Raw genomic sequence first — 57671 nt, forward strand, 5'->3', positions numbered from 1 at the left:
GGCGCCATGGCGGAGCCATGGCAACCGACGACAACGCGGCGAGGCGCGGTGCCAGACCCCGCGAGCCCGGCATGATCCAAACGAGAGGCCCTAGGTCCCGGAGGGGCTCTGGGTCTCCGGGGCCGTCCACTCCAGGGTCACCTTCCAGGCGGACTTGGCGGACGCCTTGCCGAGGACGGCCAGCAACTGGCCACTCTCGTACGAGACATCGCAGCCGAACTCGACGGTCGCCTTGGTCGCGCCGGTCTGCCGCAGGCGCTCACCCATCGCGCGGGCCGCCGCCGTGAGACCGTCCAGCAGGGAGTCCATGCGCGCCGCGCGCCAGCCGATCTCCCGCTCCTCGGCCGGATCGGTCACCGGTCCGCGTCCGCCGGATGCGACGGAGAGCAGCACCTGGTGCCCGTCGATCTCGACCGGGACCACTGCCGCCGCACCTTCGTCCAAGGCGTTTCCCCTTCCCCACAAGTGATCTGACGGAGCGTTCATCGTAACGGTCACGTTCCGCTTGCCGCCCCCGTACTGTCCCGTTCGATCAGCCGCGGCACCGGCACCCGCACGGTCCGCGCCGGACCACCGTCCAGCAGCGCGAGCAGCTCGCGGGCCGCCGTGCGGCCGAACTCCACGCTGTCCCTGGACAGCGCCGACAGCCACGGCTTGACCAGCCGGCACAGCGCCGAGTCCTCCCAGGACACCACCGACACGTCCCCGGGCACCGCGCAGCCCAGCCCCGTCGCGGCCGCGATCCCGGCGACGGCCATCACGTCGTTGTCGTAGACGAGGGCGGTCGGCGCGGGGGAGCGCTCCAGCACCCGGCGGGTCACCGCCGCGCCCTGCGCGTCGGAGTAGTCCGTGGTCACCGACTCCACCCCGGCCAGGCCCCGCCGCCGCGCCTCGGCGCGCAGCGTGCGCACCCGGCGCTCGGTGTGGGCGAGCCCCGGCAGCCCGGCGATGTGCACGATCCGCCGGTGGCCCAGCGCGTACAGCCGGTCCACCACCGACGCCATCGCCCCGGCGTCGTCCGCCCACACCGAGGACAGGCCCGGGTGCCGTTCGTCCGGCGCGCCACCGATCACCACGGCGGGCAGGCCCAGTTCGTCCAGCAGGGCGGGCCGTGGATCGTCGCTGCGCGGGTCGGCCACCAGCACGCCGTCCACCCGGTGCTCGGCCCACCAGCGGCGGTAGACCGCGCACTCCTCGCCGACGTCCTGCGCCACCTGGAACAGCAGCCCGAGATGGCGCTCGGCCAGCACCTCCTGGATGCCGGAGACCAGCTGGAGGAAGAAGGAGTCCACGCCGAGGGTGTCGGCGGGGCGGGCCAGTACGAAGCCGACCGTCGCCACCCCCTCGCCGGACAGTGCGCGCGCCGCCGTGCTGGGCCGCCAGCCCAGCTGTTCGGCGACGCGGCGCACCCGGTCCCGGGTGACCTCCGAGACGCCCGGGCGGCCGTTGAGCGCGAAGGAGACCGCGCTCTCGGAGACACCGGCACGCCGCGCGATGTCCTTCATCGTCGGCCGGCGCGCCGGCACCCGCTTGCCCGACAACCCATGTCTCCTTCGGAAACTCACGATGCACTAATGCGCTTGAGTGTGAACAGGCTAAAGCGCATTAGCGATCTGCCGCAAGAGATCGTTGTCAAACTCGCTGACCAGGCCAAATGGCCAACTAAAGACATTAGTTCGCGTGAATCCATTGACGTCGTCGGGAATCGGCGGGCAAGGTCTGCCCCGGCGCCACCGGCCGGCCGTCCACCCCACCGCACACCGTCCTCGACAAGGAGCACACCGTCGTGCGCATCTCCCGCAGAACCTTCGCCGCCGCCGCTGCCGCCGTCGTCCTGTTGCCGCTGAGCGCCTGTGGCAGCGGCGGCGACGACGGCTCGGACGACGCCTCGGGCAAGGTCCAGGGCGACATCACGTTCCAGACGTGGAACCTGAAGGCCAACTTCAAGGACTACTTCGAGGGCGTCGTCGCCGAGTTCGAGAAGAAGTACCCGGGCACGCACGTCAAGTGGATCGACCAGCCCGCCGAGGGCTACGCCGACAAGATCAGCGCCGACGCGGGCGGCGGCACACTGCCCGACGTCGTCAACGTCTCCCCGGACCTGGTCGCCCCGCTCGCCAAGGCCGGCCTCGCCCTCGACCTCGACAAGGCGGCCGGGCAGTACAAGAAGGAGTACCTGGACGGCGCGTGGGCGAGCCACCAGGTCCCCGGCCTCGGCGGCACGTACGCCTTCCCCTGGTACCTCAACACCGGGCCGCTGTTCTACAACAAGTCCCTGTTCACCAAGGCCGGACTCGACGGAAACAAGCCGCCCAAGACGTACGCCGAACTCTTCACGGACGCCCTGCAGATGGCCGACAGGACCGACGGCAAAGTCGCCACTCTCGCCAACGTGCCCACCGTCGAGGACTTCGGCCGCTACGGCGTCGAGCTGATGAACAAGGAAGGCACCGCCTTCACCTTCAACGACGCCAAGGGCGTGGAACTCCTCACCAAGTACAAGGAGTTGTACGACGCGAAGGCACTCGACCCGCAGGCGCTGACCGCCACCCCGGAGTCGTCCGGAAAGAAGTTCCTCACCGGGGCCGTCGCCATGAACCCCGGCAGCGCCCTCGACCTCGACAACTTCAAGAAGAACGCGCCGAACCTGTACAAGAACATCGGCATCACCGACCAGATCACCAGCACCGGGCACGTCAACATGTACGTGATGGGCGTGATGGTCAACGCGCAGACCAGGAAGAAGCCCGCCGCGATCGCCTTCGCGCACTTCGTCACCGACGCCGCGCACCAGATGTCCTTCGCCAAGAAGGTCGCCATCTTCCCCTCCACCGCCGGATCGCTCGACGACCCGTTTTTCACCCGGCAGGACGGCACCGACGTCACCCGGGTGCGCGTCGCCGCCGCGCAGTCGCTGAAGAGCGCCGTCAACTACACCCCGGTGCTGTTCAGCGAGCAGATGAAGACCGCGCTGCGCAACGAGGTCGCCAAGGCGCTCCAGGGCAGGCAGAGCCCCCAGGACGCGCTGGACAACGCTGTCAAGCAGTGCGACACGCTGCTGAAGCAGCAGGGCTGAACCACCATGGCCGGCTCCACCGTCTCCCGGGTGCGGCGTCAACTGCCCACCAGCCCGTGGCTGTTCGCCGCACCGGGACTGCTGATCATCGGCGCGTTCATCCTGTGGCCTTTCGTCTCCACGGTGGTCAACGCCTTCACCGACCGCCGCACCCTGCTCCCCGGACAGTTCGTCGGGCTCGCCAACTTCCGCGAGCTGCTGCACGACGACATGTTCTGGATCGGCCTGCGCAACAGCGCGCTCTACGTCGTCGGGGTCGTCCCCGCGCTCGTCGTGCTGCCGCTGCTGCTGGCCCTGCTGGTGCAGAAGAACATCCCCGGCATCGCCTTCTTCCGCTCCGCCTTCTACACCCCCGTCGTCGCCTCGATCGTCGTCGTCGGCCTGATCTGGGTGTGGCTGCTGGACGAGCGCGGACTGGTGAACTCCCTGCTGGAGACGGTCGGCGCGGGCCGGGTCGGCTTCCTCAGCGACCAGTGGCTGCTCTTGCTGAGCGCCATGGCCGTCACCGTGTGGAAGGGCCTCGGCTACTACATGATCATCTACCTCGCCGCGCTGGCGAACGTGCCGCGCGAACTGCACGAGGCCGCCGCCGTGGACGGCGCGGGCTCGGTCCGCCGCTTCCTCACCGTCACCGTGCCCGCCGTGCGCTCCACGATGGTGCTGGTCGGCGCGCTGTCCTCGGTCGCCGCGTTCAAGGTGTTCTCCGAGGTGTATCTGATGGCCGGCCCCAGCGGCGGCCCGGCCGGCGAGGACACCACCCTCGTCATGCTGGTCCAGCGCACCGGCACCGGCCTCACCGGCCGCGTCGGCTACGCCTCCGCCCTCTCCCTGGTGGTCTTCGTCGTCACCGTCGCCCTGATGCTGCTCGTGCTGCGCGCCGACCGGAAGGAGGACCGGTGAGCGTCCTCGAGAAGGTGCGGCCCGCGCCGCGCACGGAAGCCGCCCGCGAACCCCGCCTCACCGACGAACAAGGCCGGCGCATCCGCGTAGGGGAACTGGCCTGGCGCTACGTCCTGCTGCTCGCCGTGCTGGCGCTCACCGTCGGCCCGTTCCTGTGGCAGCTGTCGACCTCCCTCAAGGGGCCGACCGAGGACATCTTCAGCTCCCCGCCCCGCTTCCTGCCCGAGCACCCCACCCTGCACAACTACGAGCGGGTCGCCGACACCATCCCCGTCTGGGACTACGCCCTGAACTCGCTGAAGGTCGCCACCGCCAACGTCGTCACCAACTGCGTCGGTTCCGCCCTCGCCGGTTACGCGCTCGCGCGGCTGCGTTACCGGGGCCGGCGCGCCGCCACCCTCGCCTTCATCCTGGCGATGCTGGTGCCGGTGGAGGGCATCGTCATCGCCCAGTTCACGACCATGCGCGAACTCGGCCTGAACAACACCCTGATCGGCGTCGTCCTGCCAGGCTCGATCGGCGCGATGAACGTGCTGCTGATGCGCAACGCCTTCCTGAACGTGCCGTACGAGATCGAGGAGGCCGCCTTCGTCGACGGCGCCGACGTCTGGCAGCGCTTCACCCGGATCGCGCTGCCCGCGGTCAAGGGGGCCCTCGCCGTCGTCGCGATCTTCGCCTTCATGGGTGCCTGGGACGACTTCCTGTGGCCGCTGATCGTGCTCAGCGACCCGTCCCGGTTCACCCTCACCATCGGCCTCAACTATCTGCACGGCACGTTCGCGGGCGACGAGCGACTCGTCGCCGCCGGCACCGTCATCGCCGTCACCCCGCTCATCGTCCTCTTCGCCTGCCTCCAGCGGTACTTCTTCCGCGGGGTCGGCGAGGGCGCGGTGAAGGGCTGAACCCCTCACGGCCACCGCCGCCACGGCCCGCATCCCACGGCCTCTCCCAAGGACCTCCGCATGCCCGCTGCCCCGCGCTTCGGCGTCAACTACACCCCCAGCGAAGGGTGGTTCCACCACTGGCTCGACTACGACTCCGGCGCCGTCCGCGCCGACCTGGACTCCATCGCCGCCCTCGGCGTCGACCACGTCCGCGTCTTCCCGCTGTGGCCCTACTTCCAGCCCGACCGCGCCCTGATCCGGCCCCGGGCGATCGAGCAGCTCCTCGACCTGACCGACGCGGCCGCCGAACGCGGCCTGGACGTCAACGTGGACGGCCTCCAGGGCCACTTGAGCAGCTTCGACTTCCTGCCCGCCTGGACCCGCACCTGGCACCGGCGCAACCTCTTCACCGACCCCGAGGTCCTCGACGGCCAGGCCGCCTACCTGCACGCCCTGGCCGGCGCGCTCGCCGACCGCCCCAACTTCCTCGGCATGACCCTCGGCAACGAGGTCAACCAGTTCTCCGCCGGCCCCCACCCCGACCCCGACCGGGCGAGCGCCGAGGCGATCGACGCCTGGCTGGAGCGCATGCTCGCCGCCTGCGAGAAGGGCGCCCCGGGCCGGCTGCACCTGCACGCCGAGTACGACGCCACCTGGTACCAGGACGACCAGCCCTTCACCCCGGCCCAGGCCGCCCGGCACGGCGCCGTCACCGCCGTCCACTCCTGGGTCTTCAACGGCACCGCCCAGCGCCACGGCCGCACGGGCATCCCCACCGAACACCACGCCGCCTACCTGATCGAACTGAGCAAGGCATGGGCCGACGATCCGGCGCGGCCGGTGTGGCTCCAGGAGGTCGGCGCGCCCGCCCCCCTGATCCCGCCCGAGCACGCCGCCGCCTTCACCGAGGCCACCATCGCCGCCGCCCTGGACTGCCCCGGCCTGTGGGGCGTCACCTGGTGGTGCTCCCACGACGTCTCCCGCTCCCTCGCCGACTTCCCCGACCTCGAATACAGCCTCGGGCTGCTCACCAACGACCGGCGGCCCAAGGACACCGCCCGCGTCCTCGCCCGCGCCGCCCGCACACCCCGGGGCACCCCCGCCACGCGCACCACGGCCCTCGCCGTGCCCGCCGACCCCGCTCTGCGCTCGCTCTGCGCCCCCGGCGGACCCGTCTTCGACGCCTTCTTCCGGCTGGTCGAGGACGGCGCCCGCCCCACCACCGTCCTCGACACCCGCGCCCGGGACACCGCCCACCTGGCCGCCCGGGGCATCACCGCGGTCGTCGCTCCCGAACAGGTACTCCCCACCCCACCAGGAGGCACCCGCTCGTGAACCCCACCCGACGCACCGTCCTGCTCGCCGCCGGAGCCGCCGGCGCCGCCGCGCTCCTGCCGTCCCCGCCCGCGCAGGCCGCACCCAGGGCGACGGCCGCGCTCCAGCCGTACGCCTCCTACTGGTACCCGGACTCCCTGCCCGCCGGCAGCCCCGGTCCCGGCATCACCTGGCGCAGCCTGAAGTCCTGGCGCGCGGCCACCGACCCGGACCTCGCCTTCAACGCGGCCTCCGTCCCGCTCGCCCCCCGCTTCACCCCGGCCCCGGCCAACGCCACGGCCCGCTCCGGGCAGACCCGTATCCAGGCCCTGGTCTCCTTCGGACCGACGTCGGGCAACCCTTCCCAGGGCTCCGCCACCGCCGACTACTACGCCCTCACCCACTGGGCGTACATCGACGAGCTGGTCTTCTGGGGCGGTTCGGCGGGAGAGGGCCTGATCCTCGCGCCCAACGCGCCGGTCGTGGATGCCGCCCACCGCCACGGCGTGCCCGTCCTCGGCAACGTCTTCCTGCCGCCCGTCGCCTACGGCGGACAGCTGCGCTGGACCCGCGACCTGGTGCGGAAGGACGCCGCCGGGCACTACCCGCTCGCCGCGCAGCTCGTCGCGGTCGCCGCCGCGTACGGTTTCGACGGGTGGTTCCTCAACGCCGAGACGGGCGGCGGCGACCGCGGGCTCGGGGCGGACATGCTCGGATTCGTGCGCGAGCTGAAGACGCTGGCCGTGGCCCGCGGACAGCGGGTGACCTGGTACGACGCGATGACCGTGGACGGCGGCGTCGACTGGCAGAACGCGCTCACCAGCCGCAACGAGCCCTTCTTCCAGGCCGCCGACGACATGTTCGTCAACTTCGGCTGGAGCACGGGCGGTCTCGCCTCCTCCGGGGCCGCCGCCGAGCGGCTCGGCCGCAGCCGGTACGCGCTGCGGGCGGGCGTGGACGTGGAGGCGAACGGCTGGAACACGTCCGTGAACTGGGACGCGGTCGTGCCCACCTCGTCGGACCATGTCACCTCGATCGGCTTCTACCGGCCGGAGTGGACCCGCAACCAGCTGCCCGACGACCGGCGCGGCCCCGGTGACTTCCACACGGCCGACGACCGGTTCTGGACCGGGCGTTCGCTGGACCCGACGCGGCCCGATCCGGCCGACCCGTGGCGGGCGCCCGCGGTGTCCGTGGCCGACCGCTCGGCGGTGACGTCCGTGCCGTTCGCCAGCGTCTTCAACACCGGGCACGGGCTGCGCTGGTACGAGGACGGGGAAGTCGTCTCGGACGCGCCCTGGAACCATCTCGGACTCCAGGACCGGCTGCCGTCGCGACGGTGGGCGGTGCACACGGCGGGCCGGCGGCCGGCCGTCTCCTTCGACTTCGCGGACGCCTGGCGGGGCGGGAGCAGCGTCCTCGTCGACAGCCAGGGCGGTGAACTGGGCGAACCGGTGGTGGTCGAGCTGTACGCGACACGGCTGCCGCGCGCTGTGAACACCGTTGTCGAGGTGACCTACCGGGTGGACGACGGCGAGGTGAGCGTCGAGCTGGGTGTGGCCAGCGAGGAGCCGGGCCCGCCGGGGACGCCACCGCCGTACACGTATCTGCCTGTGAGCTCGGTCAACAGCGCCTCGCGTGCGGGGCTCGTCAACGGCTGGCGGACCGTGGCCGTGCCGCTCACGGCACTGGCCGGCGGCACCCTGCGCGCCCTCGGTATCCGGCTCACCTCCACCGGCGGCGGGCCCCTGCGCTGGCGGCTCGGCCGTCTCGCCGTCCGCACCGCCCGCGAGACGCCGGCCGCGCCCACCGGCTTCCGCGTCACCGCGGCAGCCGCCGACGCACTGCGCCTGGCGTGGAACCGGCCGGGCGGCGATGTACGGCAGTACACCCTGCACCGCGTCCTGCCCGACGGCACCCGCCGCTTCCTCGGCGCCACCGGACAGTGCGCCTTCCACGCCGCCGGCCTGCGGCCCGAGCCGGGCGAGAGGGCCGCACGGTTCGAAGTGCGCGCGGTGGGGGAGCTGTACACCTCGTCGGCCCCCGCGACGTTGACCCACCCCTGGTAACCACCCGCGGACGATTACGGAGCACCCGCATGCATGACGACCGCAGCCTGGTCGAAGCCCGCCTCAAGCGCGTCCTCGACGAGCGCATCCGCCCCGCCGTGTACCCCGAGTCCGTGCCGCTGGACGTGGCGGTGTGGCACGCACCCGGCGAGCCCGTGCCGGTCGCCGAGGGCCTGGCCGCGACACCCGAGCCGATCGCGGTCGGCGCCCGCTGGGGTGCTCCGTGGGGCACCAGCTGGTTCCGGGTCACCGGCGCCGTCCCCGAGGCGTGGGCCGGGAAGACCGTGGAGGCCCTGCTCGACCTCGGCTTCGACGAGAACATGCCCGGCTTCCAGTGCGAGGGCCTGGTCTACCGGAGCGACGGCACCCCGGTGAAGGGCCTCAACCCGCGCAACCAGTGGGTACGCGTCGGCGCGCCCGTCGAGGGCGGCGAGGAGGTGCGGCTGCACATCGAGGCCGCCTCCAACCCCGTCATCCTCGACTACCACCCCTTCGTGCCGACACCGCTCGGTGACAAGGAGACCGCCGGCAGCGAGCCGCAGTACACGCTCACCCGTATGGACCTCGCCGTCTTCGACGAGGAGGTGTGGCAGCTGGTGCTCGACCTGGAGGTGCTGGGTGAGCTGATGGCCGAGCTGCCGGTGGACGCCCAGCGCCGCTGGGACGTGCTGCGCGCCGTGGAGCGGTGCCTGGACGCGGTCGATCTGCAGGACGTGAACGGCACCGCGGCGCGCGCCCGCGCCGAGCTGACCGATGTCCTCGCCGCCCCGGCCGTCCCCTCCGCGCACCGGATCAGCGCGGTCGGGCACGCGCACATCGACTCGGCGTGGCTGTGGCCGCTGCGCGAGACCGTCCGCAAGGTCGCCCGGACCACGTCCAACATGACGGCTCTGCTGGAGGACGAGCCGGAGTTCGTCTTCGCCATGTCGCAGGCCCAGCAGTGGGCGTGGGTGAAGGAACACCGGCCCGAGGTGTGGGCACGCGTGAAGAAGGCCGTGGCGGAGGGGAGGTTCGTGCCGGCCGGCGGGATGTGGGTGGAGTCGGACACCAACATGCCGGGCTCGGAGGCGATGGCCCGGCAGTTCGTGCACGGCAAGCGGTTCTTCCTCGACGAGTTCGGCATCGAGAACGACGAGGCGTGGCTGCCGGACACCTTCGGCTTCGCGGCCGGCCTGCCGCAGATCATCAAGGCGGCCGGCTCCAAGTACCTGCTGACGCAGAAGATCTCCTGGTCGCAGACCAACAGGTTCCCGCACCACACCTTCCGCTGGGAGGGCATCGACGGCACCCGGATCTTCACCCACTTCCCGCCCGTCGACACCTACAACTGCTCCATGAAGGGCGGCGAACTCGCCCACGCCGAGCGCAACTTCAAGGACAAGGGCGTCGCCCGGCACTCCCTCGCCCCGACCGGCTGGGGCGACGGGGGCGGCGGCACCACCCGCGAGATGATCGCCAAGGCGGCCCGGCTGAAGAACCTGGAGGGCTCGCCCACGGTGGTGTGGGAGCCGCCGCACACGTTCTTCACCAAGGCCGAGGCCGAGTACCCCGAACCGCCGGTCTGGGTCGGCGAGCTCTACCTCGAACTGCACCGCGCGACCCTGACCAGCCAGGCCAGGACCAAGCAGGGCAACCGGCGCAGCGAGCACCTGCTGCGAGAGGCCGAACTGTGGGCGGCCACGGCGGCAGTACGCACCGGATTCCCCTACCCGTACGAGGAGTTGGACCGCGTCTGGAAGACGGTCCTGCTGCACCAGTTCCACGACATCCTGCCGGGCTCGTCGATCGCCTGGGTGCACCGCGAGGCCCGCGCCACCTACGCACGCCTGGCCACCGAGCTGAACGGCATCATCGAGGCCGCTCAGCGCGCGCTGGCCGGACAGGGGCAGGTTCCGCTGGTCTTCAACGCGGCCCCGCACACCCGCTCCGGCGTCCCGGCCGGCGGCGCCGGGACCCCGGCGACCGAGGGCCACACGACGCGCGAGGACCGCACCGGCGGAGGGCACGTGCTGAGCAACGGCCATCTGCGCGTCGAGATCGACGAACGCGGCCTGGTCGTCTCCGTGTACGACGTCGACGCCGACCGCGAGGCCCTTCCGCCGGGACAGCCCGCGGGCCTCCTCCAACTGCACCCGGACTTCCCCAACATGTGGGACGCCTGGGACGTCGACAGGTTCTACCGCAACACGGTCACCGACCTCACCGACGCCGACGCCGTCACGGCCGGTGAGGACGGGCAGTCGGTGCGGATCACGCGCTCCTTCGGCTCTTCGAAGGTCACCCAGGTGCTGTCCCTGGCGCCCGGCGAGCGGCGGCTGCTCATCGACACGGAGGTCGACTGGCACGAGACGGAGAAGTTCCTGAAGCTGGCCTTCCCGCTCGACGTACACGCCGAACGCTACGCGTCGGAGACCCAGTTCGGGCACTTCCACCGGCCGACCCACACCAACACCTCGTGGGAGGCGGCCAAGTTCGAGGCCTGCAACCACCGCTTCCTCCATCTGGAGGAGCCCGGCTGGGGCGCCGCGGTCGTCAACGACTCCACCTACGGCCACGACGTCACCCGCACGGTGCGCGCCGACGGTGGTACGACCACGACGGTGCGCGTCTCTCTGCTGCGCGCCCCGCGCTTCCCCGACCCGGAGACCGACCAGGGCGTGCACCGCTTCCGGCACGCGCTGGTGCCCGGCGCCGGGATCGGCGACGCGGTGCGCGAGGGCTGGCGGATCAACCTGCCCGAGCGGCGGCTGACAGGCGCGGGCGAGGTCGCACCGCTGGTGACCGCCGACCGGGACGCGGTCGTGATCACGGCGGTGAAACTCGCCGACGACGGCAGCGGCGACGTGGTCGTCCGCTTCCACGAGGCCCACGGCGGCCGCACCCGCGCCACTCTGACCGCCGGTTTCCCGCTCGCCGAGGTGACCGTCACCGACCTGCTGGAACGTCCGCTGCCGGACGCGTCGGCACCGGCGGTCGACGGCGAGCGCATCGCCGTACGCCTGCGGCCGTTCGAGCTGGTGACGCTGCGGCTGCGCAGGGCGTGAGCACGGGGGCGGGGCCGGTCAGCGCTTGCCCTTCTTGTGGGCCTTGTGCTGGGACTGCTTGGCCTTCTTCGGTGTGTCACCCGGGCCGGAACGCGGCGGTGAGACCGCGGTGCCGTGTCCGGTCGTACCGCTGCCGCGCTCCCGGCTCGGGCCGACGATGACCGGCTTTCGGCTCGGGTCGGTCGGGGCGGGACGGGAACTCTCCTCCAGCGCGGTGTCACGGAGCCGCCCGGTTCCCTCGCCGGTGGGGGAGGCCGGAGCGGCGGGGGCCGCCTCGGGCCTCGCCTCGGACGTGGTCGGCGTCTTCGGGGAAGGGCGGCTGACGGCCTGTGTCGCCCTCTCGCCGCTTCCCCCGTGCGACGTGCCGTCGGAGACCGCGAGGGTGGCGGCCACGGCGGTGGCGAGCGCGACGGCTCCGCCGGCGACCAGACGCCGTCCGCGTGCGCCCCTCGGCGTGGCCGCGCCCGGGGCCGGGGGCGGACCCGGGCGCGTCGTGTCGGGGTCCCGCAGCGGTGCTCCCGCGGCCACCACGCTCGTCACGGCCGCCGTGGACGGGACGGGTCCGGGACCGGCGGTGCCGGCCAGCGCGGTCAGCGTCCGGGCGCACTCGTGCGCCGAGGGGCGGTCCCCTTCGTCCAGCGCGGTCATGTCCCCCAGCAGCGCGGCGAGTTCCTCCGGGAGGGACCCGGGCAGCACGGGACGGCGGTGCAGGCGCGCGATCGCGGCCTCCAGGGGAGCGCCGTCGTACTCGAGCCTGGTCGTGAGGCATTCGAGGAGCACCAGTCCGAGGGCGTAGACGTCGGCGGCCGGGCCGACGGACTGTCCGAGGACCTGCTCAGGGGCCAGGTAGGCGGCCGTGCCGATGAGGGAGCCGGGGGCGGTGCGGGTGGTGGCGTCGAGCAGCCGGGAGATCCCGAAGTCGGTCAGATGGGGCCGGCCGGACGTGTCCAGGATGATGTTGGAGGGTTTGACGTCACGGTGCACGATCCCCGCCTCGTGCGCGTGGGCCAGGGCCCGGGCGAGGCCGGCGCCGAGCGTGGCCGTCGCTTCCGGGGACAGCGGGCTCGCGGCGATGCGCCGCTTCAGGGTCGGGCCGTCGATCAGCTGCATGACCAGGTAGGGCCGGCCCTCGTGCCGGCCGGCGTCGTAGACCGTGACCAGGCCGGGATGCTGCAACCGGGCCAGGATCACGGCCTCGTTGTGGAAGCGTTCCTCCATGTCCGCGTCGGCACCGGTGCGGAAGATCTTCACGGCCACGGGACGTTCCAGACGCAGGTCTTGGCCGCGGTGGACGTCCGCGGCGCCCCCCGAGCCGATGAGTCTGTCCAGGCGGTACCGTCCGGCGAGGACGTTCGCGAAGCACCGGGACGGTGCTGGAGCCGGCTGGCGGAGCCGCATCTGATCTCCCACTGCGTCAAGGGGCGCTGCGCGCCGGGCGCTCGTTTACCGGGGGGTGCCGGACACGCGTACCCAGGTCGGCGTGGCCTATCCTCCCTCCCTCCGGCACGGGCTCTGACACCGGCTCAGGGCAGGCCGACCAGCTTGCCCACCTTGCGGCCCTCCTCCAGGTCCCGGTGCGCGGTGCGGATGTCGTCCAGTGCGTAGGCGTGCACCGGTCCCAGGGCGAGTTCGCCGGTGGCGAGCCGGTCCAGGCAGCCTTGGAGCACGTCGGCCGGCAGGTCGCCGGCGTCACCGCCGTACGCGCTGAGCCGTACCCCGCGCGGGAGGTAGGAGAGGGGGTAGAAGTCGCGCACGGTCCACTCGTTCGACAGCATCCCGGTGAAGCAGACCGTGCCGTGCACGCGGGTGGCGCGCAGGGTGTCGGGCAGCGTCGGGGTGCCGACCAGCTCCAGTGCCGCGTCCGCGCCGTCGGGCAGGATGCGGCGGACCTGCGCGGCGATGTCGCCGTCGTCGACCAGCGGATGGTCGACGCCGTGGTCGGCGAGGTGCTTCAGACGCTCGGGCCGGCGGGTGGTGGCGAGCACGGTCGCGCCGAGGTCCTTGGCCAGCGTGGCGGTGGCCAGGCCGAGGGCGGAGGTGCCGCCCCGGATGAGCAGGGTCTGCCCGGCCGCGAGGTCGAGGCCGGTGGTGAGCGAGCCGTAGGCCGTCTGCAGGGTCTCGGGCACCGCGCCGATCGTCGCCCACGGAAGGTCCGAGGTGAAGGGGATGACCTGCGCTCGCGGTACGACGGTGTACTCGGCGTAGCCGCCGTCGAAGACCCGGCCCATGCCGCCCATCAGCGCGGCGACCTGCTGCCCCGGGCGCAGCACGCCGTCGGGGTCGGCGTCCACGGTGCCGCTCGCCTCGATGCCCGGGACCCGGGGGAAGGTCACGCCGTCGGCGAGCCCGAGCCGGGTGTGCAGCTCGGAGCGGTTCAGCCCGAAGGCCCCGACTTTGACGCGTATCCATCCGGGCGGCGGTTCGGGCAGCGGCAGGCGGCGCACGTGCAGGTTCGTCACCGGTCCGGGGGCGTCGAGGACGACGGCGCGCATGGTGGCGTCCATGGGGTCTCCTGGGCGGTCGTACGGCGCGGTGGCCGTATCTCGAAACGAGGTATCACCTCATGCCAAGGCTATCTCGAAACGAGGTATTCCCGGAGGGTTCAGGTCCGCTCGGCCACCCCGGCCAGCCGGGTCGGCGGCAGGTACTCGCGCACGTAGGTCCGCTTCCAGCAGGCGCCGGTCTCGCGCAGCTCCCGCCAGGTCGTGTACCGGTATCGGAAGAGGCGGGCGCGGATGTGGCGCGGGGGAGTGTCCGGAGGGAAGGGGGAGCGGCGCAGCAGGCGCAGGATGTCGCGGTCGTTCTCCAGCAACCGCTCCACCAGGCCCTCGAACCACGCGCCGGCGTAGCCGGGGGACAGCGCCGCGAACCACATCAGCCAGTCCAGGCGCAGATGATACGGCGCGAACTGGCGCGGCCAGTGCCCGGGATGCCCCGGCTTGCCCTTGAACTCGTACTCCCGCCAGTCGGAGTCCTCGCGCGGCACGTCGTCGAGGGTGCCCTCGACCACCACCTCGTAGCGGATCCGGCTGACGCTGCCGAACGCGCCGTAGGTGTTGACCAGGTGCAACGGGTCGAAGGAGCGGTTCATCACCTGGCGGCGGGAGATCATGTTGAGCACCGGGTGATAGCTGAGGAACACCAGCAGCGCCGCCACCGCCAGCACCACCACCTCGTACCACAGGGGCGCGCCGGAAGGCGCCGACGCGGGCGCGCCGCCGTCCGGGAACCGCAACGCCGGCACCGCCAGCACGATCGTGATCCAGTTCAGCCAGGCGAAGTTGCCCGACAGCACCAGCCACAGCTGGGTGAGGATCATCAGCGAGGCGGCCGCCGTCGCGACCGGCTGCGGGGTGAACAGCAGGAACGGCACGAGCAGCTGGGTGACGTGGTTGGCGGCCACCTCCACCCGGTGCAGGGGCCGGGGGAGGTGGTGGAAGAACCAGCTCAGCGGGCCCGGCATCGGCTGCGTCTCGTGGTGGTGGTCCAGGCAGGTCAGCTTCCGCCAGCACTCGTCCCCCCGCATCTTGATCAGACCCGCGCCGAACTCCACCCGGAACAGGATCCAGCGCAGCAGGAACAGCACCACGACGGGCGGTGCCACCTCGTCGTTGCCGAGGAACGCGGCGAGGAACCCCGTCTCCAGCAGCAGCGACTCCCAGCCGAAGGAGTACCAGGTCTGGCCGACGTTCACGATCGACAGGTACAGCGCCCACGGCACCAGCCACAGCGCGATCGCCGCCCCCAGCGGCAGATATCCGTCCACCCCCGCCAGCAGCGCCGCCGACACCGCGCAGCCCGCCCACGCGCACACGGCGAAGAAACGGTCCGAGTAGTGCAGCTGGAACAGGCTCGGCGCCCGCCGCATCGGCACCCGGGCGGTGAACCGCGGGATCGGCAGCATGCCGCGCTCACCCAGCAGGGCCCGGAACTGCAGGGCCGCCGTGAGGAACGCGACCAGATAGACACCGGCCAGGGCCCGCTGGAAGACCAGCCGGCTCAGCCAGTAGTCGGATGCGGTGAACCAGTCCACGCTTCGGCGCTCCTCTCCTGCCATTCTCCCGCGCTCGATCGTCACGCTCCGTGTGCCACGGCTCCGCCCGGGTAACCCGTACGAGGGCGAGCCGCCCCCGGCAACACCCCGCTCCCCGGGTCGAATAATCAGGCAAAGCCTGGCAAGGTGGGCGCATGGTTGATCGGGGTGCGAGCGCCCTGTCACTCCCGGACGACCGGCCCGCCCACCCGGATCCGATCCTGGCGCTCAACCGCATGGGCACCTTCGACTGGGACCTGGACACCGGCCGGATGAGCATGGACGCCCAGGCCCACGAGGCGTTCGACGTGCGCCCGGACGAGTACGACGGCCGGCCCGAGAGCCTCGCCGCCCGGGTGCCGCCCGGCGAGGCCCGCCGACTGGACGCGCTGGTCGCCCAGGCCATCAAGGACGGCAGCGAGAACTACGGCGCCTACTTCCGTCTGCGCTGCCGCACCGGTGAACTGCGCTGGACCCACACCCAGGGCTACATCCGGCGCGACCACAGCGGCCGGCCGCGCCGCATCGTCGGCATCGTCCGCGACGCCACCAGCGAACTCGACGAGCTGGCCGCCCACCGCCAGCAGGCCTCCCTGGACGAGGCCCGCCGCGAGCAGACCAACGTCGTCCAGCTCACCACCGCCGCCCTCGCCCACGCCCGCACCGTCCAGGACGTCATCGACGTCCTCAAGGACACCCACGGCCTGGTCCACCTCGGCGCCGCCAGCCTCGTCATGGGCCTGGTCGAGGCCGGCCGCATCCGGCTGATCGCCGAGGGGCCCATCGGCAGCTTCGTCCCCGGCACCCGTATCACCCGCATCGACGAGCCGTACCCGATGAGCGAGGTCGTGCGCACCCTCAGCCCGCGCTTCATCGAGTCGCCCGAGGAGTTCGCCGCCGACTACCCGATCCTGTGGCCGCACCTCACCGACCTGAACATCACCTCGGCCGCCTATCTGCCGCTCATCGTCCAGGCCAGCCCGATCGGCGCGATGGGCCTGCTCTACAACGACCGGCACGGCTTCACTCCCGAGGAGCGCAACATCCTCGTCGCGCTCGGCAGCAGCATCGCGCAGAGCCTGCAGCGCGCCATGTTCTACGAGGAGGAGAAGGACATCGCGCAGGGCCTGCAGCAGGCCATGCTGCCGCGCACCATCCCCAGCGTGCCCGGCGCCGACGTCGCCGTCCGCTACCGCGCGGGCAGCGCCGGCGGGGCGCTCGGCCGGGACATCGGGGGCGACTGGTACGACCTGATCCCGCTGCCTGGGGGTACCCCCTCCGGGGGAGGCCGGGTCGGCGCCGTCATCGGTGACGTCCAGGGCCACGACACGCACGCCGCCGCCGTCATGGGCCAGCTGCGCATCGTGCTGCGCGCCTACGCCGCCGAGGGCCACACCCCGGCCACGGTGATGGCCCGCGCCTCCGTCTTCCTGCACGAACTCGACACCGACCGCTTCGCCACCTGCCTGTACGCCGAGGCCGACCTCGGCACCGGCGTCGTCCAGGTGGTCCGGGCCGGCCACATCGACCTGCTGGTACGCGCCGCCGACGGCACGTGCCGCCGTGTCGCCGTGCCCGGCGGGCTGCCGCTCGGGCTGTCCGCGGAGTTCGGCAGCCTGGAGTACCCGGTCTCCACCGTCGAACTCGACCCCGGCGACACCCTGCTGCTCACCACCGACGGCCTGGTCGAACAGCCCGGCGCCGACCTCGACGACGGCATGCGGGCCCTCGCCGCGTTCGTCGCCGCCGGCCCCGACGACGTGCGCGCGCTCGCCGACCGGCTGATCGAGGTCGCCGAGGAACGCGCCGGCGACGACGACGTCGCCCTGCTCCTGCTGCGCCGCCGCCCCCTGGACACCCCGCGCACCGGCGGCCGCCTCCAGCAGCACGTCGCCCCCGGCGACGCCGAGGCGCTCACCCAGGCCCGGCACATGATCCGCGCCGCCGTGCGCACCTGGGGCGCCCGCGAGCGCGCCGACGAGATCGAACTGGTCGCCGACGAGCTGATCACCAACGCCCTCATGCACACCGAGGGAGCCGCGATCGTCACCCTGCGGGTGCTCAACGGCGCCGACCGCCGGCTCCGGGTCGACGTCGAGGATTCCTCCAGCGCCCTGCCGCGCCGCCGGGAGGCCGGCGTGCAGGGCGTCTCGGGACGCGGTCTGCTCCTGGTCGACCTGCTGACCGACGTGTGGGGCGTGGAGGCGCGCGGCGGCGGCAAGTGCGTGTGGTGCGAGTTCGTGGTGCCCGCGACGGCGTGAGCGGCGCCGGGCCGACCCGCCCGCCGCCCACGCACCGCGATGCACCGGCACCGCGGGGACGGGTGGCACTCTGGACGTATGCCGGAACTGCCCGAGGTGGAAGCGCTCAAGGACTTCCTGTCCGCGCACCTGGTCGGCCACGAGATCGTCCGCGTGCTGCCTGTCGCGATCAGCGTCCTGAAGACCTACGACCCACCCCTGAGCGCCCTGGAGGGACGCGAGGTCACCGCGGTGCGGCGGTACGGCAAGTTCCTCGACCTCGCCACCGACGGCGGCCCTCACCTGGTCACCCATCTGGCCCGGGCGGGCTGGCTGCACTGGAAGGACCGCCTGCCCGACGGCCCGCCCCGCCCCGGCAAGGGCCCCCTCGCCCTGCGGGTGGCGCTGGAGACCGGCGCCGGCTTCGACCTCACCGAGGCCGGCACACAAAAGCGCCTCGCGGTGTACGTCGTCGACGACCCGCAGCGGGTCGAGGGCGTCGCCCGCCTCGGCCCCGACCCGCTCGCCGACGACTTCGACGAGGCCCGCTTCGCCGCCCTGCTCGCCGGCGAGCGCCGCCAGATCAAGGGCGCCCTGCGCGACCAGAGCCTGATCGCCGGGGTCGGCAACGCCTACAGCGACGAGATCCTGCACGCGGCGAAGATGTCCCCCTTCAAACTGGCCGCCTCCCTCACCCCCGAGGACACGACCCGCCTCTTCCAGGCACTGCGGGACACGCTCACCGAGGCCGTCGAGCGCTCCCGGGGCGTGGCCGCGGGCCGGCTGAAGGCGGAGAAGAAGAGCGGCCTGCGCGTCCACGGCCGCACCGGTGAGCCCTGCCCGGTGTGCGGCGACACCATCCGCGAGGTCTCCTTCAGCGACTCCGCCCTGCAGTACTGCCCCACCTGCCAGACCGGCGGCAAGCCGCTCGCCGACCGCCGGCTGTCCCGGCTGCTGAAGTGAGCGTCACGGAGCTGTGATGAACTCTCGGGTGAACCAGCCGCCCGAGAGGATCCACCGCTGAACACCATGCTCGCCGAGTCGCTCTCCGCCGTCCTGCTCGTCCTCGTCCTCGGCTGCGCGGTCGTCCGTCCCTGGGGGTGGCCGGAGGCCGTCGTCGCCGTACCGGCCGCCGCGCTCGTCGTCGGCACCGGCGCGATCTCCCTCGACCACGCCCGCGAGGAGGCGGCACGCCTCGGCCCGGTGATCGGGTTCCTCGCCGCCGTCCTCGTCCTGGCCAAGCTCTGCGACGACGAGGGCCTGTTCCAGGCGTGCGGGGCGTGGATGGCGCGGGCGGCGGCGGGCAGCCCGACCCGGCTGCTGCTGTACGTCTTCGTCACCGCGTCGGCGATCACCGCCGTCCTCAGCCTGGACGCCACGGTGGTGCTGCTGACACCGGTGGTGTTCGCGACGGCCGCCCGCCTCGGCGCCCGGCCCAAGCCGCACGTCTACGCCTGCACCCATCTGTCGAACACCGCCTCGCTGCTGCTGCCGGTGTCCAACCTGACGAACCTGCTGGCCTTCTCGGTCAGCGGACTGAGCTTCGCCCGGTTCGCCGGGCTGATGGCGCTGCCGTGGCTCGCCGCGATCGCCGTCGAGTTCGCGGTGTTCCGGCGGTTCTTCGCCACCGACCTCGGCGCGGGCGCCGAGACGCCCGACGCCGGCGTGCCGCCCGAGGTGCCGGTGTTCGCTCTGGTGACGGTCGCGGGCACGCTGGCCGGTTTCCTGCTCGCCTCCGCGGTCGGGCTCGACCCCGCCTGGGCGGCGTGCGCGGGCGCGCTGGTGCTGGCGGTACGGGCCCTGGCCCGCCGGCGGACCCGCCCGTCGCAGATCGTCCGGGCCGCCTCCGTGCCGTTCCTGGCATTCGTCCTGTCGCTGGGAATCGTGGTCCGGGCAGTCGTCGACAACGGCCTCGCGGACGCCCTCGGCCACCTGGTCCCGGACGGCACCGGGCTGCTCGCGCTGCTGGCGCTGGCCGCGCTGGCCGCCGTCCTGGCCAATCTGATCAACAACCTGCCGGCGGTGCTCGTGCTGCTGCCACTGGCCGCGCCGTCCGGCGCCGGGGCGGTCCTCGCGGTGCTGCTCGGCGTCAACCTCGGACCCAACCTCACCTACGCCGGCTCGCTTGCCACGCTGCTGTGGCGGCGGATCGTGCACCAGCACGACCACGAGGTCGAGCTGAAGGAGTTCACCACGCTCGGCCTGATCGCCGTGCCCCTGTCCCTGGGCGTGGCCGTGGTGGCACTGTGGGGTTCCCTGCACGTGATCGGAACCTGATCGGGAGGCCGAGCGCATGGCCGTCGTCGTCTGGGTCGCGGAGGGCACGTGGCGTGCGTGCGTGGACAGCGCGCGTACGTACGCCCGGGACGCCGCCGAGGTCGTACTGCTGCACGTCAGCGGCCATGACGTGGCCGACGCCGCGCACGGCGCGTTCGCCGGCCTGCTGGGCCGCGCCGACCCGGGGCACGACCCCGGCACCCGGCTGGAGCGGCTGGCCGCGGAATCCGGGGAGCGCCTCCTGGCCGCCGCCGCGGACCGGCTGGGCCGCCGCTGCACCCGGACGGAACGCACCGGCCGGCCCGAGCAGGAGGTGGTCGCCGCGGCGCGCGGCGCGGACCTGCTGATCCTCGGCCGGGACGGCGACCGCGGCCGCCCGGGCCCGAAGACACTGTCCCCGCCGACACGGTTCGTCGTGGACCACGCGCCGTGTCCGGTGCTGCTGGTGTGGCCTTAGGGACCGGGGCCCTCGCGGGGTCCCTGCCGACCGGTCGGGCGCCCAGGTCATGCCGCGTCCGGGCCCGCCGGTCGGGCTCGGACGCCATGACGCCGTTGTGAGCCGGGCGTTAGCCGCGGCTGGGAGTGTGGCGGGCCGGGACAGACCCGCATCAGCCCAGTGAGACCCAGCCAGTTCCAGCGAAAGGGGAGCCGGATGACCGTGGTGACCGAGCCGGCCGGACCAGGTACCGCGCAGGCGGCGCGCACCGCCCTCGCATTCGAGCAGACCGTGCCACGCGGCCTCGTCCATCGGCACGCCCTGTCCGAGGTGTTCCTCACGGACAGCGCACGCGTGGACGACGACCACTTCGTCGCGGCCGCCCAGCTGCCGCCCTCCCACGCGTACTACACCGACCACACGACGCCCCAGCCCCTCGACCCGCTGCTGCTGCTCGAGTGCTGCCGGCAGGCGGAGACCCACGCGGTGCACACGCACTTCGGTGCACCGCCCGGCACGAAGTTCGTGCTGCGGGAGTGGTCGATGACGCTCTCGGACGGTGCCGCGGACCTGCCGGCGCACGGCCCGGTCCCGGTGACCGTCGAGGCAGCGACACACGACGCGCAGTGGGTCGCCGGGACCCTGCGCGCCCTCGCGTACCGCATGCGGGTGTCGGCGTCGGGGCGCCCGGTGGGCGAGGTGACCATGCGGGTGAAGTATGTGACCGACACCGTCTACGCGAAGCTGCGCGGCCGTGCCGCCGGGACGACGCCGACGTCGGAGTCGTACCGCCGGGCACAGGACGAGGGGCTGGTGGAGCCGGGGCGCGTGGGGCGCGGGCGTCCGGAGAACGTGGTGCTGCTCGACCCGGTGCGCTCCGGGGACGCGGTGGCGGCCCGGCTGCGTGTGGCCGGCGGTCATCCGAGCCTGTTCGACCATCCGCAGGACCACGTGCCGGGGATGGTGCTGATGGAGGCGGGCCGGCAGGCGGCCCTGCTGTCGGCCGGGACGTTCACCGGTGCGGGCGCCGAGCGGTGGACCGTGTCGGGGCTGCGCGCGTCGTTCGGCGCCTACGCCGAACTCGACGAGCCGCTGACCGTGCGGGCACACCGGCCACAGCGGCCGGAGGCAGCCGGAGCCCGGGACGTCCGGGTGGACTTCGAGCAGGCCGGCCGGACCGTGGCGGAGGCCGCCTTCACGCTGGAGCGGGCCGGGGCCGACGGCGAGCGGTGACGGCGGGCGCGCGTCGGCCCGGTTACGGTGGTCGCCGTCACCGGGCCGACGCGTGTGCGGGGTGCTCGATGCGCGCCCCGGCCGCTCCGGGCGCCGTTACCCGCAGGTGTCTGCCGTGGCGTCGGTTGCGGGGTGCCCGGCCCGCGCTCAGGCCCGTCGCCGTGAGCGGGATCGTGAACAGGAGCAGTGCCACCAGCGGCCAGGTCCTGCCGCCCGTGGCGTCGTGCAGTCCCCGCCTGCGTCCGTGCCCCTACCCGCCCCTCCCTTCGCTCCGAGACGCCCTCCGCGCGCCGCCCGCCCGCGCACCGGCCCCGCCGTGGCGCTCCGCGTCCCGACCGGCCCCGGCCGCTGCCGCTCGCATCCTGCGAAAGGGACCCCGATGACCACCGCTGCCTGGCGGCAGGATGACCAGGCTGGTCAGACGTCCCGGCCAAAAACCACCAAGTGGTCCCCCGCTCGAGGCCGGCGACCCGGAACGGTCAGGCGTCCTTGCCGGTGGCCGCCGGGTCCAGGTCCCTGTCGCGGACCAGGGTGAAGATGGCGACCGCGCCGGCGAAGGCGACGCAGGCGAGGACGACGTACACGACGCTCCAGCCGTGTTCCAGACCCTGCACGGCTCGGTGCACCAGGTCCTCGCCTCCGCTGCGGCGCACCGAGGACAGCCGGCCCTGCACCACGTCGTCGGCCAGTGTGCCGCTGTCCGCGCCGCCGGTGGCGGGCAGCCGCTGCCGGGTCGCGGTGAGCAGCAGGCCGCCGACGCAGGCCACGCCGATCGTCTCGCCCGCGACACGCAGGGTGTTGAACATGCCCGAGGCCATGCCGGCGCGCTCCGGCGCCACCACGCTGACCGCCGCGTTGTCCATGACGCCGAAGGCGAGGCCGATACCGATGCCCGCGAGCAGCAGCGCGGCGTACAGACCGGTGCGCGAGGAGACCGGGTCGGTGAAGGTCATCAGCAGCAGCGCCACGGCGAGTACGGCGGGGCCGACGGCCAGCAGCGTGCGCACCGACAGCCGCTTCACCAGCGCCCCGGAGAACAGCGGCAGCACGAACACCGGCAGGGTGAGCGGCAGCAGCATCGCGCCGGACATCGTGGACCCGGCGCCACCCGCGCCCTGGAAGTACGGCGGCAGGTAGACCAGCAGCGCGGCGAAGGCGAAGACGATGCTGACCGGTTGCCAGATGATGGCGACGAACGTGGGGCGGCGCAGCAGACTCAGATCGAACATGGGCTCGCTGCTGCGCAGTTCGACGGCGACGAACGCGGCGAGGAAGAGGGCGGCACCCGCGAAGGAGCCGAGCGTCTGCGGCCCGGTCCAGCCGCGTGAGGGTCCCTCGACGAAGCCGAGGGCGAGCAGCAGCAGGGCGAGCGTGAAGGTGACCACACCCGGCATGTCGATGCGCCGGGCCGAGGGGTTGCGGGACTCGGGCAGGGGCCGGGCGAGGACGAGGACCACCGCGCCGAGGACCACGTTGACGAGGAAGACGGCGTGCCAGGAGGCCGCACCGACGAGCAGCCCGGACACGAACGGGCCCATCGCCAGGCCGAACCCGATCGAGGCGCCGAAGATGCCGAAGGCCCTGGCCCGCGCGGCCCCCTCGAAGGTGTGCGCGAGCAGCGTCGAGCCGCTGGTGAGGACGGCCGCGGCGCCCATGCCCTGGACGAACCGGGCACCGTCCACGAGCACGATGGTGGGCGCGGTTCCGGCCACCAGGGAGGCCAGCGCGAAGACGGTGGTTCCGGTCAGGAACACCCGGCGCCGCCCGTACAGGTCGGCGGCCGACCCGGCGGCCAGCATGAACGCGGTGAAGGCGACGTTGTAGGCGTTGAGGACCCACTGGGTGGAGGCGGCCGAGGCGTGCAGCGCGCCGGACATGTCGGCGAGCGCCACTCCGGGTCCGGTCACGGAGATGGGCAGCATGACGGCCGCCAGGGCGATGGCCACGAGGACCCGGGTGGGGCCGATTCGGGGACGTTCGCCGCCGGCGGCGGTGACCGGCTCGGCTCGGGTGGCGGGCCGTACGGCGGGCTCTGCTTCGGCAGGGGTGTGGGACATCGGGAGGCTTCCTGTGTCGGGTGCCTGGAGGGAGGAGGCGGTCAGGCCGGCAAGACCGCCGGCAGGGGCCGCAGAACGTCGCCGAGCTGGGCGAAGGAGGTGACCTGGGCGTCGATGTAAGAGCCGAATGGCGCCACGTCGGCGTCGGTGAAGACCTCTCCGCGCATCAGTACGGTGCGCAGTCCGGCGATCTTGGCGGCGCGCAGGGCCAGCGGGGAGTCGTCCACGAGCAGCCAGCGCTCCGGATGCGTCTCGCGCTCGGCGGCCAGCAACGCGGTGTAGGTGTCGGGATCGGCCTTGGAGGCGTGGTCGAGGGCGACGAAGTCCCGCGACTCGAAGAGCCCGTCGAGCAGGGCGCGGCGCGCGGTCGCGTGGTCCATGGTGGAGAAGACCCGCAGCCGCACACCGTGTGCGCGCTGTTCGGCGCAGAACTCCTCGACCCCGTCGCCGAGGGCCAGCCGGGCGCCGCCGACGGCGGTCAGCGAGCGCAGCGCCGCGATCTCGGCCGAAAGATGCTGTTCGATGCCGAGTCCGGCGAACAGCACCCGCAGGCTGTCGCGCTGCGGAAAGGTGCTGATGGCCTTGAACTGGGCGGCGGTGGCGTCGTACGGGAGGTCGGTGTGGCGGTTGATGCCTTCGTGCAGGGCCCGCAGCAGCAGGCTGGAGGCGTTGAGGCTCAGCACTCCGTCGAAGTCCAGCAGCACGGTGTGCGCGCGGGAGTCGCGGTCCATGGCATGGCTCCTTGCGGGGGAGAGGGGGTACCGGCCCGACGCGGGGGAGGGCCGGGCCGGTACGTCGGGGGGCGCGGGCTCAGCCGCGCCGGGCGGTGCGCGTGGGCTCAGTCGCGCCAGACGGTGTGCGCGGCGGCCTCCGCGTCGAGGGTGCGCAGCAGGTCCTCGTCGATGGCCTGCAGCGAGTCGACGATGTGGCGGGTGCCGGCGTCGCGCATCAACTGCGGCTGGAAGCTGTGCTCGAAGGAGCTGGGGTGCCCGATGAAGGGGATGTCGAGCGCCCGGGCGACCTCGGCGACCCTGGCCACGTCGTCGATGAAGAGCACCTGGTCGTACTCCAGGCCGAAGACCTCGGTGGTGATCTCCCGCAGCCCGGGGCGGAAGTCGTTGGTGCAGACGTAGCGGGGCTCGTCGAAGAGATCGGCGTGCTCGCCCAGGTAGCGGTCGAAGTGGGAGGCGTCCAGGCCGCCGTAGCTCACCGTCTTCAGGCCCAGTGCGCGCAGCCTGCGCAGCAGGTCGACGGCGCCGTCGAGGAGCTGGACGGGGTGGTCCCGGACGTACTCCTCGCGTTCCTTGAAGTAGACGTCGATGGCCTCCTGCGCGGTCCACGGCATCCGGGCGGCGTTGGCCATGCCCTGGCCGCCCACCAGCTGGGGCTGGGAGAAGATGCTGCGTTCGACCTCGGCGGTGTACTCGCCGCCGCGGTTGACGATGAAGTTGTAGATGACCGGGCTGAACGTGTCGTTGAGCAGGACGCCGTCGATGTTCACGGCGGCCAGCTTGAGGTGCTGGAGCTTGTCTGCCACGGGAGGGTTTCCGTTTCTCGGGTGGTGTCGCAAGGGGCGTTCAGGGATGGTGCGTCCGGCCGGCGGACGCGGTCAGAGGCCGACGGTGGCCATGCCCGCGGGGTCGTAGCGCTCGCCCGACACGGCCTCCGGCGGTACGGCGGCCTCGACCGCGGCCAGCTGCTCGTCGGTGAGTCCGACCTCCGCGGCGGCGAGGTTCTCCCGCAGATACGTCTCACGGCGGGTGCCGGGGATGGGCACGATGTCCTCGCCGCGGGACAGCAGCCAGGCCAGCGCGAGCTGGACGGGCGTGCAGCCGGCGTCGCCGGCGATCTCGCGCAGCCGCTCCACCATGCGGGTGTTGCGCTCCAGGTGTTCCTGCTGGAACCGCGGGTGGGAGTGCCGGAAGTCGGAGGGGTCCAGGTCCTCGGAGCGGGTGATGGCACCCGTCAGGAAGCCCCGGCCGATCGGCGAGTAGGCCACGAGGCCGACCCCGAGTTCCCGCGCGGTGGGCAGGACCTCGTGCTCGACTTCGCGGGTCCACAGCGAGTACTCGGTCTGCAGGGCCGCGATCGGGTGGACGGCGTGCGCCCTGCGCAGCGTCTTTGCGCTGACCTCGGACAGCCCCAAATGACGGACCTTGCCGGCCGCCACCAGCTCCGCCATGGCGCCCACGGTCTCCTCGATCGGGATGTCGGGGCTGCGGCGGTGGAGGTAGTACAGGTCGACGTGGTCGACACCGAGCCGCTTCAGTGAGGCGTCGATGGCCTGCCGGCAGTACGCGGGGCTGGAGTCGACCTGGCGGCCCTGGCGCGGGTCGCGGTCGTCGCGCCGGATGCCGAACTTGGTGGCGAGGACCACCTGCTCCCGGCGGCCGGCCACGGCCTGCCCGACGAGCCGCTCGTTGTGACCCTTGCCGTACATGTCGGCGGTGTCGAGGAAGGTGACCCCGAGGTCCAGCGCCGCCTGAAGCGTCCGCAGGCTCTGCGCCTCGTCGGTGGGTCCGTAGAACTCCGACATGCCCATGCAGCCCAGCCCGATGGCCGAGACCGACGGACCGTCCGTACCAATCCTGCGTTCCCGCACTGGTTTGTCTCCTCGTACACGTCGTACACGTTGGTGAACCGGGTGGCCGCGGCGTTGCCGTACGCACGGCGCGCCCCCGTCGGAGCCCGTCGTCGGCGGTGTGCCGCCGGGCGCCTCGACCATGCTCGCAACCGCTGCTCCCGCACGGCTCACTTGGCGCTCACGCCCTGACGTGAGCGGCGCATGGGCCCGTGGTGAGCGGGAGCGGAGCTGCCGTTGCCACAGTGAACCCACCGACCGGACCCGGGACTTGCGGGGCAGGCCGGACGACGGCAAGGCAGCGAGAAGGAGTGCGCAGTGATGGCGATGACAGGCGACGGCCCGAGGACGGCCGGCGGCACCCGGCTCCGGCCGGGTCGCGGTGACGGAGGGGCCGGATGAGCGGGACCGGCCGCGCGGCGGTGGTGGCCGGTCTGGGGGCCTGGGTGCCGCCGGCCGCGGTCACCAACGACGCGCTCGCCCGGCAGCTGGACACCTCCGACGAGTGGATCCGCAGCCGTACCGGGATCGCCTCCCGGCACGTGGTGGACCCCGGTACGGCCACCGGTGATCTCGCGGTCGAGGCGGGCCGGCGGGCACTGAAGTCCGCCGGGACGGACGTCGCCGACGCGGTGGTGCTCGCCACCAGCACCCCGGACCGGCCCTGCCCGGCCACCGCCCCCGAGGTGGCGAGCAGGCTGGGTCTGACCGGCGTGTGCGCCTTCGACGTCGCCGCGGTGTGCACCGGCTTCGTGTACGCCCTCGGCGTGTCCGCAGGCATGGTGGCGTCCGGGGCCGCCCGGACCGTGCTGGTCATCGGCGCGGACACGTTCTCCACCATCCTCGACCCGGCCGACCGCACCACAAGGGCCATTTTCGGCGACGGGGCCGGCGCCGTGGTGCTGCGAGCCGGGGATCCGGACGAACCGGGCGCCCTGCTGGGACTGCACCTGGGCAGCGACGGCAGCCGCAGCGACCTCATCCAGGTCGCCGCGGGCGGGTCCCGGCAGCGGTCCACCGGCCTGCCCGCCGAGGAGGCGGCCACCTACTTCACGATGGAGGGCCGTCCCGTCTTCGCCGAGGCCGTACGGCACATGGCGGCGTCCGTGGAGGCGACGGCCGCCGTGCTGGGCGGGACGCCCGCCGACGTCGACCGGATCGTCCTGCACCAGGCCAACGCCCGGATCCTCGCGGCGGTCGCGGAGCGCGTCGGGGTACCGCTCGAGCGCTTCCCGTCCAACATCGAGCGGGTCGGCAACACGGTCGCCGCGTCCGTCCCGCTCGTCCTCGCCGACGCGGTCGCCGACGGCACCCTGCGCCCCGGCCACCGGGTCGTGCTGGGCGGCTTCGGCGGCGGGCTGACCTGGGGCTCGGTGGGCCTGGTGTGGCCGGAGGTGGTCCCGGCCTGACGCCCACGGGAAACGTCCCGCACGACGTCCCCGGTCGACCCCCGCATCTCCGGTCGACCCCCGCATCTCCGGACGACTCCCGCATGTCCGGTCGACCCGCGCATGTCCGGTCGACCCGCGCATGCCCGGTCGGCCCGCGCATGCCCGGTCGCCCCCCCCATGCCCGGACGGCGATCCGGGTCCACCCCACGACACGGCGGCCCGCCGGTTTGCGGCCGGGCGCCCTCCCACCCTCAGGAGCACACCATGCAGGACATCCAGGAGCACACCACCATGCAGCCCACCATGCAGCCCACCGTGCAGCGCATCTCGGCACTCCTGTCGGGCCACTTCAAGGTCAGGCCCGAGGCGATCACGCCCGGAGTGACCCTGGGCGAGCTGTCCTTCGACTCGCTGGTCCTGATCGAGCTCGGACTCGTCCTGGACAAGGAGTTCGGCGTCCGGATCGAGGACGGCGAGCTCACCGAGGAGCACACGCTCGACGACGTCGTCGACCTCCTCGTCGCCAAGGGAGCCTCGCTCTGATGGCGGGCGGCACCGACGCCATAGCCGTCACCGGCCTGGGCCTGGTGACCCCGGCCGGGATCGGCGTCGAGGAGAACTGGGAGCGTCTCCTCACCGGCCGCTCCTGCGCCACCCGGGACGACTCCCTCGGCGACCTGTCGGCCGACTTCTCCTGCCGGGTGCCCGGCTTCGACGCGCAGGAACTGCTGGGCGGCTTCGCCTCCTGGCAGTTGGAGCGGTTCGTGCAGCTCGCGCTCGTCGCCTCCCGCATGGCCGTACGGGACGCCGGGCTGGACCCCGAGGGCTGGGACGGCACCCGTGTCGGCGTGGTGCTCGGCAACTCGCTGGGCGGTGCGGCGACGCTGGAAGAGCAGTACCGCGCGCTCTCGGAGGACGGCCCGGCCCGGGTCTCTCCGTTGCTGGTGACCCGGTACATGCCGAACATGCTCGCCGGGTACGTGGCGATCGACTGCGGCGCGCGCGGCCCCAGCCTGGTCACCGCCACCGCCTGCGCGTCGGGCGCCACGGCCGTCGGCACGGCCCGGGACCTGCTGCGCGCGGGCGCCTGCGACATCGTGCTGGCCGGTGCCAGTGAGTCGGCCCTCACCCCGACGGTGATGGCCGGACTGTGCCGGATGGGCGCCCTGTCCAAGTCCCGGCAGGCACCCGAGCACGCGGGCAAGCCGTTCGACGCGGAGCGCGACGGCTTCGTGGCCGCCGAGGCGGCGGGTGTCCTGGTGCTGGAGCGGGCCGCCGACGCGCGGGACCGCGGTGCCCGGATCCGCTCGCTGGTCAGCGGCTACGCGGCCTCCTCCGACGCGCACCACGCGACAGCCCCCCAGCCCGACGGCGAGGGCATCGAACGAGCGCTGCGGGCGGCGCTCGCGGACGCCGGAGTCGCCCCGTCCGAGGTGCGGCACGTCAACGCGCACGGCACCGCCACGCCGATGAACGATCTTGTCGAGGGCACCATGCTCGGGCGGGTCGTGGGCAGCGGGGCGGCGGTGACCTCCACGAAGGGTGTCACCGGTCATGCCCTGGCCGCGGCCGGCGCGATCGAGGCCGCGTACACGGTGCTGGCCGTGCAGCACGGGCAGATCCCGCCCACGGCCAACCTGAAGAACCCCGACCCGGCCCTCGATCTGGACCTGGTCGGCGGCGAACCCCGCACGGCCCGGGTGGACGTGGCGGTGAGCACGTCGCTCGGTTTCGGCGGCCACAACGCCGCGCTCGTCTTCACAGCGGCCTGACCCCTGCCGGGCGGCCGCCCCCCACGCACCGGGCCGGGCGGCCGCCCAGGCCTTCGAGACGCCCGCTTCCTCGCGCGGCGTCCCCTCTTCGTGTGCGACATCCGAGACGTCGCCCTTCCAGACCCCAGAACCCAGAACCCAGAGCCCAGAGCCCAGAACAGAACTCAGAACCCAACCCCGAGGGAGACAACGATGAACCGCTCGGTCTTCGTCACCGGCGGCAACCGCGGCATCGGCCACGCCGTCGCCCGGGCCTTCGCCGACGACGGCGACAGGGTCGCCGTCAGCCACCGTACGGGCAGTCCGCCGGACGGCGTGCTCGGCGTCAAGGCCGACGTCACCGAACCGGGTGCGCTGGAACGCGCCCTGCGGGAGGCGGAGGCCGAGCACGGCCCCGTGGAGGTACTGGTCGCCAACGCCGGCATCACCCGGGACACGCCGATGCTGCGGATGACGGACGAGGCCTTCGACGACGTGCTGCGCACCAACCTCAGCGGGGCGTTCGCCGCGGTCCGGGCCGCGGTGCGCAGCATGCTGCCCGCCCGGCGCGGGCGGATCGTCCTCGTCTCCTCGGTGCTGGGTTTCCTCGGCTCGCCCGGCCAGACCAACTACGCCGCCTCCAAGGCGGCCCTGCCGGGCCTCGCCCGCTCCCTGGCGTGGGAGCTCGGGGACCGCGGGATCACGGTGAACGTGGTCGCGCCGGGCATCATCGCCACGGACATGACCGCGACGCTGTCCGAACGGCGCATGAGCGACGTCATGCGCATGACGCCGCTAGGCCGGCCCGGCACGGTGGACGACGTGGTCGCCGCGATCCGCTTCCTCGCCGGTGAGGAGGCCGGTTACATCACCGGCGCGGTCCTCCCCGTCAGCGGCGGCCTGGGCATGGGTCTGTGACCCGTACGCCGCCCACGCCCCCGTACCCGGGCATCGCCACGGTCACCGGCGCCGGCGACGGAAACGGAAGGGCACCCGGCGCCCCGGCGGACGACCCGCGGCGCTGGACGGAAGTCCTGCGTCCCGTGGCGGGGCCCGGGCCACGCGTCGTCGTCTTTCCGCACGCGGGAGGAGGCGCCCGCCGCTACCGCCAGGTGCTGGCGCCGCTCCCGGCGCAGGCCGAGATCGTCGGCGTCACCCTCCCCGGGCGTGAGCGGCGGGCCGGCCTGCCGCCGCACACCACACTCGCGCACGCCGTCGCCGGCATCGTGGCGGAACTGCGGACGCCCGCCGCGGGGCCCACGCTCTTCTACGGCCACAGTCTGGGCGGGCTGCTGGCCCTGCTCATCGCGTGCGCGGGTGAGGTGCGCTGCGACGGGTTGATGGTCTCCTGCTCACTGCCAGGTCGCCGCGCCTTTCCGCGGCCCGCTCTCCTCGGCACCCCCGCGGGCCTGGCGGGCGTCCTGGCGCTGCACGGGCTGGCCGCCGACGCCCTGGACGACGCCTCCCTCTCCCCGGCACGCCGGGCGCTCGCCCATGACCTGGCGCTGACCCAGCAGGCCCTGCTCGCGGTGGACGCGGTGTGTGCCGGCGTACCGCTGACCGCGCTGGCGGGCGAGGGGGACCCGCTCGTCCCGCTCGCCGCACTGCCGCTGTGGGCGGGCCTGACCAGTGGTCCGTTCCGGTCGCGGACGGCCGAGGGCGGACACTTCTTCCCCTTCACGGCCTCCGGTCAGGCGGTGGTGCTGGAGGAACTCACCGTGGCCCTCCAGCGGTCCGGTCGTCGCGCGGACTGCTCCCTCACGCTCTGATCCCTCAGACTCTGACCGGCTCCGGTACGAGGCCCGGCCACCCCGGCAGGGCGGCGGCCGGAGCCTCGTCGCTGGCCAGGATCCGTTCCTGCAGGCCGCGCAGCCGGTGCGAAGGCTCCAGGCCCACGCCGTCGGCGAGCGCGGTGCGGGCCTGCTGGTAGGCGGTGAGCGCGTCGTTGCGACGGCCCGAGAGGTACAGGGCGAGCATCAGGTACTCGTGGAGCACCTCGTCGTACGGGTCGAGGGAGACCAGCGCGTGGAGTTCGCCGACGACCTCCGCGTACCGGTGCAGCCGCAGGTCCAGGGCGAGGCGCTGGGCCAGCACCGCCTTGCGGTCCTCCTCCAGGCGGCGGACGTGGGCCCGCAGCACCGGGCCCGCCGGTACGTCGGCGAGCGGGGCGTCGCGCCACAGGTTCAGCGCGGCGTTGAGCAGGGCGGAGGCTTCGGCCAGGTCCCCGCGCGCCTCGGCGGCGCCGGCCTGGGCCACGAGCCGCTGATGGCGGACCACGTCGAACTGGTCTCCCGGCACCTCCAGGCGGTAGCCGGTGGGCTCCGTGATCAGCGTCTGCCGGGCGGCGCGGCCGGGGTCGCCCTGTTCGGCGCAGCCGATGCCCTTGCGGATCCACATCACGCAGTTCTGGATCCCGGTGGAGGCGCTTCTCGGCGCGTCCAGGTCCCACAGCTCCCGCTCGATCGTGGCACGCTGCACGACCCGCCCCCGGTTGAGGACGAGCATCGCCATCAGCTTCCTCGCCTTCACCGCCGTCGGGACCACCGAGGTGCCGTTCACGGTCACCCGGAGCGGTCCGAGCACTCTGGCGATCATGGGTCATTCCTCCTTCGCCGGTGACCGGACGTCACACCTGACCATGTGTACCAGTTTATTGATGTACTCGAGGTCACCTTTGGCCCCACAGTAGCGTGGATCTGGATGCATGACACACTGATACACCGTCAAGAAGTCCTTGCTGCAGCTGTTTTGTCCTCTCTCCACCCCTGGATCACACGGCCGTAGCCTGCCTGTCGCGTCGTCGTCATCTCCGCCGGTCGAGGTCATTGTTAGCCTGGGGTCTATCTTTGGACGCCAGACCTAAGGCAATACGAGGGGGGTCGCGTGAGCGGCGCAGCACAGGTAGCGGTCATCGGAATGGGATGCCGGTTCCCGGGGGCGAACGACGTGGAGGAGTTCTGGCGGCTCCTGGTGGACAACACCGACGCCGTCACACCGGTACCCGAGGCCAGGTTCGACATCCGGCCCCACTACGCGCCCCACCCCGGGATGCCGGGACGCACGGTCTCCCGGCACGGCGGGTTCCTCGACGACCTGTACGGCTTCGACGCCGCCTTCTTCGGCATCGCCCCCCGCGAGGCGCTCGCCATGGACCCGCAGCAGCGACTCCTGCTGCACGTCGTGTGGGAGGCGCTGGAGGAGGCGGGGATCCGCCCGTCGTCCCTGGCCGGCAGCGCCACCGGAGTGTTCGTGGGGCAGGCGACCGCGGACTACGGCGAACAGGCCGGCGACCTGCCCCTGGACGTGCACGGCATGGCGGGCGCCCGGCTGCGCGCGGTCACCGCGGGACGGGTGTCGTTCGCCCTCGACCTGCGCGGCCCCAGCCTCGTGGTCGACACCGCCTGCTCGTCGTCCCTGGTGGCGGTGCACCTGGCCCGGCAGAGCCTGCTGTGCGGCGAGAGCGACCTGGCCGTCGCCGCGGGGGTGAACGCGATCCTGTCCGCCGACGACGCCGTCACCTACTCGCAGGGAGGCATGCTCGCCCCCGACGGCCGCTGCAAGTTCGCCGACGCCTGCGGTGACGGATTCGTCCGCAGCGAGGGCGTCGGTGCCGTTGTGCTCAAGCGGCTCGACGACGCCCTGCGCGACGGCGACCCGGTGCTGGCCGTGGTGCGCGGCAGCGCGGTGACCAACGACGGCGCCGGCAGCGGACTGCTGCTCCAGCCCGCCGTACCGGGCCAGGCCCACATGGTGCGCGCGGCCTGCCGCAGTGCGGGCATCACTCCCGGACGGCTCGACTACGTGGAGGCCCACGGCACCGGCACCAGGGTCGGCGACGAGGTCGAGCTGCGCACCCTGGCGGACGTACTGCGCGAGGACCCGACGGCCGACCGCCCCCTGCGCGTCGGCTCGGTGAAGACCAACATCGGCCACGCCGAGGCCGCCGCCGGAATCGCCGGCCTGATCAAGACCGTACTGATCGCCCGCCACGGCCTGATCCCCGCCTCCCTGCACCAGCGTTCGCCCCATCCGGTCCTCACCGAGCCGGACGTGCCGCTGGAGGCCGTCGGCCGCAACACCCCGCTGGAGCCGGCCGGCCCGGACGCCCTGCTCGGCGTGTCCTCCTTCGGGCTGTCGGGCACCAACGCCCAGGTGATCGTGGGGAGTCACCCGCGACCAGCCGATGAGGCGGCGTCCTGGGCGGACCGCCCGGCGGGCGAAGCGGACGGCGACGCACCGCAGTTGCTGGTCCTCAGTGCCCGCACTCCCGCCTCCCTGCACCGCCTGGCGGAGCGCTACGCCACCTACCTGGAACCGGGCGGGCCGGGGCGCGCCCACCGCCTGTCCGCGCTCTGCCGTGCCGCCGCCACCCGGCGCGACACGCACCCCCACCGCCTGTGGGCGATCGCCACCACCCACGACGAGATGGCCGCCACCTTGCGCGCACTCGCGCGCGGCGAGGAGAGCGCGGACGGCGGTCTCGGCGCGGCCCCCTTCCACCAGGACCGCCGCATCGCCTTCGTCTTCCCGGGCCAGGGCGCGCAGTGGAAGGGCATGGGGCGCCGGCTGCTCGAGCAGGACGCGGACTTCCGTCACGCCCTGACCGAGTGCGACGCCGCCGTCCGCGCGGAACTGGGCTGGTCGGTGATCGAGACCCTGAACGGCGACGGCACCGCGGACGAGGCGGAGTCCTGGGAGGACGTGGCCGTGGTGCAGCCGCTGCTGTGGGCGGTTCAGGTCTCCCTGGCCGCGGCGCTGCGCGCCAAGGGCGCCGAGCCAGGCCTGTGCATCGGGCACAGCATGGGCGAGGTGGCCGCTGCCCGGACGACGGGCGCGCTCTCGGTGCGCGACGCGGCGGCGGTGATCTGCCGGCGCAGCAGCCTGATGTCCCGGTCGGCCGGACGCGGGGCGATGCTCGTCGTGGAACTCGACGCGGAAGCGGCCGCCGCCGTCGCGGCATCCCACGGCGGCGCCGTCTGCGTGGCAGCACGCAACGCGCCCCGCTCCACCGTCCTCGCGGGCGACGCCGAGGCGTTGCGGAGCATCGCCGCCCGGCTGGAGGGTGACGGTGTCTTCTGCCGCCCGGTGAAGGTCAACGTGGCGTCCCACTCCCCGTTGATGGACGAGCTGCGGGAGGATCTGCTCACGGCCCTCGCCGACCTCGGCCCGCGGGCCGGCGCGACGCAGTTGCTGTCCACCGTCCGCTGCGCACCCGTCGACGGCGCCCGCCTCGACGCCGCCTACTGGGCGGACAACCTGCGCGAACCGGTGCGTTTCGTGGACGCCGTCCGCGAGGCCGCCGAGGCGGACGAGACCGTCTTCGTCGAGATCAGCCCCCACCCCCTGCTGACCCAGGCCGTCACCGCCACGCTGGAGGAACAGGGCGAGACACCGTCCGTCGTGGCGACGCTCAAACGCCGGCAGGCCGAGCCGGAGAACCTGCTGCGCGCACTGGGCCGGATCTTCGCTTGCGGAGGCCGCGTCGACTGGGACCGCTGCTACGGGACCGGTGACCGGCGTCCGGAACCCTGGGTGCCGCTGCCTGTGTACGCCTGGGACGTGGAGCAGTTCCGCCGGGAACCGGCCACCGCACCGACCGCCCGCCACAGCCGTGAGTTCGCACTGCTCGGCCTGGGGCTGCCTGCCATGGGAGGCGGCGTGCGCAGCCGGGGCACGGCCGCGGTGCCCGCCGTGCTGTACCTGGAGGCGGTGCGCCTGGCCGCCCGGGACGCCACCGGCGGCCGGAGCGGGGTGCTGAGCGACATCGAGTTCGGCGGTCGGCCCCTGGACCTGGAGCGGGAGGGGGACGCCGCCGTGCGGGTCGACCTCACGGTCCTGCCCGGGCAGGACACGTTCGCCTTCACCGTCAGCGCCGCGCACACGGAGGGCGGGCACCGGGACGGCGACGTCCTGCTGAGCGGACGGCTCGGCACGGCGAGCGACACGGCGTCGGGCGGCGAAGACGAGCGGCGCCAGGGCCGTGAACTCCTCGACGACGCGCTGACCCGGTGCGGGGAGTACGTGCCCGCCGCGGAGTTCTACCGCCGCACCCGGGCACGCGGCCTGGCGGTCGACGACGCGCTGCGTACGGCGGCCCAGGTGTGGCTCGACGAGGGCGAGTGCGTCGCGCGGATGCACGGCAGTTCCGGTCCCACCCCCGGCACCGCCACCGCCGCGGCCCTGGAGGCGGCGCTGGTCATGATGGCGGCAACCTGGCCCGGGGCGGCGTCCGCGGCCCCGTCCGGCGCCTTCGGGCCGGTGTCCTTCGGCCGGATCCACATCGCCGACCCTGGTTCCCTGGCCGCGGACCACTGGGTACTGGCCCGCTGCGTACCCGGCCCCCGGGCCGGTGAGGCCCACTGCGACGTACGGCTCCTCGCCCCGGACGGGCATCTGATGGCCGAGTTCCTCGGTATACGGCTCCGCCCGCTCCCGTCCCAGGACGAAGGCGCGGCGACGGTGCCGGCGCGGGCCGCCGACGTCGCCCCCGGCGCACCCGCGCACTCCGCCGCGTCCCGGACGGCAGCCACCGGCAGCGTACGGCCGCACCGGGGTGTACGACCGCACGAGACGGTGCGTCCGCCCCGAGCCCGGCACGCCCACACCGGCCTCGCGGCAGTGGCACCCCCGGAGGGGTCGGAGGTGCCGGTCCAGCACACGGACGTGCTGCGGCACGCGGCGACCGTCCTCGGCATCTCGGCCTCGCGGCTGGACCCGCGCCGGCCGCTGCGCAGCTTCGGGCTGGACTCCCTGCTGGCCACGGAGCTGAGGGTGCGGCTGAACCGGTCCCTCGGCGTGGACGTCACCGCCCGGCGCCTGCTCGGATCCGAGCCGGTCGGGGAGATCGCCGCCTCCCTTGCGGTGCCCGGGACCACCGCCTCCGACACCGCCGCGCTCGACGGTGTGGCGGGCCGGTGAGCGGGGGCGGGGCCGGGGCACCGACAGCCCAGGATCCATCCTTGTACTGTGGTATAAATTTTGAGGCCGGGGGATCTCACAGAGCCGTGAGAAGCGAGGAACACATGAGTGCTGAGCCGGCCCCCCTCGGGCGTCGTGAACGCAGCAAGCAGCGCATAAAGGACCGTATCTACACCTCCGCGCTGTCCCTGTTCGCCGAGCAGGGCTACGACCGCACCACGATCGACCAGATCGCCGAGCGCGCGGACGTCGCCCGCGGGACCTTCTTCAACTACTTCCAGCGCAAGGAAGACCTGGTCACGGCGTGGGCGGAAGCGCGCCGACGGCGTCTGGAGGAGTGCATGGAGGAGTCCATGCTCGCCCGGGACGACGGGGTCACCGTGCACCTGGAACGCTGCATGCTGGCGCTCGCCGAGTTCAACGAGACGGAGCGGGACATCACCGCCGCCATGCTCCAGGCGTGGGTGAAGGCGGGGCGGCCGCTGCTCGAGGAGCCCTACGCCGGGCATGTGTTCGCCACCGTCGTCGAGGCGGGCAGGCGGCGCGGCGAGATCGCCGTCGACATCGACCCCCTGCGGGTCGGCAACATCCTGCGGGACTCCTACCTGGGCCTGCTCTACCGCTGGTCCCAGAGCCCGGAGCCGCGTGTGCCGCTCCACATCGAACTGCGTGAGGTCCTGCGGATCGTGCTCACCGGGATCCTGTCCTACGCCCGGCCGACCGCGTACGTCCCGGAGCCGGGGGGAGAGGTACGGGCTTGACAGCCCAGCCGCCGGACCGGATGAGCCGGGCCGCGGCCGCGCTCCTGTCGGGGATACGGGCCTAGTGCGGGCGCAGCGTGATCAGAGGGTGGCCGTCCGTCGTGCGGACCTCGTAGCGGGCGATCTGGTCGGGGTGGAAGGCGGCGCTGCCCTCCATCGTGGCCGTGCGCCCGCCGGCGCCGGGGGCGCGCCAGGTGCTGACCGTCTGCTCGGAGCCGTCGCGGCCGATCACGACCAGGCGGCAGGAGCGGGTGCCGGCCGTGTCCCTGACCTTCAGCTGCACCTGGCTGCCCCAGTCGGCGTCGTGCGTGGTGACCTGCGCCCACACCCCGGAGCGCGGGTCGGTGGCGGCGAGAGGAGCCTGCTGCTCGCCGCCGGTCGCCAGCACGGCCACCGCCGGTCCGGTCACCACGGCGACGACGGCGGCGGCGACGGCGTAGAGCAGGCGTCGGCGTGCGGTCCGCCGACGCCTGCCGACCTCGGCGAGCAGCCGGTCCAGCAGCCGCGGGCCGGGTGCCGACGCCGGGTGCACGAAGCGTGGTGTGGCCCGCCGGTACAGCAGCAACTGACGCGTCACCGGCCCGAATTCGGTCACCTGCGCCGAACAGCCGGCGCACTCCATGAGGTGGTCCTCGAAGCGGAAGGCTTCCGCCTCGTCCAGCACGCCGAGCGCGTAAGCGGCGACGTCGCGATGCCGTTCCAGGGACCTCATGCGAATCCTCGTGCCGTTGGGTGGGGGCGGTGTCACTCCTTGCACCCATCGGTACGGACCACGGCACCGATTGACTCAAGCCACGCACGGAAAGAGGCGTACAGGATTCGGAGCGGGCCGGTCCCCGGATTGGTCCGGGACGAAGAAAATTCCGGGCCCGTCACGACGCGCGGAAGCCGGGGGATCGACGGCGGGGCGGCCGGGGTCAGGCGCGGTCGCCGACAGGGTCGTCCGGAGGGGAGGGTGAGGTCGGCCGGTAGGGGCGGGCCTGCCTGCGGCGACTCGGCACCAAGGCCGGTGCGAGGTGGCCACCGGGTGCCGACCGTGCCGGCGCGGCGAACCGGCCGATCGCCGGACCCGGCGGCGCGGGCCGGTACCGCAAGGCCCGCGCCCTGAACCGTACGGGAGACCGACCCCGGGCCGGCCCGGAGGCGCAGGCAGACGTGTCAGAAGAGGTGGATCGCCAGATGGCCCAGCGGCAGCCCCAGCTGCCAGGCCGGGGTCCATACCTTCGGGCCGTCGTCCTCGCCGAGGGCCCCGGGACCGCCGGGCACCGCGTTCAGGTCGGGTGCCAGCAACTCGGTCTCCTCCAGCCAGCGCCATGCCGCGCGCGCCAGCGCAAGGTCCGGCCCGGCGGAGCCCTCCGCGCTCAGCGCCGCCATCCGCTCGCGCACCCAGTCCTGCCACGGCTGGTCGTACGCCGTCAGCGACAGCCAGGTCTCCAGCTGGGTCACGACCCGGATGCCGGACAGCTCGCCCTCGGTGTCGGACAGGAAGATGGTCAGGGCCAGCGCATCGCGCCCGGCGCGGAACTCGAACGACGTCGGCGGCATCAGATCGCCGGTGCGCAGCAGCTCGTCCGCGATGTACTCGGCGTACAACCAGGCCATGGGTACGACGAGTTCCCCGCCGTCGGCACCGTCCGTGCCCTGGTGACCTCTGTGCAGCATCCCTTCCTGCCTTCCTCCGGTGTCGCGCGTCGCCCGGTGCGGGCCCCCGTCCGGAACACGGATGAAGACAGCCGATTACTCAACCATGGTCGGCAGCAAGGCGCTTTGCGAAGCCTTGACCCGGTGGTCGGTTTCAGCGCAGGTCCGCCGCATATCCCGGAAGCTCCCGTCGCAGGGCGCGCAGCGCGTAGAACGCGCGCGACTTCACGGTACCGGGCGGAATACCCAGCTCCGTCGCTGCTTCCGCCACACTGGCCCCGCGGAGGTACACGAGGACCAGTACGTCACGGTGGCGCGGCGTGAGTGTCTTCACAGCCTCCCGTAGATCCAGTGTGGCGGCGGCCCTTTCCGCGTGATCCGCGCACATCGGCACATGCCCCTGCTCCAGCACCTCGTCGCATACCTCCGCCGGCCGCGCCTGCCGGGCCCGGCGCGCGTCGATGGCCAGCCGCCGTGCCACGGTCATCAGCCAGGGCCGCACCGAGTCGAAGGAGTCGGCGTGCAGCGCCTCGGGGTGCTGCCAGGCCCGCAGCAGGGTCTCCTGCACGAGATCCTCGGCCCGCTGCCGGTCGCCGTCGCACAGCCGCAGCAGCAGCGCGAACAGCGGCCGGCCGTGCTCGCGCTGCAACGCGGCGAGTTCGTGCTCGGCGGTCGTCGTCCGGGTGGTGAGGGTGTCTCCGGCCGTCATGGCGGTATGCCACCGCGGGGCGCCGGTCGCGGACAGGGCGCGTACACGCCTGTGCGGCGGGCGGTCGATCGCGTCGGTGAACGGTACGACGAACGGTCGGTCCTCTCCCGTCGGCGGACACCGGACGGGTCAAAGGGGTGCCCGAACCGTTTGCGGCGCCCGCCCCCCTCATACCTATTCATAGGGAAATGTGACCAGGCTGGGGTGACTGATGATCGTACGCGCACACACACGCAGACGACTGCTGGCACTGGCCCTGACGGCCGTACTCGCCGCCGGGGCCGCCTGTCAGGCCGATCGCCGCGCGCAGGCGGGGCGCCCGGCCCCGCCGGCCGGTGCGCGCGGCTTCACCCTGGTCGCCTCCGGGGGAGTCCTGCCGCACACGTCGGTCATCGAACGGGCGCGCTTCGACTCCGGCGGTGACGGCTACGACTTCCGGCCCATGCTCGCCGGCGCCAGGCCCCTGGTCGCGCCGGCCACCCTGGCGCTGTGCCACATGGAGACCCCCTACGGAGCGAACGGCGACTACACGGGCCGTCCCGTCTTCAAGTCCCCGCCCGAGATCGCCGACGGCCTCGCCGCCACCGGCTACGACAGCTGCTCCACCGCCTCCGACCACAGCCTCGACGACGGCGCGGACGGCGTCCGGCGCACCCTCGAGGCCCTCGACAGGACGGGCGTCAAGCACGCGGGCTCGGCGCGCACCGTGGCGGAGGCGAACTCCGTGACCCTGCTGCGCGCCGGAACGGCGAAGGTGGCCCACCTCGCCTACACCTACGGCACCGGCGACGTCGCGATGCCACCCGGGCAGCCGTGGGCCGTCAGCCTCATCGACGAGGGCAAGATCATCGCGGACGCCCGGGCCGCCCGCAAAGCCGGTGCCGACGTGGTGGTGGTCTCCCTGCACTGGGGCACCCCATGGCAGGACGCCCCCGACGGCCGGCAGCTCGACCTGGCCCGCCGGCTGACCGCCTCACGCGACGGCGGCCGCCCCGACATCGACCTGATCCTCGGCACCCACGCCCATGTCCCGCAGGCCTACGAGAAGGTCAACGGCACCTGGGTGGTGTACGGCATGGGCGACGAGGTCGCCGGCGAGATGTACGACGACAACGGCGTCGAGGACCAGCGCGGCAACCAGTCCACCCTCGGCCGCTTCACCTTCGTGCCGCCGAAGCGGCCGGGCGGCCGCTGGGAGGTGGCGAGGGCCGAGTTCGTGCCGCTGCTGTTCGACGTGGACGCGGGGCGGGTGGTGGACCTCAACCGCGCCCTCGCCGACGGCGCCGAGCTGCGCGCGGTCCGCGACCGCATCCGCCAGGTGGTCCTCAGCCGGGGCGCCGCGAAGGACGGGCTGGTGATGGGGCAGTAGGCGTCCGGCGCCCCCCGGGGGCGTACGGCCGCCTCGCGGCAATCAGTTGACGTCCACGTCGTCGAACACCGCCAGCATCTCGCCGAGCACCCGCAGGCAGGCCGTGAGGTCGGCCTCGGTGAGATCACCGCCGACCTGGCGCAGCAGGGCGCGCTCCCGGGTCAGGACGGCGGTGATCGCGGCTGATCCGTCGGCCGTCAGGCGGATCAGCGAGGACCGCTGGTGTGCGGGGTTCGGGATGGACTCGACCAGGCCGCGCGCGGCGGCGTCGTTCACCATCCGCTGTACGAACTGGCGGCTGAGCGACTGCGCGCGGCCCATCTGCGGCACGGTCATCGGGCCGTTGCGGTGCAGCAGGTCCAGTACGGCGCGCACGCCCACGGAGAGCCCTTCGACGGCCTCCCCCTGTTCGACGGCCCGCTGGACGCGCCGGTAGAGGGGGCCGACCACGTCGAACACCTCGCTGAGGCGGTGCGCGAGGGCGTCGGGGGTGAGGGGATCATCGGCGGCGTTCACCCGACCATCATGACACCTAAGTTGTCATCACCCCGTACATATGACACCTTGGTTGTCATGATGACGGATGCGCGGGACCTCTCCTTCCTCGACCTCGACGACGGCGGCCGCCTCGCCTACCGCGACGCCGGCTCCGGCCCGCCGCTCGTGCTGCTCCACGGCGGCTTCCTGGACCACCGCATGTGGCACGCCCAGATCCTGGCCCTGGCCGCCCGGTACCGGGTGCTCGCCCCGGACGCACGTGGCCACGGCGCCTCGTCCAACGCCACCGGGCCGTTCCGGCAGGCCGACGACGTCGCCGCACTGCTGCGCGGCCTGGACACCGGGCCCGCCGTGCTGATCGGCCTGTCCATGGGCGCCGGAATCGCCGTCGACACCGCGCTGGAACACCCGGACCTGGTGCGCGCGCTCGTGGTCACCGGCGCCGGCACCAGCGAGCCCGACTTCCAGGACCCGTGGAGCACCGCGTCCCTCGCCGACTGGACGCGCGCCCTGGCCGCCGGCGACATCGAGGCGTGGCTCGAGGCCACCTTGCGCTGGGCGGCGGGCCCCCACCGCACCCTCGACCAGGTCGACCCCGACGTCGTACGACGGCTGCGGGACATGCAGCTCGGCACCATCACCAAGCACACCGCCGATGAGACCGACTGGCGCGTCCCGGTGACGGACACCTGGAAGCGGGCCGCCGGCATCGAGGTGCCGGTGCTGGCGATCCACGGCGGCCTCGACGCGGACGACCACCTGCGCATGGCAGACCGGCTGGTCGCAACGGTGCGCGACGGGCGGGCCGCCACGGTCGACGGCACCGCCCACTACCCGAACATGGAACGGCCCGAGGCCTACCTCGCGCCGCTCACCGGCTTTCTGCGCTCCCTGTAGCGTCCTGGCGCGCCAGCGCCGAGCGCTTGTAGGAGTAGCCGAAGTAGACCACGCAGCCGATCAGGAACCACACGGCGAACCGCACCCAGGTCTCCCACATCAGGAACGTGATCAGCCAGATCGAGAAGACGACACCCAGCGCGGGCACGACCGGCATCCACGGCGTACGGAAGGTGCGCGGCAGTTCCGGATGCCGGTAGCGCAGCACGATCACCGCCGTACACACCACCACGAACGCCAGCAGGATGCCGATGTTGGTCAGTTCGGCCGCCGAGCCGATCGGGACGAACCCGGCGATGGCGGCCGACGCCACCCCGACGATCCACGTCACGCGGGTCGGCACCCGGCGCGTCGGGTGCGTCTTCGCGAACCAGGCGGGCAGCAGGCCGTCACGGGACATCGAGAACCACACCCGGGTCACACCCAGCATGAACGTGAACATCACCGTGAGGATGCCGATGATCGCGCCCACCGCGATCACGTCCGCGAGGCGGTCCAGGCCCACCGACTTGAAGGCGGTGGAGAAGCCGCTCTTGGGGTCGATGTCCTTGTAGTTCTGCATGCCGGTCAGCACCAGACAGGCCGCCACGTACAGCACCATCGAGATCACCAGCGAGTAGATGATCGCCTTCGGCATGTGCCGCTGGGCGTCCTTGGACTCCTCGGCCGCCGTCGACATGGCGTCGTAGCCGAACACCGCGAAGAACACCGTCGCCGCACCCGTGAAGGCGCCGCTGACGCCGAACGGGAAGAACGGGTGGTAGTTCGACGAGGTGATGTGGAAGACGCCCACGCCGATGACCAGCAGCACCACCAGCACCTTCAGCACCACGACGACGGTCTCGAAGCGGGCCGCGCTGCGGATGCCCAGATTCAGCAGCCAGGCGATCAGCAGACACAGCAAGGCCGCGAAGAGATCGACCTTGTGGCCGGAGCCGGTGCCCGGGGCGCCCAGCATCCAGTCCGGCAGGTTCGCACCCATCTCCTCCACGAGGAAGCTGAAGTAGCCCGAGATACCGATGGCCACCACCGCCACGATCGCGGTGTACTCCAGCAGCAGGTCCCAGCCGATGAACCAGCCCGCGAACTCCCCGAGCACCGCGTAGCCGTACGTGTACGCCGAACCCGCCTTCGGGATCAGCCCGGCGAACTCGGCGTACGACAGCGCCGCGCACGCGCTCGCCACACCGGCGATGAGGAAGGAGATCAGCACCGCCGGACCGGCCGTGCCGTTGGCCACCGTGCCGGCCAGCGTGAAGATGCCGGCGCCGATGATGCCGCCCACACCGATCGCGGTCAGCTGCCCGAGGCCCAGCGACCGCTCCAGCCGCGCGCCCTCCTCGACCTCCGTCTCCTCGATGTGCTCGATCGGTTTGCGACGGAGAATGCCCTCACCCATCCTGAGCCCGGCCACGCGCCTCACCTCTTCACGATCGGCAAACGGCTGACGGCGGATCATGATGGCCCAGCCCACCCGTCCTGGGAAGACGCCACGCACGAGGACGGACCACCCGGATCCGCGGCGGGGGTCGTCCGATCGGACGACCCCGTAGTCATCCGATGCGTGTGCCAGGACGAGCCGGGACGCCGACCGTGACGGGCCCGCTCCCGGCGGAGGCTGGAGGCACAGCGCACGGAGCGCTGAGCGGGACCCGGCACCACGCCGCGGTCCGCGCTGACGCGACACGACAGGGAGTCGTCCGGCATGCAGCACAAGGCCAAGAAGTTCTCCACCCGCGCCAAGGCCGTCACCTCGGCCGCCCTCCTCGCCGCGGTCGGCGCCGGTGTGGCCGGCGCGGTCTCCGCCTCCGCCGACACCCCGGCCGCCGCGCCCGCCGCCGCCCCGGCCGCACTCAAGGGCAGGACCACCACGACCAGCACCCACCTGACGATCGACGCGGCCACCGACGCCGCCCGGGCCGCCCTGGACGCCGCCGAGCAGGACGGCCGGCGGGTCACCGTCGCCGTCGTCGACCGCAACGGCAACACCGTGGTCACCCTGCGCGGCGACGGCGCCGGTCCGCAGTCCTACGACTCCGCCGTCAAGAAGGCGTTCACCGCCGTCTCCTGGAACGCGCCCACCTCTGAGCTCGCCCAGCGCCTGGAGAAGGCCCCCCACCTGAAGGACATCCCCGGCACGCTGTTCCTCGCGGGCGGCGCCCCGGTCGCGTACAACAGCGCGCCGATCGCGGGCATCGGCGTCGCGGGCGCTCCCTCCGGCGACCTGGACGAGAAGTTCGCGCAGGCCGGCGTCGACGCGATCAGCAACGGCCGCTGACCGATCGGAGCACCCGCGTGAGCGCCACCCCGACCCGGCGCGGCGCTCGCGAACCGGCGGTGCGCGGCCTTCCCGCGGCCGCGCGCCGCCGGCGCACCCGCCTGAGCGCCGTCCTGACATCCGTCACCGCTTTGTGGAGGAGTCACGTCATGCCCCGCCTCGTGGTTCACGAGGAACCGTCCACAGCCGGCCTCGCCCTGCTGGACGCCGCCGAGCGCGGCGACGCCGACGCCGTCCGGGCCGCCCTCGCCCGCGGCGCACGCCTGGAGACCCGCGACGAGGCCGGCCGCACCCCGCTGCTGCGCGCCGCGCTCGCCGACCGCGTCGAGACGGCCCGTGTCCTGGTCGCCGCCGGCGCCGACGTCGACGCGCAGGACGACCGGCAGGACAGCCCGTGGCTGGTCACCGGCGTCACCGGCAGCGTGGCCATGATGCGCGCGCTGCTGCCCGGCGGCCCGGACCTGACGCGCACCAACCGCTTCGGCGGCGTGTCCGTCATCCCGGCGAGCGAACGCGGCCACGTCGACTACGTCCGCGCCGTGCTCGCCGAGACCGACATCGACGTCGACCACGTCAACCGGCTGGGCTGGACGGCGCTGCTGGAGGCCGTCGTCCTCGGCGACGGCGGCCGTGTCCACCAGGAGGTCGTCGAGACCCTGCTCGCCGCGGGCGCCGACCCGGCGCTGCCCGACGGCGACGGCGTGACGGCCCTCGCCCATGCCGAACGCCGCGGCTTCACGGGCATCGCGGCGGTGCTGCGGCAGGCGGAAGGCGGGCGGCGGTGAACCACCGCGCCACCGCCGCCGGCTCGCTCGCCGCGCTCGCCACCGCCGTGGCCGTCCTGACCGGCTGCACGACCAGCCTCCCCCCTTCGAGGGCGAGCGGCTCGCGGTCGTCGACCCCGCCACCGGCCGGGTCCGTGTCGAGCGCATGACCGCCGGCACCCACCAGCACGGCGTCACCGTCGCCGCGGACGGCACCCTCTACGCCGTCGGCACCGGCCCCATCGGCCCGGCGCGGGACGCCGGCCCGTCACTGACCGTCCGCACGCCGAGCGGCACCGAACGCGTCATCGCGCTGGACGGCCCGCACGAGACCGTCGCCCTGTCCGCCGACGGCCGCACCGCCTACGTCACCGGCGGGTTCACCCGCGACGGCCACTGGAACGGCGTCAGCGTCGTCGACACCGCCACCGGCACGGTGACCCGGCTGCCCGCGGGCCGCCGCCCGCTGGGCATCGCCGTACTGCCGGCGGCCTGATCCGACCGGCGGGACCTACGGCACCACCGTCACCGGCCACCGTCCCGCCTTCACCAGCCGGATGGCCACCGAGCCGATGATCCGGTGGCCGGCCTGCTCGGAGGCGCCCACCACCACCGCGTCCGCCTTCAGCTCGTCCGCCGCCTTCACCAGGCCGTTGTAGGGGTCGCCGCGGAACGTGTGGAACTCCCAGCGCACGTCGAATATCCCCTTGACCCGCTCGGCCGCCTCCCGGATCTGCGCGACCAGGTCCTCGGCGATCTCGTCGGTGGTCTCCGTGACCGGCGCGCCGAGCGCCGCGCCCGCCGCCAGCACCGGCTGCACGTAGACCACGGCCAGCAGCGCGTGCTGCCGCCTGGCCAGGCCACCGGCGTAGGCCGCGGCGCGCAGCGAGGAGTCGGAGCCGTCCACCCCGGCCACGATGACCTTCGGCCCGTCGGTACCTCGTTCGAACTGTTGGGAGCCGAACTGGTGAGAGTGCTGTTCCGTCACGCGCCGAGGCTATCGGAGGCCGCCGCTGCGCCGAGCGGCCGGGACGGCTCGACGGGCGGACGGGCCGCGGCCTTCCTACAGTCGGATGCATGAGTGCCACCGCGCAGGCCGCCCGGGGCCACGACGCCCCGGGGTCCATACGACCCGCCAGGAGCGGCTTCCTCAGCCGGGTGCCCGAAGGCTTCGCGACCTTCTTCGGCGCCCTCGGCCTGCTGTGCGCCCTGCTGGCGCTCATCGCGCCGCTGCGCCGCCTGCTGCGCCCGGTCGTGCGCTTCCTGGACCTCCTGCTGGTCCCCCTCAGCGCCAACCTCGCCTACGCCGTCTTCCTGTTCCTGCTCGCCGCCGCCACCGCCGCCCGCAAGAAGGTCGCCTGGTGGCTGGTGGTCGTCTACCTGGGCCTGGTCGTCCTCACCGACGTCCTCGGAGTCGCCGTCGGCCTGTACGCCCAGTCCGTGCCGTCCCTCGTGGTGTGCGCCCTCGCGCTGGTGCTGCTCGTCGTCGCCCGCCGCGAGTTCTGGGCCGCCTCCCGGCGCGGGGCGCTGCGCCGCGCCGTCGCCGTCCTGCTGGGCGGGCTCGCCGTGGCGATCCTCGCCGGCTGGGGCCTGGTCGAGCTGTTCCCCGGCACCCTGCCGCACGGCGAGCGGCTGTCCTGGGCCGCCAACCGGGTCCTCGGCGGCCTGGTCTCGGCCGGCTCCTTCGGCGGGCGCCCTCCTCCCGCGCTGCACTTCCTGCTGGGCCTGTTCGGCGCGCTCGCCCTGCTGAACGCCGCCGCCACCCTCTTCCGCTCCCAGCGGCTCGAAGCCGCCCTCCACGACGACGAGGAGGAACGCATCCGGGCCCTGCTCGGCCGCTACGGCGAGCAGGACTCCCTCGGCTACTTCGCCACCCGGCGCGACAAGGCCGTCGTCTTCTCGCCCAGCGGCAAGGCCGCCGTCACCTACCGCGTCGAGGCCGGGGTGTGCCTGGCCAGCGGCGACCCCGTCGGCGACCGCGAGGCCTGGCCGCACGCCATCGCCGCCTGGCTGGACGTGGCCCGCCGGCACGCGTGGGCGCCCGCGGTGATGGGTGCCTCGGAGGACGGCGCGACCGCCCACGCCCGGGCCGGGCTCGGCGCGCTGCAGCTGGGCGACGAGGCCATCGTGCACGTGTCCTCCTTCGACCTGAACGGCCGCGACATGCGGGTCACCCGGCAGGCCGTGCACCGGGTCCGCCGCACCGGCGCCACGTGCCGTATCCGCCGCCACGAAGCGCTCACCGACGCCGAGATGGAGGAGATCGTCGGCAAGGCGGACGCCTGGCGCGACACCGAGACCGAGCGTGGCTTCTCCATGGCCCTGGACCGCCTCGGCGACAGCGCCGACGGTGACTGCCTGCTGGTGGAGGCGTTCGGTGCGGACGGCCGGCTGCTCGCCCTGCTCTCCTTCGTGCCGTGGGGCCGCGACGGCGTGTCGCTGGACCTGATGCGCCGCGACCGCGCCGCCGCCCCCAACGGCATCATGGAGTTCATGGTCGCCGAGCTGTGCGCGGCCGCGCCGAAGCTGGGCGTGCGGCGCATCTCCCTCAACTTCGCCGTCTTCCGCTCGGTCTTCGAGGAGGGCGCCCGCATCGGCGCCGGACCGGTCCTGCGGCTGTGGCGGCGCCTGCTGCTGTTCTTCTCCCGCTGGTGGCAGCTGGAGGCCCTGTACCGCTCCAACGCCAAGTACCACCCCGAGTGGTACCCGCGCTTCCTGTGCTACGGCGACGCCGCCGCCCTCGCCCGCATCGGCCTGGCCTCCGGCATCGCCGAGGGCTTCGTCGCCGTACCCTCGCTGCGCAAGCTGTGGGGCAAGGCGCATCCGAGGGGGGTGCGGCGGCCCGTGACCACCGAGGGTCTGCCGCCGCTCGCGGCGCTCGGTCTCGAAGGAGGGGGCGAGACCGGGTCCGGCGGTGCGGACGTGGGCCTGCCCGAGCAGGTCCGCATCCGCCACCGCACCCTGGACCGGCTGCGCGCCGACGGCACCGACCCCTACCCGGTCGGCGTCCCGGCCCGCACCCACACCCTCGCCGAGGTCCGCGAGGGGCAGGACGTGACCGTCGCCGGGCGGATCATGCTGGTGCGCGACTTCGGCGGGATCGTCTTCGTCGTGCTGCGCGACTGGTCCGGCGACCACCAACTGGCGCTGACCCGCGAGGGGGCCGGAGCCGCCCTGGCCCGCTTCCGCGCCGGCACCGACATCGGCGACCACATCATCGCCACCGGCCGGGCCGGCGTCAGCGACAAGGGCGAACCGACCGTCTTCGTCACCTCCTGGCAGCTCACCGGCAAGTGCCTGCGCCCGCTGCCCGACAAACGCCGGGGCCTGGCCGACCCCGAAGCCAAGGTGCGCATGCGCTACCTCGACCTGGTCACCAGTCCCGCCGCCCGCGACGTCGTCCGGGCCCGCTCCACCGCCGTCCAGGCCCTGCGCCAGGGCCTGCTGGAGCGCGGCTTCCTCGAAGTCGAGACACCGATGCTGCAGCAGATCCACGGCGGCGCCAACGCCCGCCCCTTCACCACCCACATCAACGCCTACGACCTCGACCTGTACCTGCGCATCGCCCCCGAGCTGTATCTGAAACGGCTGTGCGTGGGCGGCATGGAGAAGGTCTTCGAACTCGGCCGCACCTTCCGCAACGAGGGCGTCTCCTACAAGCACAACCCCGAGTTCACGATGCTGGAGGCCTACCAGGCGTACGCCGACTACGACGTGATGCTCGACCTGGTGCGCGAACTGATCCAGGGCGCGGCCACGGCGGCTCTGGGCTCGCCCGTGGCCCGCAAGGACGGCCGGGAGTACGACATCTCGGGGCGCTGGCCGGTGAAGACGGTGTACGGCGCGATCTCCCAGGCCCTCGGTGAGGAGATCGACGCGGACACCGAACTGGCCCGGCTGCACCTGCTGTGCGACCGGGCCGGAGTGCCCTACACCCAGGACGACGGGCGCGGTGACGTCGTCCTGGAGATGTACGAGCGGCTGGTGGAGGAGCGCACCGAGCTGCCCACGTTCTACAAGGACTTCCCGACCGAGGTCTCCCCGCTCACCCGCCGGCACCGCACCGACCCGCGCCTGGCCGAACGCTGGGACCTGGTCGCCTTCGGCACCGAACTGGGCACCGCCTACTCCGAGCTGACCGACCCGGTCGAACAGCGCCGCCGCCTCACCGAGCAGTCCCTGCTGGCGGCGGGCGGCGACCCGGAGGCGATGGAACTCGACGAGGACTTCCTGGACGCCCTGGAGTACGCGATGCCACCGACGGGCGGCCTCGGCATCGGAGTGGACCGCCTGGTGATGTTCCTGACCGGCCTGACCATTCGGGACACCCTCCCGTTCCCCTTGGTCCGCCGCCGCTGACCTACCGCCGCCGCACGGCTTCGTCGGCGGGTCAGCCGTCCGGGCGCAGCAGGAGCAGGTCCTCACCCCAGGAGTCCAGCACCCGATCGTGCCCGGCGGCCCGGGCGGCCGCCTCGAACCGGCCGAACAGGGCCCGCTGGGTGTCCCGGTCTCCGTCGGCCAGGATGCGGCGCACCACCGGCGGCAACCGATCCGCACCCCACTCGGGCGCGCCGAGCGGATACCGCTCCAGCTCCCAGCACAGGTACTTGTTGCACCGGTCGGCGTCGGCGAGCGGTGAGGCGTGCCCGTCGCGCAGGACCAGTGGAGGTCGTGGTCGGAGCGTGCGGTGGGCATGCCGTCGTGCACCCGGGAGCCGCTGAGCACCAGTCCGGCGACGTCCGGGTCGGCGCCCGCTCGTGCCACGAAGGCGGCGAACGTGGCCTCGGGCGTGTCCAGGAGGGCGGGGGAGTCGGGCACGCCGCGACGGTAAGGGGCTCTGTCGGCCGCCGCACCCGATTTTCCGTGCGCTCGGTTCGCGCGTCCGGGTGCTTGCGCTGAGTGGGTGTTTCCTTGACGCCGGTGCGGTGGTGGTGTGGTGCGTCGTGCGGTCGGCGGGCGACTGATTGGTCATGAAGAAGGATCAGTTCCTCACCCGGCGCCGGGCGCTGCTCACCGGTGCCGCCGCTCTGGGCGCGGCCGGGACCGCCGGGCTGTTCGCACTGGAGGGCGCCGACGAGCCGCCCCGCCCCGCCGCGCCCGCCGCCGGCGCCCCCGCCCAGCTGCCGGAGAAGCCGTCCGCCTACCGTCTGCAGCCCCTGACCGGATATGGGCCGCCGCACACGGCACCGCCACGCACACCGGTGCGGCGCGAACCGCTGCTGAAGATCTCCGCGCGGGGCCGCACCATGTTCCTGACCTTCGACGACGGTCCCGACCCCCGCTACACCCCGGGCATCCTGGACACCCTGCGCGAGCACGACGTGCGGGCCACGTTCTTCGTGTGCGGGGAACAGGCCGACTGGAACCGGGACCTGCTGGCCCGCATGGCCGACGAGGGCCACGTCGTCGGCAACCACACCTGGTCCCACCCGCTGCTCACCCAGCTCGGCCGGGGGGAGATCCGCAGCGAGATGGAACGCACCAGCGACGTCATCGAGGTCGCCTACGGCGAGCGCCCCCGCTGGTTCCGCGCCCCCTACGGCGCCTGGAACCGCGCCGCCTTCCAGCTCGGCGCCGAGCTGGGCATGGAGCCGCTGGCCTGGACCGTCGACACCGAGGACTGGACCATCCCCGGCACGGGAGCCATCGTCCGCGCGGTGGAGGAGGGTGCCGGCCCCGGCGTCGTGGTGCTCTCGCACGACGCCGGCGGGGACCGCTCCGAGAGCGTCGGCGCGCTGCGCCGCTACCTGCCGCACCTGCTGGACTCCGGCTACCACCTCACCGTGCCGAGCCGCCCGTACGCCTGAGAGCTCGCGGGCCTTCGCCCGCCTGCCGGGATCCCGCTCAGCGGACCTCGGTCAGGCGGGCGAAGACGACGACGTTCCCGTCGTAACCGTTCTTCTTGGAAAAGCCGCCCCCGCAGGTGATGACCCGCAATTCCGCCGCGCCTTTGGAAGCGTAGACGCGGTCGCCGGGGAAGTCGGCCTTGGAGAACACCTCGATGCCGTAGATCTCGAACACCGCCGTCTTTCCGTCCTGGCGGTGCACCTCGACGCGATTTCCCTTTTTCAGCGCGCCCAGCCCATAGAAGACCGCAGGGCCCTGTTTGTTGTCGACGTGGCCGACGACGACCGCGGTGCCCTTTTCCCCGGGCGAGACCGAGCCGGTGAACCAGCCCGCCAGATTCGGGTCCTCCGGGGGTGGCGCGTCCACCCAGCCGTCCGCGTCCAGGCCGACCGGCATGAGGGGCGCGTCGACCTGGATCGCGGGAATGCGCACCCGGTCGGCCACGGAGAACGCCAGCGGTTCGGGCGCCCGGGAGAGCAGGCCCTGGGCGCTGCGGCTGTCCGCGGCCGCCGCTGACGCCGGCTGCGGCGGACCGACGTCGAACTCCCCGGAGCCATTGCGAATGAGCGCGAGACCGGTGAGCAGAACCAGCGCTATCACCCCCCAGGGGGCGCGCTTTCTCCGCCGCTCCTCCTCCTCGGCCAGTTCGGACAGCTCGGACGCAGACATTCGCCATCCCCTTTCGACACGGCCGTCGCCGCGCCATGGTGCGCATGAAAGAACGCTAAGTCCGGTCGGCCCGAGCGGCGAGGAGGCGACAGCGAACGGGTGGCGGGAGTTCCCCGTGTGCGCCATCCGTGGCGCGGCCGAACGGATCGTTTCTGACGGTCCGTGACCTGCGGCGATATCCGGCTGCGGCCCCTGTTCACGGTGTGTCGTCTCACCGGGACGGACCATCCCCGAAATGCGGGAGCGCGCACGGCATCTGAGGGTTTTGCCGGGAGACGCTTTCTCGCCGATCGACCGGGGACGGGTCCCGGGGCGTCTTCCGCGGAGGATCACATGCGCAACTCTCGTGCCCTGGCGGCCACGGCCGCCGCGGTCGCCGCCCTCGGCCTCGCCGCCCCCTCGGCCGCCGCGCGGGACGGCATGAACTTCAGACTGAGCAACATCGTCGCGCTGCCCAGCGTCATCGCCCGCGGCGGGCAGCTCACCATCACCGTCGACGGCTGCCCGTCCGGCGGTACCGCCACCTCGGACGCCTTCCAGCCCACGCCGCTCACCCCCATCCACGGCGCCAACCAGACCGCCAAGGGCACCGCGACGATCAACAACAACGCACGCCCCGGTGCGCACAGCATCACGGTCAACTGCAACGGCCGGTCCCTGACCAACCCGGCGGCCTTCACCGTCATCGGTGGTGTCCGCGGCGGTCTGGGCGGCAGCAGCTCCAGCGGCGCCACCCCCATTGACATGGCGATCGGCGGCGGGCTCGTGGCCGCGGCCGTCATCGGCGGCGGCGTGTTCTGGATGCGCCGCCGCTCCGAGAAGCACATCTGATCCCCGCGTCGCGTCTTTCCCTTCCCACCGCGCACACGTCGCACCGCGCACACGTCGCACCGCGCACACGACCAGGGCGCCGCCCTGGACCCCGAACGGGGTCCGGGGCGACGCCCTGCGGCACACCCGGCCGGCGGCGCACACGCGGATCAGCTGCCGCTCTCGCCGCTCCGCCGCCGCGCGAGGAGATACGCCGCGCCGGCCGACCCGGCGACGAGTGCCGCGCCCAGCCCGATCTCCCGTGCGTCGAACCCGCCGACGCTGCCTCCCGCACCTGCGTGCACCCCGCGGGGCACCGTCGGCTGCAGCGGCTGAGGCGTCGGACGCACCGGCCGGCCGCCGGCGATGCCCAGTCCCGTCGAGCCGCTCACCCCGTCACAGGTGAACGTCACCCGGTAGACGGCGCCCGGGCGCGCGTCCCGGTCGACGGTCGCCGTCGCCGACGACAGGCGCGGCGCGATGGTGACCGTGTCGAACACACCCGAGGAGACCGTGACCGCTCCTCGGCAGCCCCCGCGGCCGCGGTCGACCTGGAGGACGACCTGCCCGCCGGCCGAGACCGTCGACGGGACGACGCTGAAACCGAAGGGGGTGATGTTGCTGCCGTCGCCGTGCGCGACGGCGCCCGGCGCCGTCAGGGCGAGGCCGCCCAGGCTCAGCAGAGCGGCCGAAGCGACGCGTATCGCGCGCATGTGTTTCCTCCGGAATCCGAGGAGCGGCTGCGGACCTGTTCCGCTTGCGCAGAAGTGCCCCTCGATGACCGAAACGCTAAAAAGAGGATCGCGCCCCCGCGATCGCAGTAGCGCGAACGGGTCAAGCGTGTGCTCCATACGGGCGACGTGGCGTACGCGTCCGGGGGACGCATCGGCGTGGCGACGAGCGGCCCGGGCGTCCACCGCACCGCCGACCGTGCGGGCCGCCGCCAACCCTCGCTGACTCGGCCTCGGCGTCCGACAAGAGGCGTGACTCACCCCTTGGCGTGCGGGAAGAGGCTGAGCAACGGCTCCATCGACGCGGCCGTGTCCCGGCTGTACGGCGCGTCGAAGTCCCAGATCAGGAACAGCAGGAAGGCGATAAGGGCCGAGAAGAGGCCCGCGAGGACCAGTTCGCGCGGGGTGCGGCGGATCTGGAGGGCGAAGACCATGCCGATGGTGACCACCGCCCCGGTGAGCAGCCCGAACCACACCACGCCCGGCATGGTCGGCGAGGTGGCGTTCGCACGGGCGGTGCGGGCTTCGTCGGCCGCGGTGACCTGGTCGAGCAGCGGCTGGTAGGCCTGCGCCTCGAAGTCGTTGCGCGGCTGGTAGTCGGTGACGTCCCGGCGCAGCCCGTCGAGCAGGCGGGTGCCGCGCTCGGTGACCGCGCCGTGGTCCTCCATCGCCTTCCACTCCTTGGTGGCGACGTGTCCGACATAGGCGTTGACATCCGCCCGGATCCGGTCACGGATCGGACCGGGATAGACCCGGACGCGCTGGTCGATCTCGTGCAGCGCCTGCGCCTCCGCCTGCACATGGTCCTGCGCGGTGCTGCGCGCCTCCCACACGCCCGCGATCGCCAGGCCCAGGACGATGGCGTAGACCACGCCGATCCACATGGTCATGTACTCGATGACGTCCGGAGTCTCACTGGGGTCCTCGTCCTCGGCCGCCGTGCGGTGACGGACGAGCGTGATGACGACCACCACGACACAGGCGGCCAGCATCGCGAGGGTGAGAACAAGCCATTCCGGCAACGGGGGTACCTCCGGGGCTCAGCGCGGGCGGAGCGCGGCGACGGCCACGATCGCGGGCGTGGTGATGAGCAGGACATAGACGACGGGCGAGACGTGGTGGCTGCGCTGCCGTCGGGGCGGCGCCGCGTGCTGCCGCGGGTAGTTCACCGGGCTCGTGGAGGGCCGCGGTGCCGGCGTCGGGGTGGGCGTGGGGACCGGCGGCGGAGGCGGGGCCGGGCGGACCGGCGCGGGCCGGGGCGCGGGCGCCGGTGGTGCGAGCTCCGGTGGTGCGGGGGCCGGTGGTGCCGGGGCCGCAGGCGTGGGCCGCGGTTTCGTCGGCGGGGGTTTCGGTGCCGGCTTCGGCGGCGGTGGTTTCGGCGAAGGCACAGGCACAGGCGGAGGTGGCGGCACAGGCGGCGGTGGCGGTGGAGGAGGCGGTGGTGGCGGGGGAGTCGGACTGGGTGTCGGGCTCGGTGAACACCCGGGCGGGATCGGCCAGTCGAGGCTGCCGGCCGCCGCCACCGCCGTCACCCCGTCCGGTCCGGTCGAGGCGTAGGCGCAGGCGTCGGCCGTCGCCGTCCCGGCCGGTGCGCCCACCAGGAACCAGCTCAGGGCCACCGCGGCCAGCACCCGTGTGCCCACGGTGGTTCGGGTCGGTCCGGGTCCATACACGACGCAGATCATGAGGTGCGCGGGACCCCGTCATGCCTGGCCGGCGGCGGAATGCTCCGAATGAGCGACGGCGCTCGGCGTGGCGCCGTGCACGGCTGACGCTCGTATGTCCGGCGCTCCGCACGCCTGTCCGACGGAATCACCCCCTCCGCAAAGATTTCCGCACCGGCGTTGAACACACCCACCGTCCCGCTGCGTACCCCATGCCGTGCAGCGACGCAGCAGGGCGCTGCAACACATTTGTGAACGTGGGGAGTTGACGATGAAGACCTCGTGGCGGAGCGCCTCGCTCGCGGTGGGCGCCGTGGCCGTACTGGCGCTGACGACGGCGTGCGGGCAGGGCGACGGTGGTGCCAAGGCGGCCGCCCAGAACGTCGGTGCCACGGCCCCGGTCGGTGGCTACAGCACCGCCGGCGGCGGTTACGGCGTCGGCAACGGCTCCTCCGGCCAGAGCTCCGCACCGCAGGCCCGGCCGGCCCCCGCGGGCAAGCTGTCCGTCACCGACAACGCCGAACTGGGCAAGGTGCTCACCGACGGCTCCGGGCTCACCCTGTACCGCTTCGACGCGGACACCGCCGATCCGTCCAAGTCGACCTGCGACGGCGACTGCGCCAAGGTGTGGCCGCCGGTACCCGCGGACGACGTCATCGCCGGTACCGGCATCGAGCCGTCCGAGCTGGGCGAGGTCACCCGCGCCGACGGCACCAAGCAGCTCACCATCGGCGGCTGGCCGGCGTACCGCTACGCCAAGGACGTCAAGGCGGGCGAGGTCAAGGGCCAAGGCCTCAAGGGCAAGTGGTTCGCGCTCGCTCCCGACGGCAAGAAGGCGAAAGCATCCGATCTGCCCGGACTGTCCGTCCGCAAGGACCCCAACCTCGGTGACATCGTCGTCGACCGCAACGGCATGACCGTCTACCGCTTCCTGAAGGACCAGGCCTGGCCCAAGCCGGTCTCCGCCTGCACCGGCGCCTGTCTGCAGAAGTGGCCGGCCGTCGAACCCGTCGCCGCCGGCGACACCAAGGACGTGAAGAAGAAGGGCCTGATGAGCTTCACCCGGCCCGACGGCGTCAAGCAGCAGACGGTCAACTGCTGGCCCGTCTACACCTTCTCCGGTGACAAGACCCCCGGGGACATCAACGGTCAGGGCGTCGGCGGCACCTGGTACGCCGTCGCACCCGACGGAAAGCCGGTCGGCGCGCCGAAGAAGTGACGGATCACACCTCCCAGGGTGTCCGCCCCCCCGCCCGGGTGGCGCGCACGGCCGACGGACCGCCCCCTCCGCACCGCACGGAGGGGGCGGTTCGCTGCACGGAGGGGGCGGTTCGCTGTGTGCGCCGCCCTGTACTCTGCGCAGCACCCCGGACACGTGCGGTAGTAACGTGGCGCGGCCCCGCACACGCACGTGCCGCAGGCAGTGACCGGGAACGGACGGTCAATTTCCGGTTCTGCTCGCTACTTGACCCGACGATCAGTAGCCTCTGCTCGAACACCGGATCGCCTACGCCTTGGAGAGATGGATGGAGCGTCCCGCTTGGGCCCCCCGAAGCATCGACATCTCGGTGCCGAGCGTCTCGCGCATCTACGACTACTACCTGGGCGGTTCGCACAACTTCGAGGTGGACCGGGAAGCCGCCCGCAGGGCCATGGAGTTCCTGCCGGGGCTGCCCAAGGTCATGCAGGCGAACCGGGCGTTCATGCGCCGGGCCGTGCGCTTCGCGGCCGACGAGGGCATCACCCAGTTCCTCGACATCGGCTCCGGCATCCCCACCTTCGGCAACGTCCACGAGATCGCCCAGAGCGCCCGCCCCGGCGCGCGCGTCGTCTACGTCGACCACGACCCGGTGGCGGTGGCGCACAGCCAAGCGGTGCTGGAGGGCAACGAGAACGCCGACGTCGTCGCGGCGGATCTGCTCAAGCCCCACGAGATCCTGGCCAGTGAGCAGGTGGAGCGGCTGATCGACCTGAAGCGGCCGGTGGCGCTGCTCCTCGTTGCCATACTGCACTTCGTGGAGGACGAGGACGACCCGTACGCCGCAGTGGCCGAACTGCGCGACGCGCTCGCGCCCGGCAGCCTGCTGGCGCTCACGCATGCCTCGTACGAGGGAATCCCGGTGCCTCCCGAGCGGGCAGGGGGTGCGGTGGACGTGTACCAGGACATTCGCCACCCGTTGGTCATGCGCTCGCCTGACGAGATCGCGCGGTTCTTCGAGGGGTACGAGATGGTGGAGCCGGGGCTGGTGCCGATGCCGCTGTGGCGGCCCGAGACGGCGCCGGAGGACGAGGACCCGTTCGCCTTCTCCGGCTTCGCGGGCGTGGGGCGTACGGCGTGAGCGCGGAACCGGACGGGCCGGAGGACAGACTGCGCCGGTTCGCCACGATCTGGGCCCGGGCGGTGTTCCCGCTGACCTCCACCTCGGCGACCCGGCCGGAGTTCGAGGCGCACCTGCTTCCCCTGGCCCGGCGGCTCAGCGAGGCACTGCACGCGCAGGCCACGGTCACCGAGGAGGGCCGGGCGATCGGCGCCGCGCTGGTCGCCGCGCACTGCACCGACCCGGAGGCGCTCAACCGCACCCTGGACTGCGTGGACGCCTACCTCGTGCTCTACTGCGGCGGCGACGGCGATCCGGAGGAGCTGCGCACCCGCTGCTCCCGGCTCCAGCACGCCATGGCCGCCGGCTACGCGCAGGCGCTGCGCGAACGCACCCTGGGCGAGCAGGAGGCCATCGCGCAGGCGGCGTTGCAGGCGCAGGGCGTGGTGGCGCAGGCGCTGCACGCCAGCGAGGCCCGCTTCCGTGCGGTGTTCGAGGGTGCCGCCATAGG

General features: G+C 73.0%; 49 protein-coding genes and 1 pseudogene (1 of these 50 running past the window's edge). 29 read left to right on the top strand and 21 right to left on the bottom strand.

Features of this window, described 5'->3' with window-relative positions; genetic code table 11:
• Positions 1–90: 90 nt before the first annotated feature.
• Both ACF1GV_RS27950 and ACF1GV_RS27955 read right to left on the bottom strand, forming a co-directional pair.
• Positions 91–444, bottom strand: a complete 354-nt coding sequence (locus ACF1GV_RS27950) for a CU044_2847 family protein (RefSeq protein WP_391685797.1) — start codon at positions 442–444, stop codon at positions 91–93.
• Between the two features lie 50 nt (positions 445–494).
• The gene (locus ACF1GV_RS27955; protein ID WP_391686414.1) at positions 495–1505 is read right to left on the bottom strand and encodes a LacI family DNA-binding transcriptional regulator; all 1011 of its coding nucleotides are present in this window, start codon (positions 1503–1505) and stop codon (positions 495–497) included.
• 281 nt (positions 1506–1786) lie between these two features.
• On the opposite strand from ACF1GV_RS27955, the gene ACF1GV_RS27960 reads away from it, so the two are divergent.
• From ACF1GV_RS27960 to ACF1GV_RS27985, 6 genes are read left to right on the top strand one after another with little or no spacing between them, the layout of a single operon-like run.
• Positions 1787–3076: an ABC transporter substrate-binding protein gene (locus ACF1GV_RS27960; RefSeq protein ID WP_391685799.1), complete on the top strand. Its 1290-nt coding sequence runs from the start codon at positions 1787–1789 to the stop codon at positions 3074–3076.
• A 6-nt stretch (positions 3077–3082) separates the two neighbouring features.
• Positions 3083–3976 (top strand): carbohydrate ABC transporter permease, encoded by an 894-nt coding sequence (locus ACF1GV_RS27965; RefSeq protein ID WP_391685801.1) that lies wholly within the window; start codon positions 3083–3085, stop codon positions 3974–3976.
• Positions 3973–4878: a carbohydrate ABC transporter permease gene (locus ACF1GV_RS27970; RefSeq protein WP_391685803.1), complete on the top strand. Its 906-nt coding sequence runs from the start codon at positions 3973–3975 to the stop codon at positions 4876–4878. Before ACF1GV_RS27965 ends, ACF1GV_RS27970 begins: the two co-directional genes overlap by 4 nt.
• 60 nt (positions 4879–4938) lie before the next feature.
• Complete coding sequence (locus tag ACF1GV_RS27975; protein ID WP_391685805.1) at positions 4939–6195, top strand: glycosyl hydrolase; 1257 nt, start codon at positions 4939–4941, stop codon at positions 6193–6195.
• Positions 6192–8243, top strand: coding sequence for an endo-beta-N-acetylglucosaminidase (locus ACF1GV_RS27980; RefSeq protein ID WP_391685807.1), 2052 nt, complete (start codon positions 6192–6194; stop codon positions 8241–8243). Before ACF1GV_RS27975 ends, ACF1GV_RS27980 begins: the two co-directional genes overlap by 4 nt.
• 29 nt (positions 8244–8272) lie before the next feature.
• Positions 8273–11287, top strand: a complete 3015-nt coding sequence (locus ACF1GV_RS27985; protein WP_391685809.1) for an alpha-mannosidase — start codon at positions 8273–8275, stop codon at positions 11285–11287.
• 18 nt (positions 11288–11305) lie between these two features.
• On the opposite strand, the gene ACF1GV_RS27990 is transcribed toward ACF1GV_RS27985, so the two are convergent.
• From ACF1GV_RS27990 to ACF1GV_RS28000, 3 genes are all read right to left on the bottom strand, one after another.
• On the bottom strand, positions 11306–12685 hold the full coding sequence (locus ACF1GV_RS27990) for a serine/threonine-protein kinase (protein WP_391685811.1): 1380 nt from the start codon (positions 12683–12685) through the stop codon (positions 11306–11308).
• A gap of 125 nt (positions 12686–12810) precedes the next feature.
• Positions 12811–13791, bottom strand: coding sequence for a zinc-binding dehydrogenase (locus ACF1GV_RS27995; RefSeq protein WP_391685813.1), 981 nt, complete (start codon positions 13789–13791; stop codon positions 12811–12813).
• Positions 13792–13889: 98 nt separating this feature from the next.
• Positions 13890–15320, bottom strand: coding sequence for a lipase maturation factor family protein (locus ACF1GV_RS28000; protein WP_391685815.1), 1431 nt, complete (start codon positions 15318–15320; stop codon positions 13890–13892).
• 155 nt (positions 15321–15475) lie between these two features.
• On the opposite strand from ACF1GV_RS28000, the gene ACF1GV_RS28005 reads away from it, so the two are divergent.
• The 5 genes from ACF1GV_RS28005 (at position 15476) to ACF1GV_RS28025 (ending at position 21506) form a co-directional block, all read left to right on the top strand.
• Positions 15476–17581 (top strand): SpoIIE family protein phosphatase, encoded by a 2106-nt coding sequence (locus tag ACF1GV_RS28005; protein WP_391685817.1) that lies wholly within the window; start codon positions 15476–15478, stop codon positions 17579–17581.
• Between the two features lie 78 nt (positions 17582–17659).
• Complete coding sequence (locus tag ACF1GV_RS28010) at positions 17660–18523, top strand: Fpg/Nei family DNA glycosylase (protein WP_391685819.1); 864 nt, start codon at positions 17660–17662, stop codon at positions 18521–18523.
• 57 nt (positions 18524–18580) lie between these two features.
• Positions 18581–19837, top strand: coding sequence for an SLC13 family permease (locus ACF1GV_RS28015; RefSeq protein ID WP_391686419.1), 1257 nt, complete (start codon positions 18581–18583; stop codon positions 19835–19837).
• Positions 19838–19853: 16 nt separating this feature from the next.
• Positions 19854–20294 (top strand): universal stress protein, encoded by a 441-nt coding sequence (locus ACF1GV_RS28020; protein ID WP_391685821.1) that lies wholly within the window; start codon positions 19854–19856, stop codon positions 20292–20294.
• Positions 20295–20489: 195 nt separating this feature from the next.
• Positions 20490–21506, top strand: a complete 1017-nt coding sequence (locus ACF1GV_RS28025) for a ScbA/BarX family gamma-butyrolactone biosynthesis protein (RefSeq protein WP_391685823.1) — start codon at positions 20490–20492, stop codon at positions 21504–21506.
• Between the two features lie 479 nt (positions 21507–21985).
• Here the strand turns inward: ACF1GV_RS28025 and ACF1GV_RS28030 are convergent, their stop codons facing one another.
• The 4 genes from ACF1GV_RS28030 to ACF1GV_RS28045 all read right to left on the bottom strand — a co-directional run bounded on the left by ACF1GV_RS28030 (position 21986) and on the right by ACF1GV_RS28045 (position 26165).
• Entirely contained in the window at positions 21986–23563 is a 1578-nt protein-coding gene (locus ACF1GV_RS28030; protein WP_363263878.1) for an MFS transporter, read from the bottom strand.
• 41 nt (positions 23564–23604) lie between these two features.
• Positions 23605–24294 (bottom strand): HAD-IA family hydrolase, encoded by a 690-nt coding sequence (locus tag ACF1GV_RS28035; protein ID WP_391685825.1) that lies wholly within the window; start codon positions 24292–24294, stop codon positions 23605–23607.
• Positions 24295–24401: 107 nt separating this feature from the next.
• Positions 24402–25100, bottom strand: coding sequence for an HAD family phosphatase (locus ACF1GV_RS28040; RefSeq protein WP_363263876.1), 699 nt, complete (start codon positions 25098–25100; stop codon positions 24402–24404).
• Positions 25101–25172: 72 nt separating this feature from the next.
• Positions 25173–26165 carry an aldo/keto reductase gene (locus ACF1GV_RS28045; RefSeq protein WP_391685827.1) on the bottom strand — a complete coding sequence of 331 codons (993 nt, stop codon included), beginning with the start codon at positions 26163–26165 and terminating at the stop codon, positions 25173–25175.
• A gap of 377 nt (positions 26166–26542) precedes the next feature.
• On the opposite strand from ACF1GV_RS28045, the gene ACF1GV_RS28050 reads away from it, so the two are divergent.
• From ACF1GV_RS28050 to ACF1GV_RS28070, 5 genes are all read left to right on the top strand, one after another.
• Positions 26543–27553, top strand: coding sequence for a beta-ketoacyl-ACP synthase III (locus ACF1GV_RS28050; RefSeq protein ID WP_391685829.1), 1011 nt, complete (start codon positions 26543–26545; stop codon positions 27551–27553).
• A gap of 246 nt (positions 27554–27799) precedes the next feature.
• Positions 27800–28078 carry an acyl carrier protein gene (locus ACF1GV_RS28055; protein ID WP_363263873.1) on the top strand — a complete coding sequence of 93 codons (279 nt, stop codon included), beginning with the start codon at positions 27800–27802 and terminating at the stop codon, positions 28076–28078.
• Positions 28078–29307, top strand: a complete 1230-nt coding sequence (locus ACF1GV_RS28060) for a beta-ketoacyl-[acyl-carrier-protein] synthase family protein (protein ID WP_391685831.1) — start codon at positions 28078–28080, stop codon at positions 29305–29307. Before ACF1GV_RS28055 ends, ACF1GV_RS28060 begins: the two co-directional genes overlap by 1 nt.
• 192 nt (positions 29308–29499) lie before the next feature.
• Complete coding sequence (fabG, locus tag ACF1GV_RS28065; protein ID WP_391685833.1) at positions 29500–30204, top strand: 3-oxoacyl-ACP reductase FabG; 705 nt, start codon at positions 29500–29502, stop codon at positions 30202–30204.
• Positions 30201–31055, top strand: coding sequence for a thioesterase II family protein (locus ACF1GV_RS28070; protein ID WP_391685835.1), 855 nt, complete (start codon positions 30201–30203; stop codon positions 31053–31055). The genes fabG and ACF1GV_RS28070 overlap by 4 nt, the downstream gene beginning before the upstream one ends.
• A gap of 4 nt (positions 31056–31059) precedes the next feature.
• On the opposite strand, the gene ACF1GV_RS28075 is transcribed toward ACF1GV_RS28070, so the two are convergent.
• Complete coding sequence (locus ACF1GV_RS28075; RefSeq protein WP_363263869.1) at positions 31060–31881, bottom strand: AfsR/SARP family transcriptional regulator; 822 nt, start codon at positions 31879–31881, stop codon at positions 31060–31062.
• 288 nt (positions 31882–32169) lie between these two features.
• On the opposite strand from ACF1GV_RS28075, the gene ACF1GV_RS28080 reads away from it, so the two are divergent.
• Positions 32170–36204, top strand: a complete 4035-nt coding sequence (locus tag ACF1GV_RS28080) for a type I polyketide synthase (RefSeq protein WP_391685837.1) — start codon at positions 32170–32172, stop codon at positions 36202–36204.
• A gap of 104 nt (positions 36205–36308) precedes the next feature.
• On the top strand, positions 36309–36965 hold the full coding sequence (locus tag ACF1GV_RS28085; RefSeq protein WP_391685839.1) for a TetR/AcrR family transcriptional regulator: 657 nt from the start codon (positions 36309–36311) through the stop codon (positions 36963–36965).
• Between the two features lie 61 nt (positions 36966–37026).
• On the opposite strand, the gene ACF1GV_RS28090 is transcribed toward ACF1GV_RS28085, so the two are convergent.
• The 3 genes from ACF1GV_RS28090 to ACF1GV_RS28100 form a co-directional block, all read right to left on the bottom strand.
• On the bottom strand, positions 37027–37677 hold the full coding sequence (locus ACF1GV_RS28090; protein ID WP_391685841.1) for a zf-HC2 domain-containing protein: 651 nt from the start codon (positions 37675–37677) through the stop codon (positions 37027–37029).
• 446 nt (positions 37678–38123) lie between these two features.
• Positions 38124–38627, bottom strand: a complete 504-nt coding sequence (locus ACF1GV_RS28095; RefSeq protein ID WP_391685843.1) for a hypothetical protein — start codon at positions 38625–38627, stop codon at positions 38124–38126.
• A 133-nt stretch (positions 38628–38760) separates the two neighbouring features.
• Positions 38761–39315, bottom strand: a complete 555-nt coding sequence (locus tag ACF1GV_RS28100) for a sigma-70 family RNA polymerase sigma factor (protein ID WP_391685845.1) — start codon at positions 39313–39315, stop codon at positions 38761–38763.
• A gap of 211 nt (positions 39316–39526) precedes the next feature.
• Between ACF1GV_RS28100 and ACF1GV_RS28105 the strand changes: the two genes are divergently transcribed.
• Positions 39527–40684 (top strand): CapA family protein, encoded by a 1158-nt coding sequence (locus tag ACF1GV_RS28105; protein ID WP_391685847.1) that lies wholly within the window; start codon positions 39527–39529, stop codon positions 40682–40684.
• Between the two features lie 42 nt (positions 40685–40726).
• Here the strand turns inward: ACF1GV_RS28105 and ACF1GV_RS28110 are convergent, their stop codons facing one another.
• Positions 40727–41200 carry a MarR family winged helix-turn-helix transcriptional regulator gene (locus ACF1GV_RS28110; RefSeq protein ID WP_391685849.1) on the bottom strand — a complete coding sequence of 158 codons (474 nt, stop codon included), beginning with the start codon at positions 41198–41200 and terminating at the stop codon, positions 40727–40729.
• Positions 41201–41260: 60 nt separating this feature from the next.
• On the opposite strand from ACF1GV_RS28110, the gene ACF1GV_RS28115 reads away from it, so the two are divergent.
• A complete protein-coding gene (locus ACF1GV_RS28115; RefSeq protein WP_391686422.1) occupies positions 41261–42079 on the top strand; it encodes an alpha/beta fold hydrolase in 819 nt (272 codons plus the stop codon).
• Here the strand turns inward: ACF1GV_RS28115 and ACF1GV_RS28120 are convergent.
• Positions 42054–43493 carry an amino acid permease gene (locus tag ACF1GV_RS28120; RefSeq protein WP_391685851.1) on the bottom strand — a complete coding sequence of 480 codons (1440 nt, stop codon included), beginning with the start codon at positions 43491–43493 and terminating at the stop codon, positions 42054–42056. The genes ACF1GV_RS28115 and ACF1GV_RS28120 overlap by 26 nt on opposite strands.
• Positions 43494–43784: 291 nt before the next feature.
• Here ACF1GV_RS28120 and ACF1GV_RS28125 point away from each other — a divergent pair, with 291 nt between their 5' ends.
• The 3 genes and pseudogenes from ACF1GV_RS28125 to ACF1GV_RS28135 all read left to right on the top strand — a co-directional run.
• Positions 43785–44357, top strand: a complete 573-nt coding sequence (locus ACF1GV_RS28125) for a heme-binding protein (RefSeq protein WP_391685853.1) — start codon at positions 43785–43787, stop codon at positions 44355–44357.
• 149 nt (positions 44358–44506) lie between these two features.
• Positions 44507–45142, top strand: a complete 636-nt coding sequence (locus ACF1GV_RS28130) for an ankyrin repeat domain-containing protein (protein ID WP_391685855.1) — start codon at positions 44507–44509, stop codon at positions 45140–45142.
• Positions 45143–45224: 82 nt separating this feature from the next.
• Positions 45225–45617, top strand: a pseudogene (locus ACF1GV_RS28135) (YncE family protein); the annotation flags it as partial.
• A 15-nt stretch (positions 45618–45632) separates the two neighbouring features.
• Here the strand turns inward: ACF1GV_RS28135 and ACF1GV_RS28140 are convergent.
• On the bottom strand, positions 45633–46109 hold the full coding sequence (locus tag ACF1GV_RS28140) for a universal stress protein (protein ID WP_391685857.1): 477 nt from the start codon (positions 46107–46109) through the stop codon (positions 45633–45635).
• An 89-nt stretch (positions 46110–46198) separates the two neighbouring features.
• Between ACF1GV_RS28140 and lysX the strand changes: the two genes are divergently transcribed.
• The gene (lysX, locus tag ACF1GV_RS28145) at positions 46199–49480 is read left to right on the top strand and encodes a bifunctional lysylphosphatidylglycerol synthetase/lysine--tRNA ligase LysX (RefSeq protein ID WP_391685859.1); all 3282 of its coding nucleotides are present in this window, start codon (positions 46199–46201) and stop codon (positions 49478–49480) included.
• Between the two features lie 31 nt (positions 49481–49511).
• Here lysX and ACF1GV_RS28150 read toward each other — a convergent pair whose 3' ends face one another.
• The gene (locus tag ACF1GV_RS28150; protein ID WP_391685861.1) at positions 49512–49658 is read right to left on the bottom strand and encodes a hypothetical protein; all 147 of its coding nucleotides are present in this window, start codon (positions 49656–49658) and stop codon (positions 49512–49514) included.
• A gap of 433 nt (positions 49659–50091) precedes the next feature.
• Between ACF1GV_RS28150 and ACF1GV_RS28155 the strand changes: the two genes are divergently transcribed.
• A complete protein-coding gene (locus tag ACF1GV_RS28155; RefSeq protein ID WP_391685863.1) occupies positions 50092–50928 on the top strand; it encodes a polysaccharide deacetylase family protein in 837 nt (278 codons plus the stop codon).
• Between the two features lie 37 nt (positions 50929–50965).
• On the opposite strand, the gene ACF1GV_RS28160 is transcribed toward ACF1GV_RS28155, so the two are convergent.
• Entirely contained in the window at positions 50966–51637 is a 672-nt protein-coding gene (locus tag ACF1GV_RS28160; protein ID WP_391685865.1) for a class F sortase, read from the bottom strand.
• 333 nt (positions 51638–51970) lie between these two features.
• Here ACF1GV_RS28160 and ACF1GV_RS28165 point away from each other — a divergent pair, with 333 nt between their 5' ends.
• Positions 51971–52468 (top strand): hypothetical protein, encoded by a 498-nt coding sequence (locus ACF1GV_RS28165; protein WP_391685867.1) that lies wholly within the window; start codon positions 51971–51973, stop codon positions 52466–52468.
• A gap of 149 nt (positions 52469–52617) precedes the next feature.
• On the opposite strand, the gene ACF1GV_RS28170 is transcribed toward ACF1GV_RS28165, so the two are convergent.
• From ACF1GV_RS28170 to ACF1GV_RS28180, 3 genes are all read right to left on the bottom strand, one after another.
• Positions 52618–53160 carry a hypothetical protein gene (locus ACF1GV_RS28170; RefSeq protein WP_391685869.1) on the bottom strand — a complete coding sequence of 181 codons (543 nt, stop codon included), beginning with the start codon at positions 53158–53160 and terminating at the stop codon, positions 52618–52620.
• A gap of 275 nt (positions 53161–53435) precedes the next feature.
• The gene (locus tag ACF1GV_RS28175; RefSeq protein WP_391685871.1) at positions 53436–54200 is read right to left on the bottom strand and encodes a hypothetical protein; all 765 of its coding nucleotides are present in this window, start codon (positions 54198–54200) and stop codon (positions 53436–53438) included.
• A gap of 18 nt (positions 54201–54218) precedes the next feature.
• On the bottom strand, positions 54219–54347 hold the full coding sequence (locus ACF1GV_RS28180) for a hypothetical protein (protein WP_391685873.1): 129 nt from the start codon (positions 54345–54347) through the stop codon (positions 54219–54221).
• Positions 54348–55113: 766 nt separating this feature from the next.
• Between ACF1GV_RS28180 and ACF1GV_RS28185 the strand changes: the two genes are divergently transcribed.
• From ACF1GV_RS28185 to ACF1GV_RS28195, 3 genes are all read left to right on the top strand, one after another.
• Positions 55114–56061: an SCO0930 family lipoprotein gene (locus ACF1GV_RS28185; RefSeq protein WP_391685875.1), complete on the top strand. Its 948-nt coding sequence runs from the start codon at positions 55114–55116 to the stop codon at positions 56059–56061.
• Between the two features lie 307 nt (positions 56062–56368).
• Positions 56369–57181 carry an SAM-dependent methyltransferase gene (locus tag ACF1GV_RS28190; protein WP_363263849.1) on the top strand — a complete coding sequence of 271 codons (813 nt, stop codon included), beginning with the start codon at positions 56369–56371 and terminating at the stop codon, positions 57179–57181.
• Positions 57178–57671 carry the beginning of a putative bifunctional diguanylate cyclase/phosphodiesterase gene (locus tag ACF1GV_RS28195; protein WP_391685877.1) on the top strand. Its footprint extends 1642 nt past the window's final position, so only the first 494 of its 2136 coding nucleotides appear in the window; it begins with the start codon at positions 57178–57180; its stop codon lies off the right edge, out of view. Before ACF1GV_RS28190 ends, ACF1GV_RS28195 begins: the two co-directional genes overlap by 4 nt.

The organism is Streptomyces sp. NPDC014006 (assembly GCF_043088925.1).
Lineage (GTDB): Bacteria > Actinomycetota > Actinomycetes > Streptomycetales > Streptomycetaceae > Streptomyces.

Excerpts from the sequence above, each read along its gene's own strand:
- ACF1GV_RS27955 (WP_391686414.1), bottom strand. The coding sequence starts at position 1,505 with ATGAAGGACATCGCGCGGCGTGCCGGTGTCTCCGAGAGCGCGGTCTCC.
- ACF1GV_RS27965 (WP_391685801.1), top strand. The coding sequence starts at position 3,083 with ATGGCCGGCTCCACCGTCTCCCGGGTGCGGCGTCAACTGCCCACCAGC.
- ACF1GV_RS27975 (WP_391685805.1), top strand. The coding sequence starts at position 4,939 with ATGCCCGCTGCCCCGCGCTTCGGCGTCAACTACACCCCCAGCGAAGGG.
- ACF1GV_RS27985 (WP_391685809.1), top strand. The coding sequence starts at position 8,273 with ATGCATGACGACCGCAGCCTGGTCGAAGCCCGCCTCAAGCGCGTCCTC.
- ACF1GV_RS27990 (WP_391685811.1), bottom strand. The coding sequence starts at position 12,685 with ATGCGGCTCCGCCAGCCGGCTCCAGCACCGTCCCGGTGCTTCGCGAAC.
- ACF1GV_RS27995 (WP_391685813.1), bottom strand. The coding sequence starts at position 13,791 with ATGGACGCCACCATGCGCGCCGTCGTCCTCGACGCCCCCGGACCGGTG.
- ACF1GV_RS28005 (WP_391685817.1), top strand. The coding sequence starts at position 15,476 with ATGGTTGATCGGGGTGCGAGCGCCCTGTCACTCCCGGACGACCGGCCC.
- ACF1GV_RS28010 (WP_391685819.1), top strand. The coding sequence starts at position 17,660 with ATGCCGGAACTGCCCGAGGTGGAAGCGCTCAAGGACTTCCTGTCCGCG.
- ACF1GV_RS28020 (WP_391685821.1), top strand. The coding sequence starts at position 19,854 with ATGGCCGTCGTCGTCTGGGTCGCGGAGGGCACGTGGCGTGCGTGCGTG.
- ACF1GV_RS28025 (WP_391685823.1), top strand. The coding sequence starts at position 20,490 with ATGACCGTGGTGACCGAGCCGGCCGGACCAGGTACCGCGCAGGCGGCG.
- ACF1GV_RS28030 (WP_363263878.1), bottom strand. The coding sequence starts at position 23,563 with ATGTCCCACACCCCTGCCGAAGCAGAGCCCGCCGTACGGCCCGCCACC.
- ACF1GV_RS28035 (WP_391685825.1), bottom strand. The coding sequence starts at position 24,294 with ATGGACCGCGACTCCCGCGCGCACACCGTGCTGCTGGACTTCGACGGA.
- ACF1GV_RS28050 (WP_391685829.1), top strand. The coding sequence starts at position 26,543 with ATGAGCGGGACCGGCCGCGCGGCGGTGGTGGCCGGTCTGGGGGCCTGG.
- ACF1GV_RS28055 (WP_363263873.1), top strand. The coding sequence starts at position 27,800 with ATGCAGGACATCCAGGAGCACACCACCATGCAGCCCACCATGCAGCCC.
- ACF1GV_RS28060 (WP_391685831.1), top strand. The coding sequence starts at position 28,078 with ATGGCGGGCGGCACCGACGCCATAGCCGTCACCGGCCTGGGCCTGGTG.
- fabG (WP_391685833.1), top strand. The coding sequence starts at position 29,500 with ATGAACCGCTCGGTCTTCGTCACCGGCGGCAACCGCGGCATCGGCCAC.
- ACF1GV_RS28075 (WP_363263869.1), bottom strand. The coding sequence starts at position 31,881 with ATGATCGCCAGAGTGCTCGGACCGCTCCGGGTGACCGTGAACGGCACC.
- ACF1GV_RS28085 (WP_391685839.1), top strand. The coding sequence starts at position 36,309 with ATGAGTGCTGAGCCGGCCCCCCTCGGGCGTCGTGAACGCAGCAAGCAG.
- ACF1GV_RS28090 (WP_391685841.1), bottom strand. The coding sequence starts at position 37,677 with ATGAGGTCCCTGGAACGGCATCGCGACGTCGCCGCTTACGCGCTCGGC.
- ACF1GV_RS28095 (WP_391685843.1), bottom strand. The coding sequence starts at position 38,627 with ATGCTGCACAGAGGTCACCAGGGCACGGACGGTGCCGACGGCGGGGAA.
- ACF1GV_RS28100 (WP_391685845.1), bottom strand. The coding sequence starts at position 39,315 with ATGACGGCCGGAGACACCCTCACCACCCGGACGACGACCGCCGAGCAC.
- ACF1GV_RS28105 (WP_391685847.1), top strand. The coding sequence starts at position 39,527 with ATGATCGTACGCGCACACACACGCAGACGACTGCTGGCACTGGCCCTG.
- ACF1GV_RS28115 (WP_391686422.1), top strand. The coding sequence starts at position 41,261 with ATGACGGATGCGCGGGACCTCTCCTTCCTCGACCTCGACGACGGCGGC.
- ACF1GV_RS28125 (WP_391685853.1), top strand. The coding sequence starts at position 43,785 with ATGCAGCACAAGGCCAAGAAGTTCTCCACCCGCGCCAAGGCCGTCACC.
- ACF1GV_RS28130 (WP_391685855.1), top strand. The coding sequence starts at position 44,507 with ATGCCCCGCCTCGTGGTTCACGAGGAACCGTCCACAGCCGGCCTCGCC.
- lysX (WP_391685859.1), top strand. The coding sequence starts at position 46,199 with ATGAGTGCCACCGCGCAGGCCGCCCGGGGCCACGACGCCCCGGGGTCC.
- ACF1GV_RS28155 (WP_391685863.1), top strand. The coding sequence starts at position 50,092 with ATGAAGAAGGATCAGTTCCTCACCCGGCGCCGGGCGCTGCTCACCGGT.
- ACF1GV_RS28160 (WP_391685865.1), bottom strand. The coding sequence starts at position 51,637 with ATGTCTGCGTCCGAGCTGTCCGAACTGGCCGAGGAGGAGGAGCGGCGG.
- ACF1GV_RS28165 (WP_391685867.1), top strand. The coding sequence starts at position 51,971 with ATGCGCAACTCTCGTGCCCTGGCGGCCACGGCCGCCGCGGTCGCCGCC.
- ACF1GV_RS28170 (WP_391685869.1), bottom strand. The coding sequence starts at position 53,160 with ATGCGCGCGATACGCGTCGCTTCGGCCGCTCTGCTGAGCCTGGGCGGC.
- ACF1GV_RS28185 (WP_391685875.1), top strand. The coding sequence starts at position 55,114 with ATGAAGACCTCGTGGCGGAGCGCCTCGCTCGCGGTGGGCGCCGTGGCC.
- ACF1GV_RS28190 (WP_363263849.1), top strand. The coding sequence starts at position 56,369 with ATGGAGCGTCCCGCTTGGGCCCCCCGAAGCATCGACATCTCGGTGCCG.